This window comes from Brevundimonas sediminis (assembly GCF_048799765.1).
Lineage (GTDB): Bacteria > Pseudomonadota > Alphaproteobacteria > Caulobacterales > Caulobacteraceae > Brevundimonas.
In genome coordinates, this window is sequence record NZ_JBLYQK010000014.1 from 1 (window position 1) to 56,381 (window position 56,381).

51 protein-coding genes, 1 tRNA gene and 1 pseudogene (1 of these 53 running past the window's edge) are annotated in these 56,381 nt (G+C 68.8%); 20 read left to right on the top strand and 33 right to left on the bottom strand.

Going from position 1 to position 56,381, the window contains the following annotated elements:
• Positions 1-256: pseudogene (locus tag ACLQ7T_RS09480) on the top strand (M56 family metallopeptidase); the annotation flags it as partial.
• A gap of 54 nt (positions 257-310) precedes the next feature.
• On the opposite strand, the gene ileS reads toward ACLQ7T_RS09480, so the two are convergent.
• The 5 genes from ileS to tipF all read right to left on the bottom strand — a co-directional run bounded on the left by ileS (position 311) and on the right by tipF (position 7,196).
• Positions 311-3,226, bottom strand: a complete 2,916-nt coding sequence (gene ileS / locus ACLQ7T_RS09485; RefSeq protein WP_420479214.1) for an isoleucine--tRNA ligase — start codon at positions 3,224-3,226, stop codon at positions 311-313.
• 126 nt (positions 3,227-3,352) lie between these two features.
• Positions 3,353-4,324, bottom strand: coding sequence for a bifunctional riboflavin kinase/FAD synthetase (locus ACLQ7T_RS09490; protein WP_420479215.1), 972 nt, complete (start codon positions 4,322-4,324; stop codon positions 3,353-3,355).
• The gene (locus ACLQ7T_RS09495) at positions 4,321-4,782 is read right to left on the bottom strand and encodes a MaoC family dehydratase (RefSeq protein ID WP_420470750.1); all 462 of its coding nucleotides are present in this window, start codon (positions 4,780-4,782) and stop codon (positions 4,321-4,323) included. The genes ACLQ7T_RS09490 and ACLQ7T_RS09495 overlap by 4 nt, the downstream gene beginning before the upstream one ends.
• A gap of 38 nt (positions 4,783-4,820) precedes the next feature.
• Entirely contained in the window at positions 4,821-5,690 is an 870-nt protein-coding gene (locus ACLQ7T_RS09500; RefSeq protein ID WP_420479216.1) for a TIGR01459 family HAD-type hydrolase, read from the bottom strand.
• A gap of 237 nt (positions 5,691-5,927) precedes the next feature.
• Positions 5,928-7,196 carry a flagella assembly cyclic-di-GMP phosphodiesterase TipF gene (tipF, locus tag ACLQ7T_RS09505; RefSeq protein ID WP_420470748.1) on the bottom strand — a complete coding sequence of 423 codons (1,269 nt, stop codon included), beginning with the start codon at positions 7,194-7,196 and terminating at the stop codon, positions 5,928-5,930.
• A gap of 109 nt (positions 7,197-7,305) precedes the next feature.
• On the opposite strand from tipF, the gene ACLQ7T_RS09510 reads away from it, so the two are divergent.
• Positions 7,306-8,076, top strand: coding sequence for an SDR family NAD(P)-dependent oxidoreductase (locus ACLQ7T_RS09510; protein ID WP_420479217.1), 771 nt, complete (start codon positions 7,306-7,308; stop codon positions 8,074-8,076).
• Positions 8,077-8,086: 10 nt separating this feature from the next.
• Positions 8,087-8,995 (top strand): lysophospholipid acyltransferase family protein, encoded by a 909-nt coding sequence (locus tag ACLQ7T_RS09515; protein WP_420479218.1) that lies wholly within the window; start codon positions 8,087-8,089, stop codon positions 8,993-8,995.
• 6 nt (positions 8,996-9,001) lie between these two features.
• On the opposite strand, the gene ACLQ7T_RS09520 is transcribed toward ACLQ7T_RS09515, so the two are convergent.
• From ACLQ7T_RS09520 to ACLQ7T_RS09540, 5 genes are all read right to left on the bottom strand, one after another.
• Positions 9,002-9,502, bottom strand: coding sequence for a response regulator (locus ACLQ7T_RS09520; protein ID WP_420479219.1), 501 nt, complete (start codon positions 9,500-9,502; stop codon positions 9,002-9,004).
• A 124-nt stretch (positions 9,503-9,626) separates the two neighbouring features.
• Positions 9,627-10,451 carry a M23 family metallopeptidase gene (locus ACLQ7T_RS09525; RefSeq protein ID WP_420479220.1) on the bottom strand — a complete coding sequence of 275 codons (825 nt, stop codon included), beginning with the start codon at positions 10,449-10,451 and terminating at the stop codon, positions 9,627-9,629.
• Entirely contained in the window at positions 10,451-10,651 is a 201-nt protein-coding gene (locus ACLQ7T_RS09530) for a DUF2093 domain-containing protein (protein ID WP_420470743.1), read from the bottom strand. The genes ACLQ7T_RS09525 and ACLQ7T_RS09530 overlap by 1 nt, the downstream gene beginning before the upstream one ends.
• Before the next feature lie 49 nt (positions 10,652-10,700).
• Complete coding sequence (gene xseA / locus ACLQ7T_RS09535) at positions 10,701-12,188, bottom strand: exodeoxyribonuclease VII large subunit (protein WP_420479221.1); 1,488 nt, start codon at positions 12,186-12,188, stop codon at positions 10,701-10,703.
• A gap of 36 nt (positions 12,189-12,224) precedes the next feature.
• On the bottom strand, positions 12,225-14,891 hold the full coding sequence (locus ACLQ7T_RS09540; protein ID WP_420479222.1) for a TonB-dependent receptor plug domain-containing protein: 2,667 nt from the start codon (positions 14,889-14,891) through the stop codon (positions 12,225-12,227).
• A 96-nt stretch (positions 14,892-14,987) separates the two neighbouring features.
• Here ACLQ7T_RS09540 and ACLQ7T_RS09545 point away from each other — a divergent pair, with 96 nt between their 5' ends.
• From ACLQ7T_RS09545 to ACLQ7T_RS09555, 3 genes are all read left to right on the top strand, one after another.
• A complete protein-coding gene (locus tag ACLQ7T_RS09545; RefSeq protein ID WP_420479223.1) occupies positions 14,988-15,146 on the top strand; it encodes a hypothetical protein in 159 nt (52 codons plus the stop codon).
• A gap of 58 nt (positions 15,147-15,204) precedes the next feature.
• Complete coding sequence (gene purD, locus ACLQ7T_RS09550; RefSeq protein ID WP_420479224.1) at positions 15,205-16,479, top strand: phosphoribosylamine--glycine ligase; 1,275 nt, start codon at positions 15,205-15,207, stop codon at positions 16,477-16,479.
• A gap of 132 nt (positions 16,480-16,611) precedes the next feature.
• Positions 16,612-18,528 (top strand): methyl-accepting chemotaxis protein, encoded by a 1,917-nt coding sequence (locus ACLQ7T_RS09555; protein ID WP_420479225.1) that lies wholly within the window; start codon positions 16,612-16,614, stop codon positions 18,526-18,528.
• A gap of 68 nt (positions 18,529-18,596) precedes the next feature.
• Here ACLQ7T_RS09555 and ACLQ7T_RS09560 read toward each other — a convergent pair whose 3' ends face one another.
• Positions 18,597-19,319 (bottom strand): murein L,D-transpeptidase catalytic domain family protein, encoded by a 723-nt coding sequence (locus ACLQ7T_RS09560; RefSeq protein ID WP_420479226.1) that lies wholly within the window; start codon positions 19,317-19,319, stop codon positions 18,597-18,599.
• Between the two features lie 143 nt (positions 19,320-19,462).
• On the opposite strand from ACLQ7T_RS09560, the gene ACLQ7T_RS09565 reads away from it, so the two are divergent.
• Positions 19,463-20,761 carry a metal-dependent hydrolase family protein gene (locus ACLQ7T_RS09565; protein ID WP_420479269.1) on the top strand — a complete coding sequence of 433 codons (1,299 nt, stop codon included), beginning with the start codon at positions 19,463-19,465 and terminating at the stop codon, positions 20,759-20,761.
• On the opposite strand, the gene lpxK is transcribed toward ACLQ7T_RS09565, so the two are convergent.
• The 6 genes from lpxK to ACLQ7T_RS09595 are packed head-to-tail and all read right to left on the bottom strand — an operon-like array spanning position 20,746 to position 26,853.
• The gene (gene lpxK / locus ACLQ7T_RS09570; RefSeq protein WP_420479227.1) at positions 20,746-21,780 is read right to left on the bottom strand and encodes a tetraacyldisaccharide 4'-kinase; all 1,035 of its coding nucleotides are present in this window, start codon (positions 21,778-21,780) and stop codon (positions 20,746-20,748) included. The two genes, ACLQ7T_RS09565 and lpxK, sit on opposite strands and share 16 nt — an antisense overlap.
• On the bottom strand, positions 21,777-23,072 hold the full coding sequence (locus tag ACLQ7T_RS09575; protein ID WP_420479228.1) for a 3-deoxy-D-manno-octulosonic acid transferase: 1,296 nt from the start codon (positions 23,070-23,072) through the stop codon (positions 21,777-21,779). The genes lpxK and ACLQ7T_RS09575 overlap by 4 nt, the downstream gene beginning before the upstream one ends.
• A 2-nt stretch (positions 23,073-23,074) precedes the next feature.
• Complete coding sequence (locus ACLQ7T_RS09580) at positions 23,075-23,761, bottom strand: lysophospholipid acyltransferase family protein (RefSeq protein WP_420479229.1); 687 nt, start codon at positions 23,759-23,761, stop codon at positions 23,075-23,077.
• The gene (locus ACLQ7T_RS09585) at positions 23,758-25,593 is read right to left on the bottom strand and encodes an ABC transporter ATP-binding protein (RefSeq protein WP_420479230.1); all 1,836 of its coding nucleotides are present in this window, start codon (positions 25,591-25,593) and stop codon (positions 23,758-23,760) included. The genes ACLQ7T_RS09580 and ACLQ7T_RS09585 overlap by 4 nt, the downstream gene beginning before the upstream one ends.
• 56 nt (positions 25,594-25,649) lie before the next feature.
• Positions 25,650-26,180: a hypothetical protein gene (locus ACLQ7T_RS09590; RefSeq protein WP_420479231.1), complete on the bottom strand. Its 531-nt coding sequence runs from the start codon at positions 26,178-26,180 to the stop codon at positions 25,650-25,652.
• A gap of 31 nt (positions 26,181-26,211) precedes the next feature.
• Positions 26,212-26,853 (bottom strand): hypothetical protein, encoded by a 642-nt coding sequence (locus tag ACLQ7T_RS09595; RefSeq protein ID WP_420479232.1) that lies wholly within the window; start codon positions 26,851-26,853, stop codon positions 26,212-26,214.
• Between the two features lie 241 nt (positions 26,854-27,094).
• Between ACLQ7T_RS09595 and ACLQ7T_RS09600 the strand changes: the two genes are divergently transcribed.
• Positions 27,095-27,760 (top strand): fused DSP-PTPase phosphatase/NAD kinase-like protein, encoded by a 666-nt coding sequence (locus ACLQ7T_RS09600; protein WP_420479233.1) that lies wholly within the window; start codon positions 27,095-27,097, stop codon positions 27,758-27,760.
• Between the two features lie 3 nt (positions 27,761-27,763).
• Here ACLQ7T_RS09600 and ACLQ7T_RS09605 read toward each other — a convergent pair whose 3' ends face one another.
• The 11 genes from ACLQ7T_RS09605 to ACLQ7T_RS09655 form a co-directional block, all read right to left on the bottom strand.
• Positions 27,764-27,988, bottom strand: coding sequence for a hypothetical protein (locus ACLQ7T_RS09605; RefSeq protein WP_420479234.1), 225 nt, complete (start codon positions 27,986-27,988; stop codon positions 27,764-27,766).
• A 45-nt stretch (positions 27,989-28,033) separates the two neighbouring features.
• Entirely contained in the window at positions 28,034-28,282 is a 249-nt protein-coding gene (locus ACLQ7T_RS09610; RefSeq protein WP_141626110.1) for a DUF4170 domain-containing protein, read from the bottom strand.
• A 75-nt stretch (positions 28,283-28,357) separates the two neighbouring features.
• Positions 28,358-29,155 (bottom strand): 3'(2'),5'-bisphosphate nucleotidase CysQ, encoded by a 798-nt coding sequence (locus ACLQ7T_RS09615; RefSeq protein WP_420479235.1) that lies wholly within the window; start codon positions 29,153-29,155, stop codon positions 28,358-28,360.
• A complete protein-coding gene (locus ACLQ7T_RS09620; RefSeq protein ID WP_420479236.1) occupies positions 29,152-30,504 on the bottom strand; it encodes a TldD/PmbA family protein in 1,353 nt (450 codons plus the stop codon). The genes ACLQ7T_RS09615 and ACLQ7T_RS09620 overlap by 4 nt, the downstream gene beginning before the upstream one ends.
• A gap of 40 nt (positions 30,505-30,544) precedes the next feature.
• Positions 30,545-30,964, bottom strand: a complete 420-nt coding sequence (locus ACLQ7T_RS09625; RefSeq protein ID WP_420479237.1) for an MAPEG family protein — start codon at positions 30,962-30,964, stop codon at positions 30,545-30,547.
• 23 nt (positions 30,965-30,987) lie between these two features.
• Complete coding sequence (locus ACLQ7T_RS09630; RefSeq protein ID WP_420479238.1) at positions 30,988-32,808, bottom strand: M14 family metallopeptidase; 1,821 nt, start codon at positions 32,806-32,808, stop codon at positions 30,988-30,990.
• A gap of 52 nt (positions 32,809-32,860) precedes the next feature.
• A complete protein-coding gene (locus tag ACLQ7T_RS09635) occupies positions 32,861-33,487 on the bottom strand; it encodes a hypothetical protein (protein ID WP_420479239.1) in 627 nt (208 codons plus the stop codon).
• Positions 33,488-33,626: 139 nt separating this feature from the next.
• Positions 33,627-33,968, bottom strand: a complete 342-nt coding sequence (locus ACLQ7T_RS09640) for a hypothetical protein (RefSeq protein WP_420479240.1) — start codon at positions 33,966-33,968, stop codon at positions 33,627-33,629.
• Between the two features lie 127 nt (positions 33,969-34,095).
• Positions 34,096-35,625 (bottom strand): UbiD family decarboxylase, encoded by a 1,530-nt coding sequence (locus ACLQ7T_RS09645; RefSeq protein WP_420479241.1) that lies wholly within the window; start codon positions 35,623-35,625, stop codon positions 34,096-34,098.
• A 66-nt stretch (positions 35,626-35,691) separates the two neighbouring features.
• Complete coding sequence (locus ACLQ7T_RS09650; protein ID WP_420479242.1) at positions 35,692-36,549, bottom strand: aldo/keto reductase; 858 nt, start codon at positions 36,547-36,549, stop codon at positions 35,692-35,694.
• 26 nt (positions 36,550-36,575) lie between these two features.
• The gene (locus ACLQ7T_RS09655; protein ID WP_420479243.1) at positions 36,576-37,454 is read right to left on the bottom strand and encodes an alpha/beta hydrolase family protein; all 879 of its coding nucleotides are present in this window, start codon (positions 37,452-37,454) and stop codon (positions 36,576-36,578) included.
• A 120-nt stretch (positions 37,455-37,574) separates the two neighbouring features.
• On the opposite strand from ACLQ7T_RS09655, the gene ACLQ7T_RS09660 reads away from it, so the two are divergent.
• The 10 genes from ACLQ7T_RS09660 to ACLQ7T_RS09705 all read left to right on the top strand — a co-directional run bounded on the left by ACLQ7T_RS09660 (position 37,575) and on the right by ACLQ7T_RS09705 (position 47,256).
• On the top strand, positions 37,575-37,814 hold the full coding sequence (locus ACLQ7T_RS09660; protein ID WP_141626120.1) for a DUF3297 family protein: 240 nt from the start codon (positions 37,575-37,577) through the stop codon (positions 37,812-37,814).
• Between the two features lie 91 nt (positions 37,815-37,905).
• Positions 37,906-39,336: a M20/M25/M40 family metallo-hydrolase gene (locus tag ACLQ7T_RS09665; RefSeq protein ID WP_420479244.1), complete on the top strand. Its 1,431-nt coding sequence runs from the start codon at positions 37,906-37,908 to the stop codon at positions 39,334-39,336.
• 9 nt (positions 39,337-39,345) lie between these two features.
• Positions 39,346-39,430 (top strand) — tRNA-Leu (locus tag ACLQ7T_RS09670).
• Positions 39,431-39,499: 69 nt separating this feature from the next.
• Positions 39,500-40,519: a LacI family DNA-binding transcriptional regulator gene (locus tag ACLQ7T_RS09675; protein ID WP_420479245.1), complete on the top strand. Its 1,020-nt coding sequence runs from the start codon at positions 39,500-39,502 to the stop codon at positions 40,517-40,519.
• 94 nt (positions 40,520-40,613) lie between these two features.
• Entirely contained in the window at positions 40,614-41,762 is a 1,149-nt protein-coding gene (locus ACLQ7T_RS09680; RefSeq protein WP_420479270.1) for a fumarylacetoacetate hydrolase family protein, read from the top strand.
• Positions 41,759-42,517, top strand: coding sequence for a D-xylose 1-dehydrogenase (xylB, locus tag ACLQ7T_RS09685; RefSeq protein ID WP_420479246.1), 759 nt, complete (start codon positions 41,759-41,761; stop codon positions 42,515-42,517). The genes ACLQ7T_RS09680 and xylB overlap by 4 nt, the downstream gene beginning before the upstream one ends.
• Before the next feature lie 51 nt (positions 42,518-42,568).
• On the top strand, positions 42,569-43,996 hold the full coding sequence (locus ACLQ7T_RS09690) for a sugar porter family MFS transporter (RefSeq protein WP_420479247.1): 1,428 nt from the start codon (positions 42,569-42,571) through the stop codon (positions 43,994-43,996).
• 107 nt (positions 43,997-44,103) lie between these two features.
• Complete coding sequence (locus ACLQ7T_RS09695) at positions 44,104-45,546, top strand: aldehyde dehydrogenase family protein (protein WP_420479248.1); 1,443 nt, start codon at positions 44,104-44,106, stop codon at positions 45,544-45,546.
• Positions 45,547-45,586: 40 nt separating this feature from the next.
• Complete coding sequence (locus tag ACLQ7T_RS09700; RefSeq protein WP_420479249.1) at positions 45,587-46,414, top strand: SMP-30/gluconolactonase/LRE family protein; 828 nt, start codon at positions 45,587-45,589, stop codon at positions 46,412-46,414.
• On the top strand, positions 46,411-47,256 hold the full coding sequence (locus ACLQ7T_RS09705; protein ID WP_420479250.1) for an aldose 1-epimerase: 846 nt from the start codon (positions 46,411-46,413) through the stop codon (positions 47,254-47,256). The genes ACLQ7T_RS09700 and ACLQ7T_RS09705 overlap by 4 nt, the downstream gene beginning before the upstream one ends.
• A 24-nt stretch (positions 47,257-47,280) precedes the next feature.
• On the opposite strand, the gene ACLQ7T_RS09710 is transcribed toward ACLQ7T_RS09705, so the two are convergent.
• The 3 genes from ACLQ7T_RS09710 to ACLQ7T_RS09720 all read right to left on the bottom strand — a co-directional run bounded on the left by ACLQ7T_RS09710 (position 47,281) and on the right by ACLQ7T_RS09720 (position 50,696).
• Positions 47,281-49,065, bottom strand: a complete 1,785-nt coding sequence (locus tag ACLQ7T_RS09710; RefSeq protein WP_420479251.1) for an IlvD/Edd family dehydratase — start codon at positions 49,063-49,065, stop codon at positions 47,281-47,283.
• A 5-nt stretch (positions 49,066-49,070) separates the two neighbouring features.
• Positions 49,071-49,817, bottom strand: a complete 747-nt coding sequence (locus ACLQ7T_RS09715) for an SDR family NAD(P)-dependent oxidoreductase (RefSeq protein ID WP_420479252.1) — start codon at positions 49,815-49,817, stop codon at positions 49,071-49,073.
• A gap of 108 nt (positions 49,818-49,925) precedes the next feature.
• The gene (locus ACLQ7T_RS09720; protein ID WP_420479253.1) at positions 49,926-50,696 is read right to left on the bottom strand and encodes an IclR family transcriptional regulator; all 771 of its coding nucleotides are present in this window, start codon (positions 50,694-50,696) and stop codon (positions 49,926-49,928) included.
• A gap of 117 nt (positions 50,697-50,813) precedes the next feature.
• Between ACLQ7T_RS09720 and ACLQ7T_RS09725 the strand changes: the two genes are divergently transcribed.
• Positions 50,814-52,388 carry a sodium/sugar symporter gene (locus ACLQ7T_RS09725; protein ID WP_420479254.1) on the top strand — a complete coding sequence of 525 codons (1,575 nt, stop codon included), beginning with the start codon at positions 50,814-50,816 and terminating at the stop codon, positions 52,386-52,388.
• Positions 52,389-52,394: 6 nt separating this feature from the next.
• On the opposite strand, the gene ACLQ7T_RS09730 is transcribed toward ACLQ7T_RS09725, so the two are convergent.
• Positions 52,395-53,906, bottom strand: coding sequence for a tryptophan halogenase family protein (locus tag ACLQ7T_RS09730; RefSeq protein WP_420479255.1), 1,512 nt, complete (start codon positions 53,904-53,906; stop codon positions 52,395-52,397).
• Entirely contained in the window at positions 53,903-55,429 is a 1,527-nt protein-coding gene (locus ACLQ7T_RS09735) for a tryptophan halogenase family protein (protein WP_420479256.1), read from the bottom strand. The genes ACLQ7T_RS09730 and ACLQ7T_RS09735 overlap by 4 nt, the downstream gene beginning before the upstream one ends.
• Positions 55,430-55,654: 225 nt before the next feature.
• On the opposite strand from ACLQ7T_RS09735, the gene ACLQ7T_RS09740 reads away from it, so the two are divergent.
• Positions 55,655-56,381: the start of a TonB-dependent receptor gene (locus ACLQ7T_RS09740; protein WP_420479257.1), read on the top strand. Its footprint extends 2,213 nt past the window's final position; only the first 727 of its 2,940 coding nucleotides appear in the window; its start codon is at positions 55,655-55,657; the stop codon falls past the right edge of the window.

A 56,381-nucleotide genomic window follows, 5' to 3' on the forward strand; every position in this document is an offset into this window, starting at 1 on the left:
CCGCGCGCGCACCGAGGCGCGGGGCCAGATGGGGCGGGGCGCGGACGAGATGGAGCGCGGGGCGCAGGAGATGCGCGCGCGCGGTCAGCGCCTGCAGGATCCGGCCTACCGCGCCGAGGTGATGGCCCGGCAGGCCGCCCAGGGGCATCCGGTGACGGACGCCGATCTGGTGGCGCTGGCGGCGCGTCTGCCGGAGCGGGCCGATGCGCTGGAACGTCGGGCGGCGGAGCTGCGCGCCCGGTCGCGGCAGGACTGATCTCCGCGCCGGACAAAAAGACGGCCCCGTCCGGGTTCGGGCGGGGCCGTTTTTCTATGCCGTCTGGGCGTCCAGGAAGCGGACCGCGTCGGCGTCGCGGGCCGACAGGTCCGGGTAGGCCGGGTCAGACCCGACGTCGGGCACCTTGCGCCAGGACCGGGCGCATTTCGGATGGTCGGCCAGCCGGACCTCGACCGAGACGGCGTCGCCTCCGTGGACCAGTTCGGCGCCCGAGGTGCGGAAGACCTCGGCGGCGTCCAGATCGGCGAAGGCGGCGAACGCCTCGGCCGGACCGGTCACGACCGGCCAGGCGTCGAGCGCCCCGCCGATGACCTTGTCGCGTCGCGCCGCCTCCAGCGCCTCGTTGACCACTTCCAGGACAGTCTGGATCGAGGCCCAGCGATCCGCCTCGGCCGCGTTGTTCCAGTTCGCCGGCGTTTCCGGGATGACCCGGACGCAGTTGGAGCCGGCGTCGGGGAAGCGGGTGGTCCACGCCTCTTCCATCGTAAACGGCGTCAGCGGGGCCAGCCAGGCCGTCAGGCGGGCGAACACCTCGTCCATCACCGTGCGGGCGGCGCGACGGCGGACGCTGTCGGGACGGTCGCAGTACAGGCTGTCCTTGCGGACGTCGAAATACAGCGCCGACAGGTCGCCCGAGCAGAACTCGAGCACCGGCCGGACGACGTCCTGGAACCGGTACTCGGCGTAGGCTGCGCGGACCTGACCATCCAGCTCGTGCAGGCGATGGAGGATGAATTTCTCCAGCGGCGGCATCTGGTCGTAGGGCAGGCGCTCGGCCTCGTCGAAGCCGCTCAGGGCGCCCAGCAGGTAGCGCACGGTGTTGCGCAGCTTGCGATAGGCGTCGACGGTGGTCTGCAGGATCTGCTTTCCGATCCGCTGGTCGTCGGAATAGTCGACCATGGCCACCCAGAGCCGCAGGATATCGGCGCCCGACTCCTTGATGATGGTCAGGGGGTCGGTCGTATTGCCCTTGGACTTCGACATCTTCTCCCCCTTTTCATCGAGGGTGAAGCCGTGGGTCAGGACAGCCTTGAACGGGGCGCGGCCGCGGGTGCCGCAGCCTTCCAGCAGCGACGACTGGAACCAGCCGCGGTGCTGGTCCGAACCTTCCAGATACAGGTCGGCCGGCCAGTGCGCCGGACGGTCGCCCGTGTAGCCGTTCTCCGGCAGACGCGGGTCAAGGGTGAAGGCGTGGGTCGAACCGGAGTCGAACCAGACGTCCAGGATGTCCTCGACCTTCTCGAAGCGCGAGACGTCGTGCGCGCCCAGGAAGTCGCTGTCCGGGGCGGTGAACCAGATGTCGGCGCCGTGTTCGGCGATCGCCTTGACGATGCGGGCGTCGACTTCGGCGTCATGCAGCGGCTGGCCGGTCTGCTTGTCGATATACATCGCCAGCGGCGTGCCCCAGGCGCGCTGACGGCTGATCAGCCAGTCCGGGCGGCCCTCGACCATCGAGCGGATCCGGTTCTTGCCGCCGGCGGGATGGAAGGCGGTGTCGTCGATCGACTTCAGCGCCGTTTCCCGCAGGGTGTCGCCCGACTTCAGCGGCTCATCCATGCGGATGAACCACTGCGGGGTGTTGCGGAAGATGACCGGCGCCTTGGAGCGCCAGCTGTGCGGGTAGGAGTGTTCCAGGCGCCCGCGAGCCAGCAGGTTCCCGGCCTCGATCAGCTTCTCCATCACGGCGCCGTTGGCGGGGCCGAACTTGCCGGTCTTCTTGCCCTCGGTTTCGAGCACCTTCAGGCCCGCGAACAGAGGCACGCCGGGGTAGTAGGCGCCGTCCGGATCGACCGTGTCCGGCACCTCGTGATGACCGTGGGCCTTCCAGACCTCGAAGTCGTCGGCGCCGTGGCCCGGCGCCGTGTGGACGAAGCCGGTGCCGGCGTCGTCGGTCACGTGATCGCCGGCCAGCAGGGGCACGGAGAAGCCGTAGCCGCTGTCCAGAGCGGCCAGCGGGTGGGCGCACTCCAGACCGGACGGATTGATGTCGGACAGACGGTTGAACGTCGCGACGTTCGCCGCCCTGAACACCTCTTCGGCCAGCTTGTCGGCGACGATCAGGCGATCGCCCGCCCTGGCCCAGGGTTCAAACTCCAGCCCTTCGACGAGGGCGGTGACTTCGTACAGGCCGTAGGCGATCTCGGGCCCGTAGCTGATCGCCCGGTTGGCCGGGATGGTCCAGGGCGTGGTCGTCCAGATGACAATCGACGGGGTCGGATTGCGGAACGCCAGCAGGTCGTCGTCGTGGTCGTCCGACGCGGCGATGACCGGGAATTTCACCCAGATCGTGGGCGAGACATGGTCGTGGTATTCGATCTCGGCGTCCGCCAGGGCGGTGCGCTCGACCGGCGACCACATGACCGGCTTGGAGCCGCGATACAGCTGGCCCGAGTTCTTGAACTTGTGAAACTCCGCGACGATGGCGGCTTCCGACCTGAAGTCCATGGTGGCGTAGCGATTGGCGAAGTCGCCGGTGATGCCCAGCCGTTTGAACTGGTCGCGCTGCAGGTCGATGTACTTGCCGGCGTACTCACGGCAGGCGGCGCGGAACTCGTCCTTGGAGACCTCGTCCTTGCGACGGCCCTTGGCGCGGAACTGCTCCTCGATCTTCCATTCGATCGGCAGGCCGTGGCAGTCCCAGCCGGGGACGTAGTCGACATCGTAGCCCAGCAGGAAGCGGCTGCGGACGACGAAGTCCTTCAGCGTCTTGTTCAGGGCATGACCGATGTGGATGTCGCCGTTGGCGTAGGGCGGGCCGTCATGCAGGACATAGAGGGGCGCGCCCTCCGATTGCCGCTGCTTGCGCAGGGCGCCGTAGAGGTCGCCCCACTGCTCGAGGATCACCGGCTCCTTCTGCGGCAGGCCGCCACGCATGGGGAAGGGCGTCTCCGGCAGGAAGACGGTGTCGCGATAGTCGCGGCCGGTGGGGGTGTTGTCGGCGTCAGCCATGAAGTCGGTCTCGTCGTGTCGATCGTTCGCGTGGATTTCGATGGAATGTCCCGACGTGCGCGGGGCCGGCGGCCCTGCAGCGCTACGCCGGGCGGCTAATCGAAATCGGGAAACGGACGCGGACGGTCATGGTGCAGGCGGTCTAGCAGGGGCTTCGCCGACGCGCCACTGATGAAGCGCGGCGCGGGCGTCGCCGGCGTCCTGATCAATCCGGACCTTCAGCGCGTCGAGGCTGTCGAACTTCAGCTCGCCGCGGAGGAAGGCGACCAGTTCGGTCTCGACCACCTGGCCGTAGAGCTCTTCGTTGAAGTCGAACAGCCAGACCTCGAGCAGCGGGTCCTCGGTCGGGTACATCGGCCGGACGCCGAGGTTGGCGACGCCGTCGATGACCCGGCCGTCGGGCAGGCGGGTGCGCGTCGCATAGACTCCGTAGGCCGGGCGCATATAGCCGCCCAGACTGACGTTGGCGGTCGGCACGCCGATGGTCCGACCGCGCTTGTCGCCGTGGATCACCTCGCCCTCGACCGCGAAGGGGCGGCCGAGGATGGCGGCGGCGCGGGTCATATCCCCGGCCTTCAGGGCCTCACGCACGGCGGAGGAGGACAGCTTCAGTCCGTCGGCGTCGTCCAGCCGTTCGGCGACCGAGACGGTGAAGCCCGCGGTCTCGCCGTAGCGGCGCAGCGCCTCGGGCGACCCGGTCCGGCCCTTGCCGAAGGTGAAGTCGAAGCCGACGGCGGCATGGGCGATGCCCAGACCCTCGCCCAGCACATCGCGGGCGAACTGTTCGTCGGTCATGGCCGCCATCTCGCCGTCGAAGGGCAGGAGATAGAGCCGGTCGACCCCGAGCGGCTCGAGGGCGCGGGCCATCTGGCCGGGCGTCATCAGGCCGAACGGGGCGGCGTCGGGCTGGAACCAGCGGCGCGGATGGGGGGCGAAGCTGACCACGGCCAGAGGGACGCCCAGGCGAGAGGCGGCCTCGCGCGCGCCGGCGATGACGGCCTGGTGGCCGCGATGGACGCCGTCGAATGCGCCGATGGCGACCGCCGCGCCGCGCTGGTCCGCGGGCAGGTCGCGCCAGCCTCGAATGACCTCGATCAACGCGCCGACGGCTTGCGGCGGCGCGGAACGCGCACGGTGGCGATGCCGTCCATGATCAGCTTGCCGTCGACGAAGCCCTCGCAGTTCAGCTCGGCGCGGGCGCCGTCCTGATCCAGCGAAACGACGGTGATGCGGATCGTGACCACATCGTCGATGCGCACCGGCAGGTGGAAGGACAGGGTCTGCGAAATATAGATCGAGCCCGCGCCCGGCAGGATGGTGCCGACCACGGCCGAGCCGAACGAGGCGGACAGCAGGCCGTGCGCGATCCGGCCGCGATAGGCCGTCTTCGAGGCGAAGGCTTCGTCCAGATGAACCGGGTTGAAGTCGTCCGACGCCTCGGCGAACAGGCGGATGCGCTCCTCGGTCGCGGTGATCACTTTTTCAGCGACCATGCCGACGCGGAGCTCCTCGAGGATGTAGCCGCCCGAGGGATGTTTATGAACGAGATCAACCATGAATCGGTGTTAGCGCCCGTGCGACGGAATGACCATCCTCACCATGCGAGATCGAGCATGGCGTAGCGGGCATAAGTTGTTTCAGCCTTCAAAAGGGCGCCGGCGCGGGCCGGATCGAGCTGCCCATCGGCGCCGCGCGCCTTGTCGCCATGAATGCCCTGGGCGATGAACAGACAGTCCATCGCCTGCTTGTCCGCCCCCAGAACATCCGTGATCACCCCGTCGCCGATGCACAGCACGCGCGAGCGATTGACCGGCCCGCCCAGCAGGTCGGCGGCTTCCTTGAGCGCCCGGTCGTAGATCGGGGCATAGGGCTTGCCGGCCATGGTGACGCGGCCGCCGAGGGACTCGTAGAGGTCGGCGAGCGAGCCGGCGCAATAGATCAGGCGGTCCCCGCGCTGCACGACCCGGTCCGGGTTGACGCAGATCATCTCGATACCGCGCGCGGCGGCGGCGGTGAGGCGTTCGCGGTAGTCCTCGGGGGTCTCGACCTCATCGTCGTAGAAGCCGGTGACCGAGATAAAGGCGGCCTCGTCTCCGGTCGGGACGGTGGTCAGGCCCAGCCCCTCGTACAGGGGCGCATCCCGGTCGGGACCGATCAGCCATGCGGGACCCGGCGCGCGTTCGGCCAGTTCGGCGCGGGTGGCGTCGCCGGAGGTGACCACGGCCTTCCAGCTTTCGCGCGGCACGCCCAGATCATCCATCTGGGTGATGACGCCGGGACCGGTGCGGGGCGAGTTGGAGATCAGGATGACGTGCCCGCCCTCGCGGTTGAAGCGCGCCAGCGCCTCGCAGGCCTCCGGCCAGCTTTCGCGCCCGTTGTGGATCACGCCCCAGACGTCGCAGAGCAGGATGTCGTAGTCCCCGGCGATGGCGCCGAGACCGGTGAGGGCGTGGGGGAGGGTCATGGGACGCAGATAGCGGGTCGGGTCGACGGGGTGAAGGGGCGGGCGGGGGCGGGTGAGATCCCCGCTCCGGTCCGGAGGAAAAGTGCACTCGGCGAAAATGGAGTGCACATAGTGCACTTTTTCTCGCAACGCGGGCGGGTTGGCGTGAATTCCACTTTAGCGATCTGGCGGCCGGAAGCCCGATTGTCGTCAGGGTATCAGGCGCGTGCGTCAGGATTGGACGCAGGGTGTCGCCGGTTACCCGAAACGCCGGCGCTGTTCGGCGCTGCGCAGGGTGGAGCGCAGGAATTCGGCGGGCGGATCGGTTTCGGCCAGAACCTGCTCCTTGATGGCGCGGGGCTCGCCGAACAGGTGGCCCTGACCCATCGCGACATCGAGCTCCAGGATGTCGACGATCTGGCGCTCGCTCTCACACTTCTCGGCGATGACCTCGATGCCGTAGCGGCGGGTCAGCTGGGCGAAGTCGGCGGCCTGGATGTCGCGCAGGGACGGGATGGCCGGGCCGTTGTCGAGGTCGAGCAGTTGCTCGATCAGCAGGTCGGCCGAGACCTTGATGAATTTGACGTCCGAGCGTTGCAGGTCGGCGAAGTCGAGGTCCAGCGTCTGGACCTTGTCGATCGAGAAGCGGAAGCCGAGGTCGGCCAGCTTGGCCATGTTGCGGGCCTCGACCGCGCCGCGGGCGTCGAACACGGCCTGACCCAGCTCGAAGATCAGGGCCTGGTTCAGGTCGCGGTTCTCGGACAGGAAGTCGAGGAACTGCGGGAAGAAGGTCTCGTCGCCCAGCGAGGACAGGGCGACGTTGCAGAAGACGCCGACCTTGCGGTCCTGACGGGCCAGACGGCGGACGATCTGGGCGCAACGGAACAGCAGCAGGTTGTCGATCGCGGGGACCAGTCCTTCGCCTTCGGCCACCGACAGATATTCGGCGGGCATCATCACCCGGTCGTCGGCGGCGCGCAGACGGGTGAAGCTTTCGTAGAAGATGGTCCGGCGCTGGGGCAGGGAGACGACCGGCTGGAGGTAGAGGTCCACGCGGTTCTCGGCCAGCGCCTCGTGGATGGTCTGGAGCAGGACGTTCGACTGCTGCTGATGGCGGGCCTCGAAGGCGCTGGCGGGCGCCGGGCGGCTCATCCGCTCGTCGATGGAGACGCTCATCTGCTGGATCAGGGTCTCGAGCATGCGGACCTCGCCGGACAGCTGCTCGGTCGAGGTCAGGGCGCCGGCCTCAATGGCCTGGGCCAGTTCGGTGAGCGCGCCCTGGGTCGATTCCATGGCGTCGGCGAGCAGGCGATGCGCCTCCCGGACCTGATCGATTTCCTTCTTGAGGAGGGCGCGTTGCGCCCGCCCGACCAGCAGGACGTGGCCGGCCAGCAGGAGGCCCCCGGCGCCGAGGCCGCCGGCCACGCCCGCGCCCGCCCCGAGGCCCGCGCGCCACAGGAAGGCGCCGACGGTCATCGCCAGGAACAGGTAGCCGAAGAACAAAAAGCCGTTGGTGATGGCGCGCATGGGTTACGGAGTTTCCGCCTTCCCGGATGGAATCGCCCGAGTATCGGGGTATCACGACGATACGCATAGGGTCCGGACACGGATTCTCCCCACGCATTCGAGGTTAACGATGGAATTGTTCGATCTGACCGGCAAGGTCGCGGTGATCACGGGCTCCTCCAAGGGCATCGGCAAGGCGATCGCCGAGCGGATGGCCGAGCACGGGGCCAAGGTGGTGATCTCGTCCCGCAAGGCCGGCCCCTGCGACGAGGTCGCCCAGGCCCTGAACGCGAAGCACGGCGAGGGCACGGCGCTGGCGATCCCGGCCAACATCGCTTCGAAGGAAGAACTGCAGCGGCTGGTCGACGAGACCAATGCCACCTTCGGCAAGATCGACATCCTGGTCTGCAATGCGGCGTCGAACCCCTATGCCGGACCGATGGCGGGGATTTCGGACGACCAGTTCCAGAAGATCTTCCACAACAATGTGCTGGCCAATCACTGGCTGACCCAGATGGTCGCGCCGCAGATGCTGGAGCGGAAGGACGGGGCGATCCTGATCATCTCGTCGGTCGGTGGTCTGCGCGGCAACGCCCTGATCGGCGCCTACAATGTGTCGAAGGCCGCGGACATGCAGCTGGTTCGGAACCTCGCCGTCGAATACGGCGCGTCGAACGTGCGGGTGAACTGCATCGCGCCCGGCCTGATCCAGACCGACTTCGCCCGCTATCTGTGGGAGAACGAGGACGTGCTGAAGGTGACGGTCGAGCCGAACCCGATGAAGCGTATCGGCCAGCCGGACGAGATCGCGGGCACCGCGGTCTATCTGTGCTCGAGGGCGGCGGCCTATGTGACCGGCCAGACCCTGGTCGTCGACGGCGGGCTGACGATTGCCTGGTGACGATCCCAAGGTGAGCTTCGGCCAGGACCTGGTCTGGCGGCTGGAGGCGGCGGCGTTCGCCGGCTTCATCGGCCTGATGCGCCTGCTGGGCGTGGAAAGGGCGTCGAATGTCGGCGGCGCCCTTCTGCGCACGCTCGGTCCGAAGGTCGGCACCCACAAGACGGTGACGCGCAACCTGCGTATCGCCTTCCCTGAAATGCCGAAGGCGGACCGCGACGCGCTGGCGCTGGAGGCGTGGGAGCGGATCGGCCGCAGCTTCGCCGAGACGGCGGTGATGGACCAGCTGACGCCTGACAGCGGACGGCTGGAGATCGTCGGTCTGGAGCGGCTGGAGGCCATTCGCGACGGCGGCAGGCCGGTGGTGTTCGTGTCCGGCCACCTGTCGAATTTCGAAGTGATGGCGGCGGTGCTGGTGGCTTCGGGCGTGCCGGTGCAGGTGACCTACCGGGCGGCCAACAACCCCTATGTCGACGCCCAGATCCGCAAGGCGCGGGCGCGCTATGGCGTCAAGCTGTTCGCGCCCAAGGGCGGGGACGGGGCGCGGGAGCTGCTGCACGGCCTGGAGCGCGGCGAGTCCGTCGCCCTGCTGAACGACCAGAAATTCTCGGAGGGGCCGGAGGTGACCTTCTTCGGCCAGCCGGTGAACGCCGCGCCCGGGCCGTCGCGGCTGGCGCTGCGGTTCGGGACGGTGCTGCAGCCGATCTCGGTGGTGCGGCTTCCGGGCGTGCGCTTCCGCGTCACCGCGCATCCGCCCATCGCCGTGCCTTCGACCGGAGACCGGCCGGGCGACATCGCCCGCGGCGTGCAGGCGGTCACCACCTTCGTCGAGGACCGGGTGCGTGAGGTTCCGGAGGACTGGTTCTGGGTGCACAAGCGCTGGCCCCAGGCCGTCTATGACGCCCTGCCGCCGGAGCTCTGATCCGGGTCAGACCTCGTGAGGCTTGTCCTGGGCCCGTCGCCAGGGACCGGTATAGCTGGCCAGCTGGGTGCGACGCCGGTCCGGCCCGAAATAGCCGTCGGTCTTCACGAACGAGCGCGGTTTGAAGATCACCGCCTGGATGCGGTCGAGAATGGCCTTGGCCGTGATCGGCTTGACCACGAATTCGGTGACGCCGGCGTCCCGCGCCTCATAGACGCGGGTCTTTTCGGAGTGGCCGGTCATCATGATGATCGGCAGGTACGGATTGGCGCTGTCAGGGCTGTTGCGGACCAGACGGGTGAACTCGACCCCATCCAGCGGGAACATGTTGAAGTCCACGATCACCAGATCGATGGCATGTTCGCGCAGGATGCCCAGAGCCGCGGCGCCGTCGTTCGCCTCGCGCACCTTGCGGATTCCGGCGGACTGGAGAACCGCGGAGGCGATCGCCCTCATGTGCGCGTTGTCGTCGACCAGAAGGACCTGAAGGGCGGACAGGGAGGACATGCGAGGCGGCGGGATCGGCGACGGCGACGGCGAAGGCGTCGGAATCCGTCACGTCTAGGGGCGGATTCGGCTCGCGTCCATTGGCGAACGCCGTTTCAACCCCAGCGTAAATGGCCAAGCTTGTTCAGGTTTTTACCAGAAGGGAGGGGTCGATGTTGCGATCCCGCCATTTCGCCCTCCAGCAGAGGTGCGGACCGGTGGCGCGGCCGGTCATGCCGACCCGACCGATCAGTTCGCCGCGGAGCAGGTCCTGACCCTGCCGGACCTCGATTCGGGACTGGTGCAGGCAGGCCGTGATCAGGCCCTGGCCGTGGTCGATCAGGACAAGGCCGCCTTCGAAATGCATGTCGGGCCGGGCGAGGACGACCCGACCGGGGGCCGGGGCGCGGATCGGCGTGCCCCGGGGGGCCGCCAGGTCGATGCCGTAATGCGGTCGGGCCGGCGTGCCGTTCAGGACGCGCTGGGCGCCCCAGCGACTGGTGACCCGGTAGCTGTCCAGCGGCCAGATGAAGCCATCGCGGAAGCCGTCGCCGTCGATGCGGCTGGCGAAGGCCTCCGTCTTGACCAGCACCTCCTCCCGGATTCGCGCCAGAAGCGCCGGATCGGACGGCTCGACCGTGGACGGCGGCAGGCCGTTGACGCGGGTGGAGGGGAAGCGGCCCGTCGCGATAGCCAAGGTCCGCGAGGCCGTACGTCCGTCCGATCGCGCCTCGATGCGGACGCTGCCCGGCGCGTCGCGGTCGAAGCCGACCACGAACCAGCCGTCGGCCGAGGCGGCGGACAGGGCTTCGCCGTCGACGAAGATCAGGGCGCGGGGCCAGGTGCGTCCGATGGCGTGGCCGCCCTGCACGAAGCGGCCGTCAAGCTCAAGGTCGGGGGTCTGGCCGCGGGCCTGTCCGGCCGCGAGGAGGGCCGCGCTTCCGGCGATCAGGCCCCGACGGTCGAGCATCAGGGCTGCTGACCCAGTCGCTGGAAGGCTTCAGCCGGTCCGGCGTAGGCCTCCTGCAGGCGGGCGGACCAGTAGCGCAGGCTTTCCAGCGGAACCGGCTTGCCGCTGACGGCGCAGGTGACGAAGCGGCCGGGGCGAAGAACGGCGAACTCGCCGTCGCCGTAATGAAGCGCGGCCTGGGACTGGGCTGACTGATCCATGAACCACAGCCTAGCTTGGCCGGTGGTCAGGCGCCAAGGGTTTCCCGTTTCAGAACAGGTCGCCCTGGCCCGGGGCGGCGGGCTTCGGGCGCGGCTGTGGCGTCGCGCGCGGGCGGGGCGCCGCCGCAGGAGCGGGGGGCGGCGCGTCCTCTCCGCCGTCAATACGGGCCCCCTTCGAACCGTCGGCGAAGACCAGACGGACCGCCTGGCCGGCCTGCAGCCCCGCGGCGGCGGCGATCATCACGCCGTCCTGATCCTCGACCCGCGCGAAGCCGGGCTTCGGGCGTTTGGGATCGAGACTGGTCAGGGCGCGGGAGAGGGCGGCGAGCCGGGTCTGGTCCCGGTCAAGACGGCGGCGGATGGCGGGTGTGAAGCGCTCGGAGACGGCGGTGATCCGATCCTGCCGCCGCTCGATGGCGCGATTCAGCAGGCTGTCGGAGAGGCGCGCGGACACTCCCGCGTACTGGCGCTCGTGCACCGCGACGTTCCGGTGCAAGGCCGAACCCAGCTTGCTGCCGGCGAGGTCGAGCCTCTGGCTGGGCAGGGCCAGAAGATCCTCGGGCCGGGCGGGCAGGCCGCGGGCGGCGGCGCGCAGGCGGGTCCGGCGATCCTCGAGCAGCCGTCCGCCGGCGCGCACCAGGCGACGCTCGAAATCGGCGACCGCGTACTGCAGGTCGGCAAGGACCGGCGTCGCGATCTCGGCGGCCCCCGTGGGCGTCGGCGCGCGGCGGTCCGAGACGAAGTCGATCAGGGTGGTGTCGGTCTCGTGCCCGACGGCCGAGATGACCGGAAGGCCGGCGGCCGCGACGGTGCGGGCGAGTGCTTCATCATTGAAGGCCCACAGGTCCTCGACCGAGCCGCCGCCGCGGGCGACGATGATCACATCCGGGCGTGGGACGGGGCCGTCGACCGGAAGGGACACAAAGCCGCGCACGGCGTTGGCGACCTGACCGGCGGCCGCGTCGCCCTGGACCACGACGGGCCAGACGATCACCCGGCAGGGCCAGCGCTCGGCGAGGCGATGGAGGATGTCGCGGATGACGGCGCCGGTCGGGCTTGTGATCACGCCGATGACGGAGGGGAAGGCGGGGACGGGCTTCTTGCGCGCGCTGTCGAACAGGCCCTCGCCCGCCAGACGGGTCTTCAGCCGCTCCAGCTGGGCCAGCAGGGCCCCGGCGCCGGCGGCCTCCATGCTCTCGATGACGATCTGGTAGGACGAGCGGGCCGGATAGGAGGTGATCTTGCCGGTGACGATGACCTCAAGCCCGGTCTCCGGCCGAACGCCGAGGCCGCGCACCAAGCCTTTCCAGACGACGCCGTCGATGGCCGACTTGTCGTCCTTGAGGGTCAGGTAGACGTGTCCCGAGGCGTGGTGGTTCACCTTCGAGATTTCGCCGCGCAGGCGGACATGGCCGAAGCGATCCTCGAGCGTGCGCTTCAGGGCGAAGGACAGCTCGGAGATGGACAGCGGCGGATTGTTGTCGCGCGGCGCCGGCGGTTCGTCCGCCGGGCCCTCGAACACATAGTCATCGCTCATGGGCGAACCCTAGCGGCAGGCGAAGGCGGGCGAAACTCAGAACCGCTTCGTCAGACCCAGGGTGACGATGCGACCGCGCGGATCGGCGACGACGGGATCATAGCCGAGTGCGAACTGGGCCAGCGGCGGATCGGAATCCGCGACATTGGTGACGCGGATCGAGAGGTCCAGCGCCGGGCCGACGGCGCGGACATAGCCGAGGTCGACGGTGGTCCAGCTGTCGATGGTCGGATCGGTGATTCCGCTACGGTCGTTGCGATACCCGCCGGTGTGGTGGACCAGCAGGACCATGCTGTCGGTCGCCCCGCTCCAGCCGAGGGAGAATTCCCCGCGGTCCTGCGGCAGGGAGCGGGCGAGGGTGGCCAGATTGGTCGAGCCGAGGCCCGAGGTCGGCGTCCCGCCCGGCGTCAGCCGGATGTCGTACCGGTCCACATACGTCCAGGTGGCGGCGGCGGAGAAGACGCCGCCGAACAGGTCGCGGTCATAGCGGGCGGACAGGTCGAGGCCTTCGGTCTCGATCGAGGAGGCGTTGATGAAGCGCAGGTCCACGAAGGTCAGGGCGCCGCTGCCGGCGCGGGTGACCCGCTGCTGCGCATCCGTCCCGGTTCGGCCCGCCAGATCATCGGCGGCGGCCTGGTCGATGACGGCCTGCGCCGATTCCTTCACGATCAGATTGGTGTAGTCGATCCGCCAGGCGTCGAGGCCGAGGCGCAGGCCCGGGAGCGGCGTCCAGTCGACGCCGAGGGTCAGGGTCTCCGACTCTTCCGGTTTCAGGTCCGGGTCGCCGGTGGTCAGGGTGTTGACGAAGACGAAGGCGCCCCGGTCGAAGACCGATGGCTGCGACGCCTGGGCGCCCGACAGGGTGAAGACCGAGGGCGCGCGGAATGCCTGTCCCCAGGACGCGCGGAGGGCCAGGGCGTCGGTGGCGTCCCAGCGGACGGCGACGCGGGGGCTGAGGGCCTCGGCGCCGCCGTCGTAGAGCTCCTCGCGCACGGCCAACTGGGCCTCGACCCGCTCTCCGAGCTTCAGCCGGGCCTCGGCGAAGGCGGCGAAGACGTCCTGGTCACCCTCGAAATCGGGCGAATAGCCGGCCGTGAGCAGTTCACCGGCGTTGACCAGATCGCTCCAGTCATGCCGCAGGCCGCTGCGGCGGTACTGGGCGCCGACGGCCAGGTCGAGGCGGCCGCCGTCCCAGTCGAAGGCGCGACCGTCCGTCTGGACGTCGACGGTGGTCAGGGTCGCGGCCCCACGCAGGCCGGTGTAGCCGATGAGGTCGGCGACCAGTCCGGCGCTGTTGGCCGTGCCGGTCCCGAGATAGGCGCTGCCGAACGGATTGAACCACTGGCAGGCGCCGACGCCGGGCGCGCCGGTGGCCGGATCGCAGCCGGCGCCGCCCAGGCCGTTCAGGGCGTTCTGGAGCGCCGTACCGATGGTGTCGGGCTTGTCATAGGCGATGAGCTGGCGGCTGCTGGTCGCCGAGACGTCCCAGTTCCAGCCCCCGGCGAACCGGCCGGACAGTCCGCCGGACAGACGCCAGGTCTCGTAGTCGAAGCGGGCCTCGGAGGCCCCGGCTTCGGCGCCGAGCAGGCGGCCGCGGAACAGGACCGCCTCGCCGAAGGGGTTGTCCGGATGGCCGGCGGGCACGGTCAGGGCCCGGGCGAGGATGGGCAGGGAGGGGCTTTGGCGGGCGATCGTTCCGGTCGCCGACCAGGCGGCCTGAAGCCGGACCTCGACAGCCCCGACCGGGCGGCGCCAGTCCGCGAACAACTGCGTCCGCGTTTCCTCCGGCGCGAGATCGAAGAAGTCCGAATAGTCGAGCCGGCAGAAGGCGTCGGTCGGACTGTTGCGGAAGGAGTGGGTGAAGGCGGGGTTGGTGCAATCCGGGTCGGCCGCGTAGGCGCCGGCTCCGGCGCGATAGTACGACCCCGGTTGGCCGTAGCTGGTGACGGCGGTCCAGCCGGCCCGGCCGTAGGTCTCCGCCTGGGTGAACGTCCGCTCGTCGGAGCCCAGCGCCGAACGGTGGAGGTGGGATGCGGCCAGCGTCAGGTCGCCGCCCAGAAGGGAGACGCCGCCCAGGGCCTCGATCAGACTCTCCTCCGCGCCGTCCATCAGCCCGTAGCGGGCCCGGAGCTCGGCGCCGTCGACCGCGGTTCGGGTGACGAAATTGACCACGCCGGCGACCGCATCCGAGCCGTAGAGCGCGGAGGCGCCGTCCTTGAACGCCTCCACCCGCTCGATCGCGATCAGCGGGACCAGACTGTTGATGTCGACATAGGCCGAGCCGTCGGTGGCGATCGCGGCGCTGGAGGTCCAGCGTCGGCCATCGACCAGCACGAGGGTGGAGCCGAGGCCGAGATTGCGCAGGTTGAACTGGGCCGTGCCCGAGCTCTGGGGCTGGTTGAGCTGATCGACCTGGGCTTCCGAGCCGGAGTTGGCGGTGACCAGTTGGAGCATCCGGGCCGGGTCGGTGACGGCCGCGGCCTCAAGGGCGCGACGGTCGAGGACCTCGACGGGCGCCAGTCGCTGTGCGCCGGCCAGACGCGAGCCGGTGACCACCACCTCATCCAGGGCGACCGGGGGCGCGGCGACCCGGGCGGAGGGATCCATCACGCTCTGGGTTTGAGCGTGGGCGGCGCCGGCGCAGGCGCCGAGGGCGACACCGGCGAGCAGGGCGAGACGGCGGGGACGGAGGTTCTCAGACATGGTCGCGCGGTCTAGGCCCCCTTTTCCCGAAGGAACAGCCGAAGCTTGGCCGCTCGGAAGAGGGAACGGTGTTCAGGTGTGGACCGTTCGGCCTCCATGGCCTCCGACCTGCCCGAGATGGACCCCGACGACCTCGACCCGCGCGAGCGTGACATGGGGCGTCGCAGCGGATCGCCCGAAACCGGCCTGTGGCTGGTCATCGGCGGTCTTCTGATGCTCGGAGGCCTCGTTTACGTTGTTTCCGCCCTCCTGTGAGGCCGTTCGGGCGCGTAGATGACTTGACCGCCTTCGCAGGTGCGGTAGTTGCCCTCTCATGAACATCCTGCTGGTCGGATCGGGCGGGCGCGAGCACGCCCTGGCGTGGAAGATCGCCCAGTCGCCGCTCGTGAAGCGCCTGGTCATCGCGCCCGGCAATCCGGGCATGGAGAAACTGGGCGAGCTGCGCCCGGTGAAGGCGACGGACGCCGAGCAACTGGCGGCCCTCGCCCGCGAGATGCGCGCCGATCTGGTCGTGGTCGGTCCGGAAAGCGCCCTGGAACAGGGGCTGGCCGACCGCCTGGCCGCGGCGGGCATTCCCTGCTTCGGCCCGACCGCCAAGGCGGCGCAGCTGGAAACCTCCAAGGCCTTCTCCAAGGCCTTCATGGAGCGTCACGAAATTCCCACGGCGGGGTTCGGCGTCTATGAGCGGCTGCACGAGGCCCGGCAGGCGCTGACCGTGTTCAAGCCCCCCTATGTGATCAAGGCCGACGGTCTGGCGGCCGGCAAGGGCGTGGCCATCTCGCCGACGAAGCGGGAAGCCGAACGCGAGATCGAGTGGATGCTGGGCGGCCGCTTCGGCCAGGCCGGGGCCCGGGTGGTCATCGAGGAGTTCATGGACGGCGAGGAGGGCTCGCTGTTCGCCCTGTCCGACGGCCGCAATTACGTTCTGCTGGGCGGCGCCCAGGACCACAAGCGCGCCTACGACGGCGATCTGGGCCCGAACACGGGCGGCATGGGCAGCTATTCGCCGGCGCCCGTTTTCACCCCGGAGCTGGTCGAGGCCGCCGAGCGTGAGGTGGTCAAACCGGTGATCGACGGCATGGCGCGCGAGGGCATGCCCTATCGCGGCGTGCTCTATGCCGGGCTGATGGCGACGGCCGACGGTCCGAAGGTGGTGGAGTTCAACGCCCGCTTCGGCGACCCGGAATGCCAGGTGCTGATGATGCGTCTGGGCGGCGACATCGTGCCGATGCTGCTGGCCTGCGCGCGTGGCGACCTGAGCCGGGCGACGCTGCCGGAGTTCCTGCCGGACACGGTCATCTGCGTGGTCATGGCGGCGCAGGGCTATCCGGACAGCCCGGTGGAGGGCTCTATCATCCGCGGCGCCGAGCAGGACTTCGGTCCGGACGTGCAGGTCTTCCACGCCGGAACCCGGCGGCAGGAGGACGGCCAGCTGGTCGCCGCCGGCGGCCGGGTGCTGAATATCTGCGCGCGGGGCAGGGACATCGCCGAGGCGCGCGACCGCGCCTATGCCGCGATCCGGAAGATCGACTGGCCGGGCGGCTTCTTCCGCACCGACATCGCCTGGCGGGCGCTGGAGCGGGGCTAGGGCCTCCGCCACAGTGGGGCCGTGTGCGCTTCCGGGCATAAGGATTTCTGCCTAATCGCCGATTAGTCAGGTTTTCAGAGAGCAGTGACATTTGAGGGGGTAGTCTCCTCCTCCCTTGTCCCGGATCGCGCCATGAAAACCCTGACGATCGGAAAACGGATCAGCCTGATGACGGTCCTGGCGGTCGCCGGGCTGCTGGTGGTCCTCGGACTGGCGCTGATGGAGCTGAATACAGCCCTGCGCCGGGAAATCGCCGACCGGACGCAGAAGACGGTCGAGGTCGCGCACAGCATCGTCGCCCACTATCACGGCCAGCAGACCGCCGGCCTGATGACCGAAGCCGAGGCCCAGGAGGCCGCCAAGGCGACCCTGAAGAGCCTGCGTTACGGTGGCGAGGACTACTTCTGGATCAACGACATGCATCCCAACATGGTGATGCATCCGACCAATCCGCGGCTGGATGGAACGGACATCAGCCGGAACACGGACGCGGACGGCGTGCGGATGTTCCAGAAGATGGTCGATGTGGTCCGCGCCGATGGAGAGGGCTTCGTCGCCTATCAGTGGAACAAGCCGGGCGAGGAACACGCCTCGCCCAAAATCTCCTTCGTGAAGGGGTTTGCGCCCTGGGGCTGGGTCGTGGGATCGGGCGTCTATACGGACGAAATCGCCGGACTGGTGGGCCGGACCGCCACGGCGCTGGGCCTGATGGCCCTGCTGGTGGCGGCGGCGATGGCGGTCAGCGGCGTCCTGATCGGCCGGTCGGTGTCGCGGCCGGTGATCGCCCTGGCCGGGCGCATGCGGGCGCTGGCCTCGGGGGACAAGACGTCCGACATCCCCGGCCTGTCGCGTCATGACGAGGTCGGCCAGATGGCCGGCGCCCTGGAAGTCTTCCGCGAGGCCGCGATCACGGCTGAACGGCTTGAGGCCGAGGCCGTGGCCAACCGCAACGCCACCGAGGCCGAACGGGCGAAGAACCAGCAGATGACCGAGGCCGCGGCGCGGGAGCAGGCGGTGGTCGTCGCGGCGCTGGGCGAAGGTCTGGATCACCTGATGCGCGGAGATCTGACCTACAGCCTGACGCAGGCCTTCCCGCCGCACTACGCCAAGCTGCAGAACGACTTCAACGCGGCCATTACGCAGCTGAAGTCGGCCATGTCGGTGGTGATCAACAATGTGTCGGCCATCCGCTCGGGCTCGGGTGAGATCAGCCACGCCGCTGACGATCTGTCGCGGCGCACCGAGCAGCAGGCCGCCTCGCTCGAGGAGACCGCCGCCGCCCTGGACGAGATCACCGCGACGGTGAACCGCACCGCCGCCGGCGCCCGTCAGGCCTCGCAGACCGTTCAGGCCGCCAAGGACGACGCCGAGACCAGCGGCAATGTGGTGCGCGACGCCGTCGGCGCCATGGGCGCGATCGAGAAGTCGTCGCAGGAAATCAGCCAGATCGTCGGCGTGATCGACGAGATCGCGTTCCAGACCAATCTTCTGGCGCTGAACGCGGGCGTTGAGGCGGCGCGGGCGGGGGACACGGGCCGCGGCTTCGCCGTGGTGGCGTCGGAAGTGCGGGCGCTGGCCCAGCGCTCGGCCGATGCGGCCAAGGAGATCAAGGCCCTGATCTCGGCCTCGACGCAGCAGGTCAACGCCGGCGTCACCCTGGTCGGCCAGACCGGCGAGGCCTTGCAGCGCATCGTCAGCCGCGTGGCCGAAATCGACGGTCTGGTTTCGGAGATCGCCGCCTCGGCCCACGAACAGGCGACGGGGCTGCAACAGGTCAACACCGCCGTGAACCAGATGGATCAGGTCACCCAGCAGAACGCCGCCATGGTGGAGGAATCGACCGCCGCCAGCCACTCGCTGTCGCAGGAGGCCGAGGTGCTGGCCGGATCGGTGTCGCAGTTCCGGATCACCGACGCCCCGACGACGGCCCCGGCGTCCGCGAACCGTCCTGCTCCGCGTCATGCCCCGGTCCCGCAACTGAAGACCGTCGGCCATGGCGGCGCCGCGCCGCAGTCACACGCGGCCGAGGACGGCTGGGAAGAGTTCTGAGGTCTGGCGTACGGACTGACGCCGGAAAGGTCGGGCCGGGCTGGTTGATCTCCAGCCCGGCCTTTTCTTCAGGCCCAGGCGAACAGCAGGCGGCCGTCGCCCATGCGCTCGCGCAGGCGGGGCAGGTCGGTGTGGGCGACCGAGAAGCAGCCGTAGGAGCGGCCCAGCTTGCCTTCGCGGGCCAGGAAGGCCGGGTCGGCGTAGTCGGCGCCGTGGACGATGATGGCGCGCTCGCGGGCGTTGTTGTTGGTGTATTCCAGCCCGTCGAGAAGGACGTTCGGGCCCTGCTGGGCGCCCCAGCCAGCGCCGGCGGTGGCGAAGGCGCCGACCGACGACTTGTAGCTTTCCGGGGTGTTGGAGAAGGTCCGCGCGTAGCCGGAATGGTCCGGGTCCGACCCGCGGCCATGGCAGGTGCGCATCAGGGTGACGGCGCCGCCCTCGAGGTCGACTTCATACAGGCGCTCATCGCCAGAGAATTTGGTGAAGTCGACCAGATACATGCGGTCGCGCCTGGTGATCTTGTGGCCGTGGATGTCCATGGCGGCCAGGGCGCGTTCCATCAGTTCGGGACGAACCTGACCGCGCGGATCGAGCAGACGGGTGGAGTTCAGCTGGGCCGTGATGGCCTCGGGCTCGGCGGCGCCGACGACGACCCGGGGCGCCGGAACCTGCGCGAGCTGAGCGCCGGTCTCGGGCAGGAGAGACGCCGTCGGACGGGTCGCGGCCGCAGAGGCGCAACCCGAAAGAAGGGCGGCTCCGCCCAGGATGAATCCGCGTCTGGCAAGTCGCATGCGACGCCCCTCGCATGTTTCACAGGAAGCGACAGTTTGTTTCAAAAGCGGACAGGGATGGCAACCTGAGCCTTGGCTGCGGTCGGTGGACAGGTAAGCTGATCCGGGGACTGAGGGGGTTTTCCGTGAAGACGATCACGACGATGCTGGCGGCCGCCGCCGCACTTGTGGCGACAGGCGTTGCCGCGCAAACGCCCGCACCTGCGGCAGTTTCGCCTGGGGCGGGAACGACGTTCGTTCAAGTGGGGCGGCTTCTGGCCGAGCCGTCCACCGGAATTGTGCAGCGCGATAAAACTCTCGTGATCAGAGGGAACCAGGTCGTCGAAATCCGCGACGGCTTCGTCGGCGAAGGGCGGGTCGTGGACCTGAGGGATCGGTTCGTCCTGCCCGGGCTGATCGACAGCCACGTCCATCTGACCGGCGAGCAGAGCGCCAGCTCGCGGCTGGACGGGGTGACCCGGTCCAACTCGGACCAGGCCTTTGTCGGCGCGCGGAACGCCCTGCGGACGCTGAACGCGGGCTTCACGACCGTGGCGGACCTCGGTGCGACGAATGAATCGATCTTCGCCCTGCGGGACGCCGTCCGGCGCGGCGATGTTCCTGGACCGCGGATCATCGCCTCGGGTGAGGCTGTCTCGATCCACGGCGGCCATGGTGACATCAACGGCTATCGCGAAGACATCATGCATATGTTCACCGGCGAGAGCATCTGCTCGGGGCCGGAAGACTGCATGCGGGCCGTGCGACTGCAGGTGCGGTCAGGCGCGGACATCATCAAGATCACGGCCACCGGCGGAGTGCTGTCGAACACGGCGGCCGGACTGGGGCAGCAGTTCTCCGACGCGGAGCTGGCGGCGATCATCGACGCAGCGCACCGGATGGGACGGCAGGTGACGGCCCATGCGCACGGGTCCGACGGCATCAACAGCTTCCTGCGCGCGGGCGGCGACTCGATCGAGCACGGCACCTATCTGGATGCGGAGTCGATCCGCCTGATGCGCCGGGACGGGGTCTATCTGGTGCCGACCCTGATGGCCGGGGATTTCGTGGCGCGCATCGCGTCGGGCCCCGACAACTTCTTCACCCCGGCCCAGACGGCCAAGGCGCTTCAGGCCGGGCCGCTGATGCTGGACATGGCGCGCCGCGCGCATGAGGGCGGGGTTCGCATCGCCTTCGGCACCGACAGCGGCGTCTCGGCCCACGGTGACAACGCCGGTGAGTTCGTCCTGCTGGTCCGGGCGGGCCTGACTCCGCTGGAGGCGATCCAGACAGCGACGGTCAATGCGGCCGCCCACCTGCGGATCTCGGACCAGGCCGGGAGGATCGCCGTCGGCATGCCCGCCGACCTGATCGCGGTCGACAATGATCCGCTGACCGACGTGACGCTGCTGCGGCACGTCGACTTCGTGATGAAGGGCGGGGTGATTTACCGGGACGAGTAGGATTCCGCCTCCCCGGGGGAGGAACGGACGAGAAAGTCCACAAACCCGGCCTGGTCCTCGAAGGTCGCCTTGACCGGCCAGCTGACCACGCGCGCGCGCCATTCCGGCGGCAGGCGGGACCAGTCCTTCTCGGTGGTGACGAGGGTGGCGCCGAACTGGTCGGCGCGGTCGGCGAGGAAGCGCAGGTCCTCTTCCCTGAAGGCGGCGTGGTCGGGGAAGGGGGCGAAGTCGGCCAGGTCGCCGCCCGCGGCCTTGAGCGAGCGCTCGACCTTCCAGGGCTTGGCGATACCCGCGAAGCCGACCAGCGGACCGGAGGGCGGCGGACCGGCGGGCTCCAGCCGGGCGATGAAGACGGGCAGGGCGCCGAAGGTCTCGAGCAGTTCCGGATCGGGCTCGGCCAGATCGGATGGCATGAGGATGACCACCGCGTCGGCGCGCGACAGCCCGGCCTTCAGCGGCTCGCGCATGGGGCCGGAGGGGAAGACCGAGCCGTCGCCGAAGGGCCATTCATCGTCGCGCGTCTCGCCGTCCACGACGATCAGGCTGAGGGTCTTCTTCAGCGCCGGGTTCTGGTGACCGTCGTCCAGCACCAGCGCCTGCGCGCCCGCCGCGGCGGCGGCCTTCGCCCCGGCGACGCGGTCTCGCGAAATCCACGCCGGGCTGTCCAGCGCCAGCATCAGGGGCTCGTCACCGACGTCGGCGGCGGTGTGAGTGGCCAGGTCCACGCGCACGGGACCTTCCAGCCTGCCGCCGTAGCCGCGCGACAGGGCCTGGGCGTCGACGCCGGAGGCGCGCAGCAGGCGCAGGACCTCGCGGGCGATGGGCGTCTTGCCCGATCCGCCGACGGTCAGATTGCCGACGGAGACGACCGGCACGCCCGGATCGACCGGCGTGGCCCGGGCGATGCGGCCGGCGGTGACGCCCGCCCAGACCCACGACAGGGGCTTGAGCAGCATACGGGTCAGGGCCGCGGACTTGCGGTCGCGCAGGTACCACCATCTGGGCGTGCTGAGGCTCATCGGCGCCTCCGGGCGGGGGCGGGCGGCAGCAGGGGCTGGAGGCTGTCGATCAGCCGGTCGAGCCCGGAACCGGCCTCGGCGGCGGCCCGGCGGCCGCGTTCACCCATGGCGCGGGCGGCCTTGTCGTCTGAGAGCAGCGGGACAAGCACGCCCGGCAGGTCCCACGGCGCGCCGACGATCCGGAGCCCGCCGGCCTCGACGAGCGCCTCGGTCACGGCGGCCCAGTTGGTCATGTCGGGACCGGTGACGGCGGGCTTGCCCAGCCGCGCGGGCTCCAGCGGGTTGTGGCCGCCGACCGGGGGCTTCTCGAGCGCCGCAGAGAAGCTGCCGCCCATGACAACGACGTCGGCCAGCCGCAGGAACAGGCCCATCTCGCCGAGGGTGTCGGCGACATAGAGGTCGGTGTCGCCGTCGGGCTGCCGCCCTTGCGAGCGCAGGGCGAAACGGTAGCCGTCGCGGGTCAGGGCGGCGGCGATGGCGGCGCTGCGTTCCGGGTGGCGCGGGATCAGGATCAGGCAGAGCCGGTCGGTCAGCTTGTCCAGCGCGCGAACGATGGCGATTTCCTCGCCGTCATGGGTGCTGGCGGCCACAACCACGGGCCGGTCCCCGATGGCGGCGCTGAGCCGGGTGAAGGCCGCGCCGTCGTGGGGCGGGGCCTCGCCTGCCAGCTTGAGGTTCACATGGCCGTCGATCCGGGCGCCGAGGCTTTCCAGCCGATCCGCCGACACGCCGTCCTGCGGCAGGACCACGTCGAAGGCCGAGAGGATCTCGCGCGCCGCGCCGGGGAAACGCCGCCAGCCGGCGACGGTCTTTTCGGTGATGCGGGCGCTGGCCAGAACCAGCTTCACGCCCCGTCGATGCGACTCGAGGATCAGATTGGGCCACAGCTCGCTCTCGACGAAGACGCCCACGACGGGCTTCCACTTCGTCAGGAAGGCGTCGACGGCGCCGGGCGCGTCGACCGGGGCGAACTGGTGGATCACACCGGGAGGCAGGCGTCGCGCGAGCAGGGCGGCGGAGGTGAGAGTGCCCGAGGTGACGAGGAGGTGCAGGTCCGGCCGGGTGGCGCGCAATCGCTCGACCACGGGCAGCAGGGACAGGGTCTCGCCGACGCTGACGCCGTGCAGCCAGACGACCTCGCCGTCCGGCCGGGGGACACGCGTCAGGCCCAGCCGTTCGTCGACCCGCACCGGGTCTTCCTTCCCTTTTCTGGCCCGCGCGTCGAGCAGGCGGGGGGCGAGAGGCTCCAGCATCCGGGTCACGAGCCGGTACAGGATCAGGGCGGGGCTCAAGGTCAGACCCGCTTCAGGCCGGTGATCGCGTCGGCCTCGGCCTCTACCGCGTTCAGCCGTTCGGTCCAGGCCGCGACGACGTCGGACATGTCGGCGCCCTCGGGATAGTCGGCCACATCCCAGACGATGGCGCCCTTGCCGAAGGGCAGGGGCAGGACGGCCTTGTCCCAGCTGTTCAGGCGGATGGCCGGATTGCAGCTCAGGCCGATGAACAGGGCGGGAGCGCCCGAAATCTTCGCCAGCATGGGCAGGCCCTCGGCCATCTGGCGCGCGGGGCCGCGGGGGCCGTCAGGGGTGATGGCCAGACCGCCGAGCTTGAGCTGCTTCAGGCCGTCGCGCAGGGCCTGGGTTCCGCCCTTGGCGGCCTTGGCCTTGTCCTTGTTGGTCGAGGAGCCGCGCACGGCGGGGAAGCCCTGCTGCGCCACGGCCTTGGCGATGAACTCCCCGTCGGCGCTGAGCGAGATCAGGGCCTTGGCGGGGGTGGCGCGGTCCAGCGGCCAGCAGGCGGGGCTGAGGCCGATGCGCGAATGCCAGAAGACAGCCAGCACGCCGCCGCCCCGTTTCCAGACGCCCTCGGCGACATCCTGATTGTGATGGGTCCAGCGGATGGTGGCGAAGCAGAACCGCATCCACGCGGCCAGCACCCAGGCCAGGGTGTTCTGGATGACCGGAATACGGAGCGGCCTCAAGAGACCGCCCCCACCGGATCGCCGTCCAGCGACTGCTGCTTCGCCAGACGGGCGTAGAGGCCGCCCTTCTTCACGAGGGCCGAATGGGAGCCCTGTTCGACCACCTTGCCGGCCTCGATCACATAGATGCGGTCGGCGTTGCGGACGGTGGACAGGCGGTGTGCGATCATCAGGGTGGCGCGGCCTTCCATCAGCCGCTCCAGCGCCGCCTGCACGAGGGCCTCACTCTCGGTGTCGAGGGCGCTGGTGGCCTCGTCCAGCAGCAGGATGGGGGCGTCCTTCAGGAAGGCGCGGGCGATGGCGATGCGCTGGCGCTGGCCGCCGGACAGGCGCAGGCCCGCCTCGCCGGCGCGGGTCGCATAGCCTTCGGGCAGGGCTGAGATGAAGTCGTGGGCCGCGGCGCTGGCGGCGGCGGCCTCGATCTCGGCCTGGGTGGCGCCGGGACGGCCATAGGCGATGTTGGCGGCGATGGTGTCGTCGAAAAGGAAGGGCTCCTGCGTCACCAGCGCGATGCGGCTGCGCAGGTCGTGCAGCTTAAGCTCGCGGATGTCGCGGCCATTGATCGTCACCGCGCCGGCGGTGACGTCATAGAAGCGGGGCAGCAGCGACAGGATGGTGGACTTGCCGCCGCCCGAGGGGCCGACAAGGGCGATGGTCTCGCCCGGCTTCACGGTCAGGGAGACGTCCGACAGGGTCGGGGCGCCGCCCTCGGCGGCCGGGGCGTAGGCGAAGCTGACGTGATCCAGCGCCACGGTGACGGGCCCGGCGGGCAGGTCGTCGGCGTCGGGCGCCTCGCGGATTTCCGGCTGGATGTCCAGCGAGCCGAACAGGCGACGGGCGGCGGTCAGGCCCTCGGTCATGACGGTCTGGAGGTTGGTGACCTGACGTAGCGACTGGCCCGCGGACATCAGCAGGCCGATGTAGGCGGCGAAGGCGCCGACGCTCATCTGGCCCTGACGCGCCTGCCAGCCGGCATAGGCCATGACGGCGGCGACCACGATCATGGCGACGAGGTTGGAGAAGGGACCGGCGAAGGCGCGGCTGTCGGCGGACTTGATGACGTGACGCTGGCGACGGGCGACCACCTCGCCGACGCGGGCTTCCTCGGCCGCCTCGCGGTTCTCGATCTTGATCAGGCGGACGCCGTCGAGGTTCTCCATCAAGGCCGTCGACAGGTTGCCGGTCTCGACCATGGCCCCGGTGGTCGCCTTGCGCATCCGCTTGCCGAAGCGGCGGATGACGAAGGCGATAAGGGGCGCGCCCAGCAGGACGATCAGCGTCAGCTTCCAGTCCGTCCAGGCCATGTAGCTGATCACGGCGATCAGGGTCAGGCCGTGCTGGGTGTAGTTGACCACGCCGTTGGTGAAGGCCTCGCGCACCAGGTTGGCGTCGAACAGGACGGAGGCGACGAAGCCGCCCGAGTGCTGGCTGCGCAGGCGGGCGAGGTCGGCGCGGATCATGGCGCCGAACAGCTTGACCTGGATGTCGCCGACGATGCCGTGCCCGAGGCGGTTGACCAGGGCCGCCTGACCCAGGGCCGCGACCGTCCAGATCACCCCGGCGCCGATGATCAGGGCCGGAACGCCGATCAGGGCGTGCTCGGGGGCGATGGTGAGGACCCGCCAGACGGTGACCGGCTTGCCCAGGAAAAGGCCGTCGATGGCCGGCTCGAGCAGTTGCAGCACCGTCGCGGCCATGACACCGACCACGGCGGCGCAGGCGATCGACAGGAACAGCGGCGTCCGGTGGTGCGAAAGATAGTCCCGCCAGATGCGCCCCAGCAGTGGGCGAAGGGCGTCCTTCTCGTCGTCGGCGGGGGCGGGCGTCGTCATCGGTCCGAGGTCGGACGACGAGGGGAGGAAGTCAAGCGGGGAGGTGGGTGTCGGGATCAGAAGCGATCGTAGAGATCGAGGAAGCCGCTCATGGAATCGAAGCGTGTGACGGCGCTATCGAGATAGTCGCCGTTGCATAGGACTTCGAAGACAGGCCGCATGTACGGGCGCAGGCTGAGGGTCGTTTCAACGGAGTAGGCATGTAGCGGCGTGCCGGCGCGGTCGTAACCGATATTGGCCACGATACGGTCGCGCCCTGTTGGGCAGTCGATCTCATGAACCTGAGATGTTGCGGCGGTCTGGTCCGGCACGGTCTGCCGCTGAAGCAGGATCAGTTCGGCACGGACAGTCTCTGGTCGGGCTGCGTCGCGCTGGACATCAAGAATCCCGACAAGCCCGCCGCCTCCCGTTCGAAGAAGGGCGCCATCGACGTGCGCACGGGATGGCAAGGCGGGGTTTTGAGAGGCCTTGGCCGTTTGGGTCGCCTCGGCCGAACAGGCCACGGTCGAGGCCAGCACGGTGATAGCGGCTCCGATCCGGAGGGCGGTTCGCACGGGAAAGAAGCGGTCGATCTTCGCGCATTGCATGACCGTGAGCTTCGACTGGCACGCCGTGAAGTCAAGCGGGTTCGGCCCGGGTGGCGATCCAGTCGCGGACGGCGAACAGATAGTCGCTGTGGGTGAGGTCGTCGGGATCGAGACGGCGCGGAGCCAACAGGGCGCCGAGTTCGGCGGTGAAGGTGCGGTAGTCGGCCTGGACGGCGGCGGCGCCCGGCAGGGGCGGCTGGTTGTAACGGCGATGTTCGGACAGCCAGTTGCGGACGCAGCGGATCGCAGCCTCGGGATTGCCGCCGTGGGTCTCGACGTCCTGACCGCTGATGTCGGACAGGGCGCGATCATAGCGATGGGGTTGGGCGTCGAGGATCAGGGCGCGCTTGCGGCGATGACGGGGCTCGCCCAGCAGCCGCGCGCCCAGGTGCAGGCCCAGCTCCATCGGCATGTTGAAGCGCGGGACGCCGTCCACGACCTCGACACGGGACAGGTCGTGGACGCCCCAGTCACAGTCGCCGATCAGGCTGGCGATCTTGGCGATGCGGATTTCGGCGCCGTCGGTGGAATCCAGCGCACAGCGCGGATGATAGCCGGACACGACGACGGTGAAGACGATGGCGCGCAGGATCGGCCGGTAGTCGTCGTCGAACGGGCAGTTGATGAAGACGGAGAGGGAGGCGGCGGGCTTACGCCTAGGCGGGCTCGCCATGCGTTTTCTCCGCCATGGCTTCGAACTGCTTGCGGATGTCCTTCGCGAGCGAGGAGCGTCGTCCCGGGACCGGAGGAATCTTCAGGCCGTGGTAAACGACCGGGCGGTCCCGCCTGTCGGGCCGGGTAGCGGAAACCTTGGCTGTGGTCTGTCTCGCCATGGATCGAATATGCGGGAGGGGCGGGCGCAAAACAAGCGGGTGGAGATGACGCGGGGCCTTCGAGCCTCTATCTCCCCACCCATGTCGTCCTACGATCTCTCCACCGCCGCCGGCCGCTTCAAGGCGCGCTGGGACTATGTCTGGAAGGACCACGCCTTCCTGCGGCGGTGGTTCATGAACGCCCACTGGCTGGGGCCGGATCTGGTGCGGACGAACCAGCCGTCGCCGCGGCAGCTGGCGTACTGGAAATCACAGGGGATCAAGACGGTCATCAACCTGCGCGGGGCGCGGGACGAGGCCTATTATGCGCTGGAGAAGGACGCCTGCGAAACGCTGGGCCTGACCCTGATCGACGCGCCGCTGGACAGCCGGGATCCGCCGCAGACGGACCGGATCCACCGGGCGAAGCGGCTGTTCGAGACGATCGAATATCCGGTGCTGATCCACTGCAAGTCCGGCGCGGACCGGGCGGGGATGATGGCGGTCTTCTATCGCCACTTCCATCTGGGCGAGCCGATGAGCGAGGCCATCAAACAGCTCGACAAGAAATACCTGCACCACCGCGAGGGCCTGACCGGGGTGCTGGACTACACGCTGGAGAAATACCTCAAGGAGGTCCAGCCGACCGGCGTGAGTTTCCTGGAGTGGGTCGACAGCCCCGCCTATGACCCGAAGGCGATCCGGGCCGAGTTCAAGGCGCAGTGGTGGGGCACCCTGCTGACCGAAAAGCTGCTGAAGCGGGAGTAGGGTTCAGCCCCACGGACCGCGCGGGGCGTCGGGCGGGGAAGGGGTGTCGCCCCGCTCCTCGGCCAGCTGGGCCTCCCGGCGAGCCTTGCGCTCGGCTTCCCAGTTCCGGAACCAGCGGGTCCACGCCATTTCATTGCGCAGGGCCATGACCCAGATCGCCAGCGCCATGAGCATGAAGACCAGCGCGCTGATTTCCTCGACGCCGAGGGTGCGGCCGAAAAGGGTCATGGCGCCGGCTCCGGTTTCCGAGGCGGGCCCGAGGCCCGCCAGACCTTAGTGTTCGGCCGCGTCGCCGCGCGGGTCGATCAGGCGGTGGGCGTGCAGGATGAAGTAACGCATGTGGGCGTTGTCGACCGAGGCCTGGGCCTTGGCCTTCCACGCCTTCCGGGCTTCCTCATAGTTCGGGAAGGCGCCGACGAACTCGATCTGGCTGACATCGCGGAAGACGGGGGCGTCCAGGTGGCGCAGCTCGCCGCCGATGACGATGTGAAGAAGCTGGGCCGGATCGGCGTTCGTGGTCATGTTCTCGTTCCCGGGGGGAGGGCGTCTGTGTTGTCACCGTCCCACGAGCAGGTTGAAATCACCTGAAGAGACGGATCAGCGGGGCGCGAGCGGAATAGGCCCTGTGCGCTTCAGGATCAACGGGTGGAGGCCCGGAGCGGCGCAGATCAGGCTGGTTTGTCGCGGATCGGGCTGATTGAAGCGCCACGGACGCCCGTGATGGTCGCTGACCCTGGCGCCGGCCTCTTCGGCGATCAGGGCTCCGGCGCAGACGTCCCAATCCCATTTGGGCGTCAGGGCGATGGCGGCGTCGAAGGCCCCCGCGGCCACAAGGGCCATGCGATACGCCAGGGCGTTGCGCTTCTCGTAGCGCATGGGCGGCCAGGGCTCGGGCCAGAGCGGACCTTCCATCAGCCGGGCGTCGGCCAGAACCGAGGCGTCATCCAGATCGGTGGTGTCGGACGGCGTGATCGCGCGGCCGTTCAGCGTCGCTCCGCCGCCCAGGGTGGCGACGAAGGTCTCGTTCAGCATCGGCGCATGGATCACCGCGGCGACCGGGCGTCCGTCCTCGACGACGGCGACGGGAATGCACCACCACGGCTTTTCCTTCATATAGGCCACGGTGCCGTCGATGGGATCGACCACGAAGATGCGCCGCCGGGTCAGACGGTCGGGGCTGTCCGCGGTCTCTTCCGAGAGCCAGCCATAGTCCGGCCGGGCGGTCAGCAGGCGGTCGCGCAGCAACGCATCGACCGCCAGATCGGCGGAGGTGACGGGCGAGCCGCCGGACTTGGACCAGATCTTCAGACCGGCCTCGCGCTCGGACAGGGCCAGTTCGCCGGCGGCGAGGACCGCGTCGCGGATGAGTTCGAGATCGTCCGCGAAATCCGTCATTTGCCCGCGATGGCCACCGCGTCGAACAGCAGGGACGGGCTGTTGAAGCCGCCCCGGAACTCCAGATCGGAGCCGGGGACCAGACGGGCCCACAGGTCCTTCAGATTGCCCGCGACGGTGACTTCGCTGACCGGATACGCGCGTTCGCCGTTCTCGAACCAGAATCCCGACACCCCGGCGGACCAGTCGCCGGTATTGCCGTTCAGCGAGGGCCCGAACATGGAGGTGATCAGCAGGCCGGTCCCGGCGGCGGCCATCAGGCCGTTCAGGTCCTGCTCGCCCGCTTCCAGATGCAGGTTGTGGGTCGAGACGCCGGGAGGGCCGGCGAGGCCGCGCGAGGCGTGGCCGGTGGAGGCGAGGCCGAGCTGGGCGGCGCTGGAGCTGTTCATCAGCCAGGTGGTCAGGACGCCGTCCTCGACGATGGACTGCTTCCAGACGGCGACGCCCTCGTCATCGAACGGGGTGGAGCCCAGGCCGCGCTGACGGAACGGATCGTCGATCAGGTTCACGCCCCTGGGCAGGACCGGCTGGTTCAGCCGATCCTTCAGGAAGGAGGTGCCGCGCGCGATCGCTGAACCGGAGATGGCGCCCAGCAGGGGCGAGAGCACCTGGGTCGCGATGCGGTTTTCGAAAATCACCGGGGCGGTGGTCGAGGCGATCTTGCGCGGACCGGTCCGCTCGACGGCGCGCTTGCCCGCATAGGCGCCGATGGCCTCGGCGGAGGGCAGGTCGGACAGGTGACGCACGGCGCGGTGTTCGCCGCCGCGTTCCATGGCCCCGTCCTTTTCGGCGATGACGCCGACGCCCAGCGAGAAGGCCGAGCCCTGATAGGCGCCGTCGAAACCATGCGAGGTGACCAGACGCCAGCGGCTGGACGAGGCGGCGGCATGACCGCCCTCCGACCTGGCGACCCCCTCGACCGACAGGGCGGCGGCTTCGGCGGCGGCGGCGGCGGCCTCCAGTTCGGCGGCGCTGCGCTCGGTCGGATCATAGAGGTCGAGATCGGGGAAGGGCCCCCTGGCCAGACGATCCTGCGGGGCGAGACCGGCCCAGGGGTCTTCCGGCGCCAGACGGGCCATGGCGACCGCGCGTTCGACCAGACGGGCGCGGGTCTTGTCCGACAGGTCGGAAGCCGAGACGGTCGCCTGACGCTTCCCGATGAAGACGCGCAGGCCGAGGTCGCGGCTTTCCTCGCGTTCCACATCCTCCAGCGCGCCGTTGCGGACGCCGATGGACAGGGAAGCGCGTTCCGAGGTCACCGCCTCGGCGGCGTCCGCGCCGGCCTTGAGGGCGGCGGCGATCAGATCGGGCAGGATGTCGGAGGCGGCGGCGTCACGCGGGGAGGTCATGCCCCGATATGGCCGGGCCTCCGCGATGGCGCAACCGCCGTCAGAAGACGGCGGCGAAGATCAGCAGGCCCGCCGACCCGATAAAGGTCAGATAGGTGAGGATCATGCCCAGCATCCGGCCGACGGCGGGCTGCTTCTCCTGGCCCATGCCCCAGGCGTGCAGGACGCGCCCCACGAAGAAGGCCCCTCCGACCAGATGGACGATCGCGGCGCTGTAGAAGACGGCGACCACGGCCAGGGCGACCAGCGCCAGCGGGATATATTCGACCGCATTGCCGAAGGCGCGGGTCGAGGTGGTCAGCTCGGCATGGCCGCCGTCGCCGACGGAGACCTTGTGCCTCCGGCGCCCGGCGCTGATCCGCATCGACAGCCACAGCACGAACAGGAGCGAAAGCCCTGTCCACAGGGCCACGGCCCGGAAGGCTTCAGTGTGAAAGGCCAGGGCCTGTTCGATGCTCATGGTGTCCCTCCCCGGGGCGGTCGTCAGTTTTCGCGTGCGACCGGATAGAGCCGGTAGTGGTCATCATAGAACGGTGTGCGTTCATAGAACCACTGCAGGCGGGCGTCGCCGTTGGCGGCGAAATCGGGGTCGGCGGCCAGCCTGGCCTCGAACTCGGCCTTCAGCGCCGGATCGGCGGCCATCATGCGCTCGGCCAGCGGGGCGATGGCGTAGCCCTCGATGTACTCCACGCGGCTGAGCACTTCCGGGAACATGCCCCAGGCGAAGAAGCTCTCGGACGACTGCGGTTCCAGCAGCAGGACGACGATGTCGCCCAGCGGCTGGTCGGTCGGGACGCGGACCGAGCCGGTCGGGAAAGTCCAGTCGCGCTGGAGCGGGGTGACCTGGGTCACGGTGGTCTGGACGTGGCCTTCGTTGGCGCGCGTGGCGATGCGCGGATCGTTCAGGCGCAGCATCTCGACCGGGACGGTCCGCGGCGCCGACAGGGTCTCCATGGTCACGCCGTGGATGCGCAGGCGTTCGATGATGTCGGTCCGGTAAGACGGCACCCAGTAGGCCTCGGGGCGGCGCAGGGTCAGGGTCGGATGCGAGGAGTAGAAGGGCATCGGCCAGACCTCGGGATCCGGCTGGCCCAGCCAGCGGATTTCCTGACGGCCCGAGGCGGGGCTGTCCCAGGTCTCGTAGGTGATGCCCTTGAAGGCGCGGGTCGAGGACGGCTGTTCGTCCGAGGCGAAGTTCGCCGGGATTTCCGCCGGGCGCAGGGCGCTGTCGGCGGCGATGGCGGTGCGCAGGCCCGCGCCGTCGCTGGCCAGCAGCTTCAGCGCGCGCTCCAGGAAGACGTAGGTGCCCAGAACGCGCTGCTCGTGCGGCTTCAGGCTGTGGTTCTCGATCAGGATGGTTGGAACGTGGGCCGCAGCGCCCCAGCCGTTGGAGAAGCGCTCGCCCAGCCCGCCGTCGTTCAGGCCCGCCCGCGGGTTCCGGTCATCAATGCCGAACACCAGTTCGCCCGGGATGTGCCCGCGGGCCTCGAGCGCCGCATTGATGGCGGGCTTGAAGGCGTCGTCCAGCCAGCGGGCCGTGGCGGGCGAGCGCGAATACAGGCCGTTTTCGCCGTTGTAGCCGTAGGTGACGTCGTACTGGTAATCCATGCCGTCGGTGACGTGGATATCGACGTACAGGTCGGGCCGGTATTTCACGATCAGGCCGCGCACCGCCCGCATCTCGGGCTGGTCCAGCTTCAGGTAGTCGCGGTTCAGGTTCTGGTTGGTCGCCGTGTTGCGCCAGCCCTGGATGCGCGGACCGCGTTGGTTGGGGCGGCTGTAGGCGCTGGCGCGCTCGTGACCGTCGACCGACAGGATGGGGATCAGGATCAGGTTGACCCGGTCCAGCAGGTCATCCTTGCCGTAGAAGGCGATGTCGCGCAGCAGCATCATGCCGGCGTCCTTGCCGTCGATCTCGCCGGGATGGATGCCCGCCTGCGCCAGGAGCACCGGCTTGGACGGATCGAAGGTCGCGCCGTCCTTCGAGGCGATGACGGCATAGATCGGTCGGCCCTCCGGCGAGACGCCGAACTGCTCGATGCGGATCAGGTCGCTGGCGGCGTCCAGACGGTCGAACCAGGCCCGGGTGTCGGCGTAGTCGGGGCTGAAGTCATGGTCCGCGTCGGCTTCGAAGGCCGTGACCCACGGGTCCGAGGCCGGGCGCAGCAGGTCGCGGCTGGCGCCGTTCCATTCGGGCGCGGGCGGCAGGAAGGGCTGGTCCCACGGCGCGGTGTTGGAGACGGACTGGGACATGGCGGGACTCGCGAACAGAAGGGCGGCGGCGATCAGAAGGGGCGTGCGCATGGGCTCCTTCCTCAACCAAACGCGCGCGGGCGGCAAGCGGTCCTGGTGACGATCAATACAGACCGATCGCCGGGGCCCACGCTCCGCGCGAGATCAGATGGGTTGCGGACGCGCCGACGACCCACAGGCTGTAGATCAGCACGATCAGCAGCGCGCCGATCACGGCCGGTCGCCACGGTGCGAAAGCCGCCGTCGCGGTGCCGGTGAAAAAGATGCCGAAGCCGACCCACAGCCGGACTGACGACAGGGCGGCGAATCCGGCGTTCACGCTCATCAGGGTCAGAAACAGCAGGGCCACGATCAGGTTGGCCGCCATGATGCAGCCGAAGACTAGTCGCCTGTAGCGCCAGAAGTGTTCGGTCAGGTCGATCCTCTCGTCCACCCCTTCGGCCGAGACGCGGGGGAAGGTGACGCTGGCGGCGATGTAGAAGGTGGCGGCGATGACCAGACCCGCAATCAGCAGCGCGTGATTGAACGGCGCGCCGCGGAAGATGACCCAGGCCTGGTTCCAGAAGGTAGCGACGTCGAGCGCAATGAAGGCGGCGAGCATCGGGGTCAGCCACCCGAACTTCACCCGTTCCTTCTCATGCAGCACGCGGGCGAAACCGCCGACCAGCTCCGCCACGGAGAGGCCCAGAAGAAGGCCGTAAAAGCTGAAAAAGAATTCGAACGCGCTCATGGACGCCTCTCCCCCGCGGGATCACCTTGTTCGTCCGGAAGGACACGCCTCGTCGACGTCGGTGCGGAATTGAGAACGGCCGGCGTCGCCCCGGAGCAAGGGCGACGCCGGCCGTCGAAAGCCGGTCAGGCGGGGCGCGTCAGGCGCCGCGCTTGGCGACCAGACGGTCGACCGTGGCTTGCGCCTCGTTCCGACGGGTCGTGTGGCTGGCGATCTGGGCGCGCTGGGCGGCGGACAGTCCGCCGGCGGCGGCGCCCTGTTCCTGGATGGCTTCGATCTGGCCGTTCAGGTCGGCGACGGTGTCCTGGGCGTCCCACAGCTGCTGTTGTTCGGCCGGGCTCAGACGCGGCGGCTGGGCCCGGGGGCGCGACGAGGCGCGGGGCGACCCGCGGCCGGTCAGCACCTGCGCATCGGCGGTGGTCGAAATGCCGACAACCGGGACGGCGGTGGCGAGGGTGAGAAGGGCGACGAGAACGCGCATATAAAGGCTCCGTGTCCAGGGCGAAGGCCGGACGTTAGATTACACGGCTGTCACCTGTGAAGCGAAATTCTGACATAAGTGTTGCGCTGCAACGTAAACGCGACTTCAGAAACACAGTTCGGTCAGATCACTTCCAGATCGGCGCCCCGTCGCCCGGCAATCCGAGGCGGTCCCACATCTCGGAGACGCGGTCGACGACCCCGGTTTCCATGCGGATCTCCTCGCCCCATTCGCGCTTGGTCTCGGGCTCCCACTTGTCGGTGGCGTCCAGGCCGATCTTGGAGCCCAGACCGCTCTCGGGGCTGGCGAAGTCGAGGTAGTCGATGGGGGTGTTCTCGATCAGGGTGATGTCCCGCGCCGGGTCCATCTTGGTCGAGATGGCCCACATGACGTCCTTCCAGTCGCGGGCGTTGATGTCGTCGTCCACGACGATGACCCACTTGGTGTACATGAACTGTCGCAGGTAGCTCCAGACGCCCAGCATCACCCGCTTGGCATGGCCGGGGTAGGCCTTCTTCATCGAGACCACGGCGATGCGGTAACTGCAGCCCTCGGGCGGCAGCCAGAAGTCGGTGATCTCGGGGAACTGCTGGCGGAGCAGGGGGATGAAGACCTCGTTCAGCGCCTCGCCCAGCACCGAGGGCTCGTCCGGCGGACGGCCGGTGAAGGTGGTCAGATAGATCGGGTCCTTCCGCATGGTGATCGCCGTCACCTGGAAGACCGGGAAGGTCTCGACCGAGTTGTAGTAGCCGGTGTGGTCACCGTAGGGGCCTTCCGGGTGATGCTCGTCCAGCAGGACATGCCCTTCCAGCACGATCTCGGCCTGGGCCGGGACCATGAGCGGCACCGTCTTGCAGGGGACCAGTTCCGCCTTGGCGCCGCGCAGCAGGCCGGCGAACTGGTACTCCGACAGCGTGTCCGGCACCGGGGTGACCGCGGCGAGAATGGTGCCCGGATCGGCGCCGAGGACGATGGCGGCGGGCAGGGGCTCGCGCGACCCGGTCTTCTTGTGGCGGGCGTAGTGCTGGGCGCCGCCGCGATGGGCCAGCCAGCGCATGATGGCCTTGTCCTTGCCCAGCACCTGCATGCGGTAGATGCCGAGGTTGAAGTCGTCCTCGCGGGCGTCGGACGGTCCCTTGGTGACCACCAGCCCCCATGTGATCAGCGGCGCGGGCTCGCCGGGCCAGCAGCCCTGGATGGGGAGGGAGGTCAGGTCGATCTGGTCGCCCTTCAGCACCACCTGCTGCACCGGGGCGGTCTTCACCGTCTTGGGACGCATGGCCATGACGGTCTGGGCCAGCGGCAGCATCTCCATGGCGTCGCCGAAGCCGCGCGGCGGGGTCGGATTGCGCAGGAAGGCCAGAAGCTCGCCGACCTCGCGCAACTCGGCGGCGGTGGTGCGTTGCTTCTTCTCCAGCGTCACGCCCATGGCGACCCGCTTCACCGTGCCGAACAGATTGGCCAGACAGGGGATGGGGCTGATCGTGCCGTCGGGCAGGACGGGCTTTTCAAAGATCACTGCCGGGCCGCCGTTGCGCAGCAACCGGGTCTGGATCTCGGTCATCTCCAGATGGGTCGAGACCGGTTCGGTCACCCGCACCAGTTCGCCCTCGGCTTCGAGGATCTCGATGAAGTCGCGCAGTGATTTGTAGGCCATGCGCGGAGGCTTAGGCGGACGGGCTGGTTCTGTCACGCCGCCTTTGCCGTGTCGCGTCAGCGCAGATCAGGCCTGGGCCCACTCCTCGTCCCACTGGAAGGCCGCGTCGAGCCAGTCGCCGAGACGACCGTCCGGGCGCGCCAGCGCGTGGATGCGGTCCATCTCTTCCGCCGACAGTGCGAAGTCGAAGATGTCGAAGCTCTCCTCGGCGCGGCTGACCTTGCTGGTGCGGGGAATGGCGATGATGTTCTGCTGGATCAGCCAGCGCAGGGTGACCTGACCGGCCGACTTGCCGTGCGCCCTGCCGATCTCGATCAGGGTCGGATCGGTGGCGACATTGCCCTGGGCCAGGGGCGACCAGGCGGTGATGGACGAGCCCAGCTCCTTCGCCGTGTCGATCAGAGACGTCAGTTTCAGGTAGGGGTGATATTCGACCTGGTTGGTGACCAGTTTCGCCTTCGACAGGCTCTGGGCGCGGGCGAACTCGAACGAGGGGAAGTTCGACAGGCCGATGCTCTTCGTGAGGCCCTGCTCCAGCGCCTCGTTGAGCGCGCCCAGGGTCTCCTCGAAGGACGGCTCGGGCTTGGGCCAGTGGAGCAACAGCAGGTCGGGTGTGAAGCCCAGCGCCCCGGCGGACTCCTTCGCCTGCTTGAGCAGGTCGGCGCGGTGGAAGTGGGCGACCCAGATCTTGGTGGTCAGCCAGATGTCCTCGCGCTTGACATGGCCCGCGGCGATGGCGTCGCGGATGCCGTCGCCGACGGCCGCCTCGTTCTTGTAGATCCAGGCGGTGTCGATGTGGCGGTAGCCGATGCGCAGGGCCTCGGCGACCATCTTGCGGGCATCCGCGGGCTCAAGCATCCAGGTTCCGAAGCCCAGCAGCGGAATCGCGTGGCCGTCGACGGTGATGGCGGGCTGGTCGGTCATGGGATGGCTCCGGGAAGGGGAGGCGCTTACCTAGGCCGTGTCGCCACGGGTTCAAGCAGCCAGTCGGCCATCGTGTCCCAGAGCGGCTCCATTCCCTTGCGGAACGCCCCTTCGTGACCAATGCGCTTCCGGCCGAAATCGGCGGGGGTGTGCACGATCATGTCGCGCGGGGCGTTGGGGTAGACCTGCATCAGGATGGGGCCGGTGGTCGGCGTCGCGATCGGATCGTCAGTGAAGATCCACGATCGGATCGGGGCGGTGACGGCGTCGAAATGATGCGGTTTCAACCCGTCCTTCAGTTCCTCGAGGAAGTAGGGCTCCTTCAGGCACCAGCGGCGCCAGGTCTCCCACACGCCACGCGGAAGATCCGTGCCCGCCCACAGGCCGCCGCCCTTGATGTAGCCGCGCCGCGCCAGGCTCCAGGGGCCGTAGCCGAGCCAGAAGAACAGTTCGAGCGGATTGTAGGACCGGTGATGCCGGCCCCAGTAGCCGCTGCCGACCGAGACGAACGCGTGCTTCGAGATACGGTCCTGATTGGGCATGAACCCCAGGAAGTGGCCGCCGACGCTGTGGCCGACGTGGACGACCGGCAGGCCGGGCGCGGCCTCGATCAGGGCGTCCAGCGCCGCCGGCATGTCGAGGCGACCCCAGTCGACATAGTCCATCTGCATCGCGGCCAGATCGTCGGGTCGTGATCCGGCGATGCCCCGGAAATCATAGGTCAGGACGGCCGCGCCTCTGCCCGCCAGATGCCGGGCGAAGCGATCATAGAACCCCTTGGGAAAGCCGGTGCCCGAGCTCATCAGAACGGCCGTGGTCGGCTCGGAGGCGGACACCAGTCGCATCGACAGCGGATAGCCGTCGATCGCCGGGGCGGTGAAGTCTTGGATGATGGCGTCGGTCACGGGATGGGTCCGTATTGATTTGAAACGAACCTAGACGATTGCCCCCACGTCAGGTCAAGAGCTTGGAGCCGGGCGACGGAACCGCTAAAGGCGGCGGCTGATTTGCCGAAGAGCCATGCCATGACCGACCTTCCCGACCGCCTGTCCGTCGATCCCGACAGCAAGTTCCACGACGCCGACCTGCTCGCGCAGGGCATCGGCGTCCGCTTCAAGGGCGAGGAAAAAACCAACGTCGAGGAATACTGCATCTCGGAAGGCTGGGTCCGTCTGGCCGTCGGCAACCGCGTCGACCGTCGCGGCAAGGCCCTGACCGTGAAGCTGCAAGGCCCGGTCGAGGTCTGGATCAAGGGCGACGCCTGAGCGTCGTCCGGACCCGATGCGGGGACGTTCTTTCCGCGTCGGGAATGTGGGTCTAGGGTCCGGCTCCACCGTTGAGTCCCCCGGAGCCGTCATGCGTCTGTCCGCCCGTCTTCTCGCCGCCAGCGCGCTCGCGCTGGGCTTCGCCCTTCCGGCCGCCGCGCAGGACGCCGCCACCATCCAGCGGGCGGAGCGAATTCGTGACGCCGCGCTCGAACAGAATATCGCGCTGGACTACGTCACGCGACTGACGACGACCTTCGGCGCCCGCCCGGCGGGCTCGCCGTCGGAAACGGCCGCCGCCGAGTGGGCGGCGGGCTATATGCGTCAGCACGGCTTCCAGAACGTCCGCATCGAGACCTTCCCGCTGGTCGGCTGGGAACGGGGCGAGGAGAGCGCCTCCATCGTCGGGGCCCACCCCCAGCGTCTGGTCGTCGCGGCGCTGGGCCACTCGCCGGGCACCAATGGCGTGATCGAGGCCGAGGTGGTGCGTTTCACCAGCCTGGAAGCCCTGAACGCCGCCCCTGCCGGATCGTTGGCGGGCAAGATCGCCTATGTCGACGCCGGGCAGATGGTGCGCATGCAGGACGGCGCCGGCTACGGCCCGCTGACCCGCATCCGGGGCGCCGGTCCCGCCGCCGCCGCGTCCAAGGGCGCGGTCGCCTTCATCATGCGCTCGGTCGGCTCGGATGAGCACCGGATGCCGCACACGGGCACGACCCGCTATGTCGAAGGGCGCGTGCCCCTGCCGGGCTTCGCGCTCTCGGCTCCGGACGCGAGCCAGCTCACGCGTCTGATCACCGGCGGCGAGACCGTGCGTCTGCGGCTTTCGTCGACCGCCCACACCTATCAGACCGAGTCCCGGAACGTGGTCGGGGAGATCACCGGCGCCTCGCGTCCGGACGAGGTGATCGTGCTGGGCTCGCACATGGACAGCTGGGACCTCGGCACCGGCGCCATCGACGACGGCGCGGGCGGCGCCATCACGCTCGGCGCGGCCAAGGCCATCGCCGAGAGCGGCCGCCGCCCGGCGCGGACCGTGCGGGTGGTCCTGTACGGCTCGGAAGAGGTGTCGCAGCCGACCAATACCGGCAACGGCGGCGGCGCCTATCTCCGCGGCGTCGGCGCGGCGGTGGAGCAGCACATCATCGCCGGCGAGAGTGATTTCGGCGCCGACCGGGTCTACGCCCTGCAACTGCCGCCGGGCGCCCAGGACAGCGCCTTCCAGCGCGCCGCGACCCAGGTTCTCTATCCGATCGGCGTGCTGGCTTCGGCCGAGCCCGAACTGCACGGCGGGGCGGACGTCGGGCCACTGGCCGAGGCGGGGGTGCCGGTGTTCGGTCTCAGCCAGGACGGCACCCGCTATTTCGACCTGCACCACACCGCGGATGACACCCTGGACAAGATTGATCCGGAGCAGCTGAGCCAGAATGTCGCCGCCTGGGCCGCGCTGGTTTATCTGATCGCCGACTCGGACGTGGATTTCCGCGCCCTGCGCGCGGCCTCGGGGACTTCCGCGCACTGAGGAGCCGTCGCGAGCGTGGCGAAATTGGTAGACGCAGGGGACTTAAAATCCCCCGGCTTCGGCTATGCGGGTTCGAGTCCCGCCGCTCGCACCATCCCCGCGTCGCTGGCGGTCAGGCGCGCGGGACGCTAGAGACCGCCAGGACGGGAAGCGGGGCAGGCACGTGAACAAGGCGGTCAAGATCGACGATGTGGCGCGTCTCGCCGGCGTGTCGCCCATGACCGTGTCGCGGGTCATGAACCGCGCGCCGGGTGTGCGCGACAAGACCCGCGAGGTCGTCCAGGCCGCCATCGAGGAACTCGGCTATCGCCCCAACGCCGCCGCCCGCAACCTGGCCCGCGCCGGGGCGGGACGGCTGGGCATGCTCTATTCCAATCCCAGTGCGGGCTATCTGACCCAATTTCTTCTGGGAGCCCTCGAGGGCGCCCACCAGATCGGCGCCCAGCTGGTGCTGGAGAAATGCGACGCGGACGGCGACAGCGAGCGCGCGGCCGTGGCGCGTCTGGCCGAGGGCGGGGTGACCGGGATCGTGCTGCCGCCGCCGCACGGTGAAAGCTGGGCGGCCCTCGCCGCGGTCAAGGCGAAAGGGCTCGCCGCCGTGGCCGTGGCGCCGGGACGGTTCAAGTCCGATGCGCCGGCGATCCGCATCGACGACCTCGCGGCCGCGGCCGAGATGACCCGCTATCTGCTGGAGCTCGGCCACCGCCGCATCGGCTTTATCAAGGGCGCGGCCAACCAGACCGCCAGCGCCGAACGTCTGATCGGGTTCGAGACGGAGGTCGCCGGCTTCGGCGAGCCGGTCGAGGCCCTGATCGAGGCGGGGGCCTTCACCTACCGCTCGGGCCTGGACGCGGCCGAACGGCTGCTGGCGGCGGATCGTCCGCCGACCGCGATCTTCGCCTCGAACGACGACATGGCGGCGGCGGCGATCGCCGTGGCCCATCGGCGCGGGCTCGACGTGCCGCGTGACCTGACCGTGGTCGGATTCGACGACACGCCGGTGGCGCAGGAGATCTGGCCGGCCCTGACCACGATTCGCCAGCCGGTCGCGGAGATGGCCGAAATGGCCCTGCGTCTGCTGAGCGAAACCCAGCCCGGCGCCGATGACGGGGAGCCCGGCGTCCAGCACCTGATCCGGCACGAACTGATCGTCCGGGACTCCTCCGCCCCGCCCGCCGCCTGAGGTCGCAAACGCGCGCTTGACAGGGCGGCTTCTGTTCTAGGATGTTAGCGCTAACATTTGACGTCCTGCACGTATGGGGCGCGAGGGGGAAGCGTTGCGGATACTGGATCACCTTCCGGCCGACTGGCCCGAAGCGGTGCTGGCGGGGCGTGTGCAGACCGGGGACGGACCTTCGCCCGTTCTTGTCCGCGAGGGCCGTCTGATCGACGTCAGCCTGACCGCCCCCACCATGGCTGATCTCCTCGCCCGCCCGGACGCCGCCTCGGTCGAGGGCGTGGATCTGGGGCCTGTCGCCGACATGGATTTCCGCACCGCCTGGAGCGGCGGGGAGGTCGAACTGCTGTCGCCGGTGGATCTGCAGTGCATCAAGGCGTCGGGGGTGACCTTCGCCGTCTCGGCCATGGAACGGGTGATCGAGGAGCGGGCCCGGGGCGACTCGGCCGCCGCCGAGGGCATCCGCGCCGATCTGGGCCGTCGCATCGGCGGCGACCTGAGGGCCGTGCAGCCCGGCTCGGAGCAGGCGCAGGCGCTGAAGGCGGCCCTGATCGCGGACGGCATGTGGTCCCAGTACCTGGAAGTCGCCATCGGCCCGGACGCGGAGATTTTCACCAAGGCCCCGATCCTGTCGTCCGTCGGCTGGGGCGCCGAGGTCGGGGTGCGCGCCGACTCGGCCTGGAACAATCCCGAGCCCGAGGTGGTGCTGGTCTGCGATCCGGCGGGCCGGACCGTCGGGGCGTCGCTCGGCAATGACGTGAACCTGCGGGACATCGAGGGGCGGTCGGCCCTGCTGCTGGGCAAGGCCAAGGACAACAACGCCTCCGCCGCCATCGGGCCGTTCATCCGGCTGTTTGACGGCGCCTTCGGCATGGAGGACGTGCGCAACGCCGAGGTCCGGCTCGAGGTCATCGGCGCCGACGGCTTCGTCATGGACGGGACCAGCAACATGGCCCTGATCAGCCGTGATCCGGAAGAGCTGGTGCGTCAGGCGGCGGGCCCCAGCCACCAGTATCCGGACGGCTTCGCCCTGTATCTCGGCACCATGTTCGCGCCCGTCGATGACCGCGGCGCGCCGGGGCTGGGCTTTACGCACAAGGTCGGCGACCGCGTTCGCGTGTCGTCGCCGAAACTGGGGGTGCTGGAGAACAGTGTGACCACGTCGGACAAGGCGTCGCCGTGGGTGTTTGGAGTTTCGGCCCTGATGCGCAACCTGGCGCAGCGCGGCCTGCTGGGGGCGAGCGTATGAGTGCAGCGATCTATCCGTCGCTGAAGGGGCGGCTGGTGGTGGTCACCGGCGGCGGCTCCGGCATCGGTGCGGCCGTGACCGAAGGCTTCGCCCGACAGGGCGCCCGGGTGGTGTTCCTGGACATCGCCGTGGACGACTCGAAAGCGCTGGAGACGTCTCTGGCCGACCTGTCGCCCGCGCCGGTCTTCCATCACTGCAACCTCACCGACGTCGCGGCCCTGCAGGCCTGTCTGGCGGAAATCGCCAGGGCTCACGGGCCGATCGAGGTCCTGGTCAACAATGCCGCCAATGACGACCGTCACGCGCTGGCCGAGGTCACGCCGGCCTATTGGGAAGACCGGATCGCGGTGAACCTGCGTCACCTCTATTTCGCCACCCAGTCGGTGGCTCCGGCCATGCGGGCGGCGGGGCAGGGCGTGGTCTTGAACCTCGGCTCGATCAGCTGGCATCTGGGCCTGCCGGACCTGTCGCTCTACGAGACCGCGAAGGCCGGGATCGAGGGGATGACGCGGGCGCTGGCGCGCGAACTGGGCGTCGACGGCGTGCGCGTCGCCTGCATCGTCCCGGGCAATGTGAAGACCCCGCGCCAGATGAAATGGTACACCCCGGAAGGGGAGGCGGAGATCGTGGCGGCGCAATGCCTGAAGGGGCGGATCGAGCCGCGCGACGTGGCCGCCCTGGCGATGTTCCTGGCGTCGGACGACGCCCGCTTCATCACGGGACATGAGTATTTCGTGGACGCCGGCTGGCGCTAGACCGACTGTGAAAATCAGGGGCCGCAAGAGCCCCATCGAGGAGGATTGAGAATGGCAGGACCGACGGGGGGCTCAGGCCCTGACATCGCGGGCGACGACCGCGTCAACATCGGCTTCATCATCGCCATCGTGGCCGTCGCCACGATCGGCGGGCTTCTGTTCGGCTACGACTCGGGGGCCGTGAACGGCACCCAGGCGGGCCTGCAGGCGCAGTTCAACCTGGACGCCAACGGTCTGGGCTTCACCGTCGGCTCGCTGCTGATCGGCTGCGCGTTCGGCGCCTTCTTCGCCGGCCGACTGGCGGACCTTGTCGGTCGCCGCACCGTGATGATCGTGTCGGCGCTGCTCTTCCTGTTCGGCGCCCTGATCCAGGGCGTCACCGATGTGCACGCGATCTTCGTCGCCGCGCGCTTCGCGGGCGGCATGGCCGTCGGCGCGGCCAGCGTTCTGTCGCCGCTCTACATCTCGGAAGTCGCCCCGGCGAAGATCCGGGGCCGCATGAGCACCGTGCAACAGGTGATGATCATCAGCGGCCTGACCGCCGCCTTCCTGGTGAACTACTTCCTGGCCCAGAACGCCGGCAGCAGCCTCGGTGAGATCGCCGGGACGACCGCCTGGCGCTGGATGTACCTGGCCCAGGCCGCGCCCGCCGCGGTCTTCCTGCTGGCCCTGTTCCTGATCCCGGAAAGCCCGCGCTATCTGGTCATGAAGGGCAAGGACGAGGCCGCCCGCGCCGTCCTGACCCGCCTGTTCGGCGCCGAGGCGGCCGAGCGCAAGATCGGCGAGATCCGCGCCAGCTTCAACGTCGGCCACAAGCCCAGCTTCCGCGACATCGCCGGCAAGTTCGGCTTCCGCCCGATCGTCTGGGCCGGTCTGATCCTGGCCACCTTCCAGCAGTTCGTCGGCATCAACATCATCTTCTACTACGGCGAGACCCTGTGGCGTCTGGCCGGGGTGTCCGAGGAAGTGGCGCTGGAGCGGAACATCATCTCCGGCGCGGTCTCCATCGGGGCGGTGCTGCTGGCCCTCGCCGTGATCGACAGGATCGGCCGCAAGCCGCTGCTGCTCATCGGTTCGGTCGGCATGGCCCTGACCCTAGGCGCCATGACCTGGGCCTTCAGCGGCGCGGGCACGGATGCGGCGGGCAACCTGACCCTGGGCGCCACGGCCGGCCTCACCGCCCTGGTCGCCGCCAACCTCTACGTCATCTTCTTCAACTTCAGCTGGGGCCCGGTCATGTGGGTCATGCTGGGCGAGATGTTCCCCAACCAGATGCGCGGCTCGGCCCTGGCCGTCTGCGGTCTGGCCCAGTGGGGCGCGAACTATCTGGTCGTGCAGAGCTTCCCCGGTATGGCCGAGGGCATCGGTCTGGTCGGCACCTACGCCCTCTACACCATCGCCGCCGTGATCAGCATCTTCCTCGTCCGCTCCTTCATCAAGGAGACCAAGGGCAAGGAGCTGGAAGAGATGACCGGCTGACGCTTCTCCCCGAACGGAGTACGGCGGGCGGCGCTTCGGATGCCTATCTGAAGCGTCGCCCGTCGGGCTTCGATCTGTACGACTGACTTCTCCAAGGAATGCCTCCCATGACCGACACCCTCGAGCTTTCGCACTGGATCAACGGCGAGCGCGTCGGGGGCGATCGCCCGGCCGAGAGCACCAACCCCTCGGACACGCGCGAGGTCGTGGCCCGTACGCCGGACGGTACGGCGGCCGATGTCGATGACGCCGTGGCCGCGGCCAAGGCTGCCTTCCCGTCGTGGTCGGAAGCCTCGCCCGAAGCGCGCTCGGACGTGCTCGACAAGGCCTCCAACCTGCTGATGGAACGCAAGGAAGAGGTCGGCCGCCTGCTGTCGCGGGAAGAGGGCAAGACCCTGCCGGAGGGCATCGGCGAAACCGCCCGCGCCGCCCGCATCCTGAAATATTTCGCCGGCGAGGCCCTGCGCCTGCACGGCCAGAACCTGGCCTCGACCCGCCCTGGCGTGGAGGTCCAGACCTATCGCCAGCCCGTCGGCGTCTATGGTCTGATCACGCCCTGGAACTTCCCCATCGCCATCCCGGCGTGGAAGGCCGCGCCCGCGCTGGCGTTCGGCAATACGGTGGTGCTGAAGCCCGCCGGCCCCACCCCGGCCACCGCCGAGGCCCTGGTCGCCATCCTGCATGAGGCGGGTCTGCCCAAGGGCGTGCTGAACATGGTCATCGGGCGCGGCGGCGTCGGTCAGGCCATTGTCGATCACAAGGACGTCGCGGGCGTCTCCTTCACCGGCTCCCAGGGCGTCGGCGCGGGCGTGGCCGCGGGCGCGGTCAGGCGCCAGGCCCGCGTCCAGCTGGAGATGGGCGGCAAGAACCCGCTGATCGTTCTGGACGACGCCGATCTGGAGCGGGCGGTGAACATCGCCCTGGACGGCTCGTTCTTCGCCACCGGCCAGCGCTGCACGGCTTCCAGCCGTCTGATCGTGCAGGACGGCATCCATGACAAATTCGTCGCCCTGCTCGCCGAGAAGGTCGCCGCCCTGCGCGTCGGCGACGCGCTGGACCCGAACAGCCAGATGGGGCCGGCGGTCAGCGAGGCCCAGATGGAGACCTCGTACAAATACGTCGAGGTCGCGCGTGGCGAGGGCGCCCGGATCGTCACCGGCGGCGACCGTCTGCAGATGGAGAAGCCGGGCTGGTACGTCCAGCCGACCCTCATCGCGGACACGGTCGCCGACATGCGGATCAACAATGAGGAGGTCTTCGGACCGGTCGCCTCGACCATCCGCGTGAAGAGCTATGAAGAGGCGCTTGAGATCGCCAACGGCGTCGAGTTCGGCCTGTCGGCGGGCATCGTCACCAGCTCGCTGAAGCACGCGCGTGACTTCCAGCGCCGGGCGAAGGCCGGGATGACCATGGTCAACCTGCCGACCGCGGGCGTCGACTACCATGTGCCGTTCGGCGGGACGAAGTCGTCCAGCTATGGCGCGCGCGAACAGGGCTTCGCCGCGGCGGAGTTCTTCACCTCGATCAAGACCAGCTACAGCGCGGGCTGATCCCATGGAGATCGGAACGGAACCGGTCCTCCTGTGGGATTTGCAGGCTGAACTGGGCGAGGGGCCTGTCTGGGACGACCGTCGTCGCTGCGTCTGGTTCGTCGATATCAAGGGCCGTCGTCTGCACCGCTACGGCGTTGACGACGGCGCCCGGGACAGCTGGGACGCGCCGGAGCAGATCGGCTTCGCCCTGCCGGCCGAGGACGGCTCGCTGATCTGCGGCGTGCGCGGCGGCCTGCACCGGTTCGATTCGGAAACGGGCGACTTCACCCTGATCGCCCGCGTGGAGGAAGACCGGCCGCAGAACCGCATCAACGACGGCTTCGTCGCTCCCGACGGGACGCTGTGGTTCGGCACGATGGACGACAGTGAGGAGACCGTCTCGGGCGCCCTGTATCGTTGGCGGGATGGTCAACTGACCCGACACGACGACGGTCACCGGGTCACCAACGGCCCCGCGCTGAACCCCGATGGCACGGTCCTCTATCACCACGATACGACCGAGAAATGCATCTACGCCTTCGACCACTCGGACGGTGAACTGGCCAACAAGCGGCTCTTCGCCAGAACCGTCGACGGCTATGCCGACGGCCCGAGCATGGACGCGGACGGCGTATTGCACGTCGGGCTGTTCAACGGCTGGGGCGTGGCCCGCTTCGCGCCCGACGGCGCGCCGCTGGAGAAGATCGAGCTGCCGGTGCAGACCGTGACCAAGGCGGCGTTCGGCGGGGACGACCTCAGGACCCTGTTCTGCACCACGGCCTGGCTGGGCAATGCGGACAAGCGGACCGAACAGCCGACCCTCGGCGGTCTCTATGCGCTGCGCGTGGAAAGACCCGGCCTGCCGCAGGCGCGGGTGAGGCTGTGATCGAACTCCGTCGCGGGGGCTGGAGCCTGATCCTGAGGCCCGAGATCGGCGGGGCTGTCAGCGCCCTGACCCGTGACGGGGTCGACGTCCTGCGGCGGATGCCGGACGGCTCGACGGATGTGCTGGAGGCGGCCTGCTTCCCGCTGACGCCCTGGGCCAACCGGATCGCCGGAGGACGGTTCACGTTCCAGGGGCGCGGGATCGATCTGCCGGTCCTGCCCGCCTTCGCCCCCCATGCCCTGCATGGCGACGGCTGGATGAGCGCCTGGTCGGTTGAGGCGCAGAACGAGACCTCTGTAACCCTGCTGCACCGTCATCAGCCCGACGGCTGGCCCTGGGCCTATGAGGCCCGTCAGGTCTTCAGCCTGACCGGCGAAGGGCTGCATGTGGCCCTGTCGATGACCAATCTGTCCGATTCCGCCATGCCCGCCGGGCTCGGCCTGCATCCCTACTTCCCGGTGAGCCCCGACACACGGCTGACCTTCAAGGCCTCACAGGTCTGGGGCGGAGGTGAGGACGAGGTGCCGACGAGCCTGTTGCCCGTATCGGCGGTGCAGGACTGGGCGGCCGGTCCCCGCGTGGCCGACGCGCCGTTCGTGGATCACGCCTACGTCGGCAGCGGCCCCGCGGTGCTGACCGACGGCGACCGGACGACGACCGTGACCGCCTCGGCCAACGCCGGCTGGCGGCACATCTACGCGCCCGGCGCCGACTTCTGTTGCATCGAGCCGGTCACGCACCGCCCCGACGCGGCCCATGCCCCGGCTGACGAGGCCAGCGGCTGGGCCGTCCTCGCGCCCGGCGCCGCCCTGTCGATGGAAATGAAGATCACGGTCGGCTGACCCCCCGGGGGATCAGCCTTCCCCTCAGTGGTTGTCGCGGGGCAGACCGAACTTGTCGACGATCCGGTGGTACTTCACCGCCGGCTCCAGCACCGCGCCGGTCTCCAGCTGGCCGACCATGCCGCGCTGGAACTCCTGCCAGGGCGTCTGGGACTCAGGATAGGCGTAGCCGCCGGCCCGTTCGAACGCCTCGCGACGCGCGGCCATTTCCTCGCCGGTGATGAGGACGTCGACCTTGCGGGTCTTCAGGTCCACCCGCATCCGGTCGCCGGTTTGCAGCAGGGCGATGTTGCCGCCGGCCGCCGCCTCGGGCGAAGCGTTCAGGATCGACGGCGAACCCGAGGTGCCCGACTGGCGACCATCGCCGATGCAGGGCAGGGCGGTGACGCCCTGTTTGATCAGATAGGCGGGCGGCCGCATGTTCACGACCTCCGCCGCGCCCGGATAGCCGATGGGGCCCGCCCCGCGCATGATCAGGATGTGCTCGGGCGTGATGCCCTCGCCCTCGTCGTCGATGCGGTGGTGGTAATCTTCCGGTCCGTCGAAGACGACGATCGGTCCCTCGAAGGCGTCCGGGTCCTGCGGGTTCGACAGATAGCGGTCGCGGAACTCGGCGGAGATCACGCTGGTCTTCATGATGGCGCTGTTGAAGACGTTCCCGCTGATGACCAGGAAGCCGGCGTCATTGACCAGGGCGGTCTCGAAGGTGCGGATCACATCGGGCAGGACGATCTCGGCGTCGCGGCAGTTCTCGCCCATCGTCCTGCCGTTCACGGTCATGGCGTTCTCGTGGATCTTGCCGTGCTTGATCAGCTCGGCGACCACGGCGGGGACGCCGCCGGCCTGGTGATAGTCCTCGCCCAGATAGGCGCCGGCCGGCTGCAGGTTCACCAGCAGCGGCGTGTCGTGGCCATGGTCTTCCCAGCGCTGCAGGGGCACATCGACGCTGGCGTGGCGGGCCAGGGCGGTCAGGTGGATCGGGGCGTTGGTCGAGCCGCCGATGGCCGAGTTGATCACGATGGCGTTCTCGAACGCCTCCCGGGTCAGGATGTCGGAGGGCTTCAGGTCCTCGCGGACCATGTCGACGATCCGGCGACCGGTCTCATAGGCCATCTGCCCCCGCTCGCGGTACGGCGCCGGGATGGCGGCCGAGCCGGGCAGGGACATGCCCAGCGCCTCGGCCAGCGAGTTCATCGTCGTGGCCGTGCCCATGGTGTTGCAGTATCCGACCGACGGCGCCGAGGTCGCGACCAGCTTGATGAAGCCGTCGTAGTCCAGCTCGCCCGCGGCCATCATCTGCCGGGCCTGCCAGATGATGGTGCCCGAGCCGGTGCGCTGGCCCTTGTGCCAGCCGTTCAGCATCGGGCCGACCGACAGGGCGATGGCCGGGATGTCGACGGTGGCCGCCGCCATCAGACAGGCGGGCGTGGTCTTGTCGCAGCCGATGGTCAGGACCACGCCGTCCAGCGGATAGCCGTACAGAAGGTCGACCAGACCCATGTAGGCCAGGTTGCGGTCCAGGCCGGCGGTCGGGCGCTTGCCGGTTTCCTGGATCGGGTGAACCGGGAATTCCATGACGATGCCGCCCGCCTCGCGGATGCCTTCGCGGACGCGCTTGGCCAGCTCGATGTGGTGCCGGTTGCAGGGGCTCAGGTCCGAGCCGGTCTGGGCGATGCCGATGATCGGCTTGCCGGACTGGAGCTCCTCCAGCGTCAGGCCGTAGTTCAGATAGCGCTCCAGATAGAGCGCGGTCATGTCGGGGTTGTCCGGGTTGTTGAACCAGGCGCGTGAGCGAAGCGGCTTTTTCATGTCAGTCAGTTCCAGCCGCCGTCGACGACATAGTGTTGGTTGGTGACCGCCGAGGCGTCGTCCGAGGACAGGAAGACCACCACGCGGGCGATATCGTCGGGGACCAGCGGACGCTTGATGCACTGGTTGGCGTAGATTTCCTTCTCGGTCTCGGGCGTCACCCAGAGCTCGAGCTGGCGTTCGGTCATGATCCAGCCCGGAGCGACCGCGTTCACCCGGACCCCGTGCTCGCCGAAGTCCCGGGCCAGCGACCGGGTCAGACCCAGCACCGCGGACTTGGACGCCGTATAGGCGGGCATGCCGCCTTGACCGATGATCCAGGAGCAGGAGCCCAGGTTCACGATCGCGCCCTTCTTCGCGGCGATCATGTCCGGAAGCACGGCCTGGGAGGCGAAGAACTGGTGCTTCAGGTTCACGGCCATCCGGCCGTCCCAGTACGCTTCCGTGACTTCAAGGGTCGCGTGACGTTCGTCATGGGCGGCGTTGTTGATGAGGATGCCGATCGGACCGAAGCGATCACGGACCCGGGCGATAGCCGCCTTCAACCCGGCAATGTCGGTCACATCGCACGACACGAACTCGACCGCCGGAGAGAGGGCCTCGGCCAATGCCTCGCCGCGAGCGACATCCAGATCCAGCACCCCCACCCTGGCGCCCTGGGCGACGAAGGCGCGGGTGATCGCCTCGCCGATTCCGCCCGCGCCGCCGGTCACGATAACCGTCGCGCCTTCAAGATCCGGATAGATCGCCATTTCGCTCCCGCGTCCCGCAAGGGGTATCGGCCAGGGTTTTATTCTTGGCCTGATTTTTGTGCGTGAAAAATGACGACGGGGAGGGCGTTCGTCAACGGCGCATCGGGGTCAGGTCGCAGAATGACCCATCTCGCCCGAGATGGCCGCCGCCGCCCGACGCAGTTGTTCGGTGGCGTCCGCCATGGACCCGACGGCGGGAGTCCGTTCGATGTAGGGGGTGATGAGCGTCGCCAGAATGCCCTCGGCGCCGATGATCGGGGCGACCAGGTCGGTGACGCCTTTCACGAAGTCGCTGGGCCGTTCGGCATGTCCCAGGGTCGCGGCGGTCTCTGCCGCCGCGACATAGTCCGCCACCTGCTTCCTGCCGTGGCGCGCGGTCAGGCTTTCCCGCAACTGGGCGCGGGTCCGCTCGCTGGCGAAGCCGTAGAACAGCAGGCCCGAGGTGGCCTCGATCACCTTGCGGCGGTAGCCGATGCGAACAGAGTAGCCGAGATCGCCGGGCGCCTCGATCCGGGCGACCACGACAATCTGGTCCCCGGAGCGCACGACCAGATGGCAGGACTGCACGGTCGCCTCGGCCAGTTCGCGCATGTGCGGCAGGGCGGCCTCGACCAGATCCTTGGCCGGGCCGTGGGCGATGCCGAGCGTGAACAGCCGGTTGGTCAGCCGATAGCCGGAGGCGGTCGGCTCGATATAGCCCCGGAACTCCAGCACCTGGATCATGCGGAACAGCTCGCTGACCGACCGGCCCAGCAGGGCTGACATCTGTGACGGCGTCAGCGGCGCGCCGTGCTGGGACAGGAGTTCCAGAACGTCCAGGCCCTTCTCCAGCGCGGGGGCGCGGTATTTGCGGCCGTCGTCGTCAGCGCTGTCCAGCATGGAATCTCCCTCGGACGCCAAAGTCATACTTTATCACCTGTAAAAGCGATTGCCGATTGTGAAAATTGGACCTAGCGTCCCGGCTTCGAGCCGAAGACGGCCGGGGGAAACGATACCATGACGCTGGCGCCCATCGACCTGATCCTTCTCGCGATCTACGCGGTCTTCATCTTCGCCCTCGCCCAGTGGGTTTCGCGCGACAAGGGCGGGGCCCAGAAGGACTCCACCGACTATTTCCTGGCGTCGCGAAATCTGCCGTGGTGGGCCATCGGCGCCTCTCTGATCGCGGCCAATATCTCGGCCGAGCAGATCATCGGCATGTCGGGATCGGGCTATCTCATCGGCCTGGCTATCGCCTCCTATGAATGGATGGCGGCCCTGACCCTGCTGATCGTCGGCAAGTGGTTCCTGCCGATCTTCCTCGCCAACAACATCTACACCATGCCCCAGTTCCTGGAGCAGCGGTACGGCACGACGATCCGTAACGTCATGGCCGGCTTCTGGCTGGTTCTCTACGTGTTCGTGAACGTGACCTCGATCCTGTGGCTGGGCTCCATCGCCGTGACCACGGTGACGGGGCTGGACCAGATGTGGGCCATCGTCGCCATCGGCGTCTTCGCCCTGGCCTACCAGCTCTGGGGCGGCCTGAAGGCCGTGGCGCTCACGGACATCGTCCAGGTGACCCTGCTGGTCGCGGGCGGGCTGATCATCGGCTTCATCGCGCTCAGTCAGATCGGCGGCGACGCGGGCGTGCTGGGCGGCTTCAGTCGCCTGACGACCGAATTCCCCGAGAAGTTCGACATGATCCTCTCGCCCGACAGCCCCTACTTCAAGGACCTGCCCGGCATTTCCGTCATCCTCGGCGGCATGTGGATCATGAATCTGAGCTACTGGGGCTTCAACCAGTACATCATCCAGCGGGCGCTGGCGGCCCGGTCGGTGCAGGAAGCGCAGAAGGGCATCGCCTTCGCCGCCTATCTGAAGCTGCTGATGCCGGTGATCGTGGTGCTGCCGGGCATGGCGGCGCTCATTCTGGCTCCGGGCCTGCCCAAGCCGGACCAGGCCTATCCGACGATGATGAACCTGCTGCCGATCGGGCTGAAGGGCATCGTCTTCGCCGCCCTCATGGCTGCGGTCGTCGCTTCGCTGGCGTCCAAGATCAACTCCATCGCCACCATCTTCACCCTGGATCTCTACGCCAAGGCCAACAAGGGCGCGTCCGAGAAGCAACTGGTCCTGGTGGGGCGGATCGCGGCCGTCGCCGCCATGGTGATCGGCGTCATCGCCGCGCGCCCGCTGCTGGGCGGGTTCGAGCAGGGCTTCCAGTACATCCAGGAGTTCACCGGCTTCTTCACGCCCGGCATCGTCGTGATCTTCATGCTGGGCATGTTCTGGCCGAAGGCGTCGCAGGCCGGCGCCCTGACCGGAGCGATCCTGTCGGTGGTGCTGTCGGGCGTCTTCTGGTGGCTGCAGTCGACCGGGGCCTTCACCATGCCCTTCATGAACCGGGTCGGCGTGGTCTTCATCGCCTCCCTGCTGGCCGCAATCCTGGTGTCGTTCGTCGCGCCCCAGAAGGAGACGACCCTGCCGATCAGCTTCGCCGGCGTCAGCTACAGGACGACGACCGGCTTCAACCTTGCGGCCCTCGGCGTCATTGCCTTCCTGATCGCCGTCTACGCCATCTGGTGGTGACGGCGGTCAGCGGGGCGCGGCCTGCACCGCGCCCCGGATGAAGGCGTCGTGGGTGGGCATGCGCTCGACCCCGTCACGGATCATCGCCCGCATCCGGTGAAGCCGCTCCCGGGTGACCTCCAGCGGCAGGACCTCGGTGATCGGGTCCGCCCGCTCGGGCCGGACGCCCTGGCCCAGCAGCACGGCGATCCAGCTGGTTTCCTGGAAGAGCTCGTCCTCGAACCGGAACACCCGGCCCCGGCTGCGGAACATCTCCATCTTCCGTCGCAGGCTGTCCGGAATGTTCATGGCGCCGACCTGTCGCCACAGCGGCGTGTCGGTGCGCGACGTGGCCTTGTAGTGCAGCACCACGAAGTCCCGGACCCGCTCGTACTCCAGCTGTGACAGGTGGTTGTAGTTGTCGATGTCGGGCTGCGAGAAGCCTGTGTCCGGGAAGCTGAGCAGCAGTCGGGTGATCGCCGTCTGGATCAGGTGAATGCTGGTCGACTCGAGCGGCTCGAGGAAGCCGGAGGACAGGCCGATCGCCAGGCAGTTCCGGTTCCAGGCCTTCTTGCGACGCCCCGTGCGGAAGCGCAGCAGGTTGGGCTCGGCCAGAATTTCACCATCAACCAGTCCGCGCAGCCGGGCGGCCGCCTCGTCATCGCTGATGTGGTCGCTGCAGTAGACATAGCCGTTGCCGGTGCGGTGCTGCAGCGGGATGCGCCACCGCCATCCGGCCTCCAGCGCCGTTGAGCGCGTATACGGGACCGGCGCCTCGACCCGGGCGCAGGGCAGGGCGACGGCGCGGTCGCAGGGCAGCCAATGGGTCCAGTCCTCATAGCCCGTCTTCAACGCCCCTTCGATCAGCAGGCCGCGGAAGCCCGAGCAGTCGATGAAGAAGTCCGCCTCCAGGACGCGTCCGTCTTCCAGGATGACGGATCCGATGTCGCCGTTGGCGGCGAGCCGGACGTCTGCGATCCGGCCCTCATGCCGGGTCGCGCCGGCCCGCTCCGAGCGGCCGCGCAGATAGCGGGCGTAAAGGGAGGCGTCGAAATGGAAGGCGTAGGCCATGGCCGCGTTGACCGAGCGGGGATCACCCTGCGGTCGGGCGAACCGGCCCAGCCGCGCCGCCATCGCCGGTGCGGAATAGGCGTCCAGATCGTCGTCCAGCCCAGCCGCATTGAGCCTCAGCCAGTACTGATGGAAGGGCGCGGCGTCGACGCGGGAGCCGTACTGGCCGAACGGATGGAAATAGGCGGCGCCCTTGCGGAACCAGTCTTCAAACTGGATTCCCAGTTTGAAGGTCGCCTGGGTTTCGCGGAGGAACTCGTTCTCGTCGATCCCCAGCAGGGCGTTGAACAGCAGGATCGGCGGAATGGTCGCCTCGCCCACGCCCACCGTCCCGATGGCTTCGGACTCGACCAGTTCGACCTGCACGGATCCGCGCAGGACATGCGACAGGGCGGCGGCGGTCATCCACCCGGCGGTCCCGCCGCCGACGATCAGGATTTTCCGGATCGGTTCAGGTTTCGGGTTCATCGGGCCTCGGCCTTCATCTGGACGCCACGGAGGAACTCGAGCCGGTCGGGGAGGGTGGCGGTCGCCCGGGCGATGAGGTCCGACACGCGGGTCGCCTGCATTTCCACCGTCTCAAGGTCGAGGCCCGAGACCTGCGGCGCCGACTTGCGCGGCCAGACCCCGAGCCCCGTCAGAACCGAGGTCCAGCTGGCCTCGCGGAAGGAGTCATGGTGCGTCGGATCGATCTCGCCCCGGGCGCGGAACAGGGCCAGTCGTTCCGCCAGGCTATCCGGCGGCGGGGTCTCGCGGCAGTAGGCCCAAAGGGCTCCGTCGGGCCGGGCCGCCAGATGATAGTGGACGATGATGAAGTCCCGCACGCCGATCCATTCCAGCTCGGTGCGCCGGTTGTACTCGGCGATCAGGACGGGATCGAAGTCGCGGTCCGGGAACAACTCCAGCAGTCGGCCGATGCCGGTCTGGATCAGGTTGATGCTGGTCGACTCGAGCGGCTCCAGAAAGCCGGAGGCCAGGCCGAGGGCGACGACATTGCCCTTCCATGCCGCCCGCCGCCGACCGGTGACGAAACGCAGCCGGTTGGGCTCGGCCTCCGCGGGGCCCTCCAGCCCCGCCACAAGCTCGTCGAGCGCGGCGTCGTCCTGGATGAAGGCGCTGGAATAGACATAGCCGTTGCCGACGCGGTGCTGCAGCGGAATGCGCCAGCACCAGCCTGCGGAGGCGGCGCGAGCGGTCGTGCAGAGGTCCGGCGGGCGCGCGGCGCGGGTCGGCAGGGCGATGGCCCGGTCACAGGGCAGCCAGCGGCTCCAGTCCTCATAGCCCGCCTTCAGGGCGCCCTCGATCAGAAGCCCGCGGAAGCCGGAGCAGTCGATGAACAGATCCGCTTCGAGCCGACGGCCGTCTTCAAGCCGCACCGCCCGGACCCGGTCCTCCGCCGTGTCGACGGCGCTGATCCGACCCTCCAGCCGTGTCACCCCCGCCGCCCGGGCCAGGGTGGACAGGCGTCTTGCGAACAGCCCGGCGTCGAAATGATAGGCGTAGGAATAGGCGGACAGGATGGAGCGCGGATCGGCTTCCGGGCGCGCGAACCGTCCGGCGGCGGCCATTACCGACGGGACGGACCACGGCTCCAGGCTGTTCAACCGGCCGGCGGCCTGCAAACGGAACAGATGTTGACGGTAGGGCTGGCCCTGCACCTCGGGGCCGTGGTCGCCGAAGCCGTGGAAATAGCGCGAGCCGTTCCCCATCCAGCCCTCGAAGGCGATGCCCAGCTTGGGCGTCGCCCCGGTGCTGGCCATGAAGTCCGCTTCATCGAGGCCGATCGAGCGGTTGAACTGGCGGATCGGCGGGATGGTGGCCTCACCGACGCCGACCGTGCCGATGGCGTCGGACTCGACCAGTTGTATGACGGGACGTGCGGGTTCGGGCAGGGCGCTGAAGGCCCGGGACAGAGCCGCGGCGGTCATCCAGCCGGCGGTCCCCCCGCCGACGATGAGAATGCTCGCGATGCGGGGATCAGTGTCGCCCATATATCCTCCGGCCGATCTGACGCCGGCTCCGGAGCTACTGAACGCCATAGCGGCGCCGTCGCGCAAGCCGCAGAAATGGTAGCGCTAACAGAATTTACTTTTCAACGCGTGAAAGTCCGTGCATCCTTGAAATGACGGCGGGATGTCTCGACTCCCGATCCGTCTCGGGGAGGACCGCGCTCAAGACCGCTAAAGCGGCTGGCGCATGCAGGAAGGACGACAACCTTGTCCCACATCAAGCGTAATGGGCGCGCGGCCCTGCTGTGCGGCGCGTCTCTGTTCAGTCTTGTGGCGCTGACGCCGCTGACCGCCATGGCGCAGACCGCGCCCCAGGATCCTGACGAGGACACGTCGCAGCTCGACGAGGTCGTGGTCACCGGCATTCGCGCCCAGCTCCGGAGCGCCCAGACCATCAAGCAGGACGCCGAGGTCATCGTTGATTCGATCACCGCCGTCGACATCGGCGCGCTTCCGGACCGGTCGGTCTCCGAGGCCCTGCAACGCGTGTCGGGGGTCACCCTCCAGCGCACCAACGCCGCCCGCGACCCCGCCCGTCTGGCGGCTGAAGGCGGCGGCGTCTTCGTGCGCGGCCTGTCCTGGGTCCGGTCGGAGACCAACGGGCGCGACATCTTCTCGGCCTCCAGCGGCCGGGGCCTGAGCTTCGAGGACGTGTCGGCCGACCTTCTGGCCGGCGTGGACGTCTACAAGAACGTGGCGGCCAACATGATCGAGGGCGGCATCGCCGGCACGATCAACCTGCGCACCCGCGTGCCCTTCGACAATCGCGGCCACCTGCTGGCGGTCAACACCGACTGGAACTACGGCGACCTGTCCGAGCGCGGCTTCTGGTCGGGCAGCATCATCGGTTCGAACCGCTGGGACACCGGCATCGGCGAGATCGGCCTGCTGGCCAACGTCAGTGTCTCGAACGTCGGCAACCGGACGGATTCGA

Coding starts and splice junctions, on each gene's coding strand:
- xseA (WP_420479221.1), bottom strand. CDS start 12,188: ATGAGCGATGACTATGTGTTCGAGGGCCCGGCGGACGAACCGCCGGCG.
- ACLQ7T_RS09565 (WP_420479269.1), top strand. CDS start 19,463: ATGCTGGCGGCCGCCGCCGCACTTGTGGCGACAGGCGTTGCCGCGCAA.
- ACLQ7T_RS09545 (WP_420479223.1), top strand. CDS start 14,988: ATGGCCTCCGACCTGCCCGAGATGGACCCCGACGACCTCGACCCGCGC.
- ACLQ7T_RS09630 (WP_420479238.1), bottom strand. CDS start 32,808: ATGCGCACGCCCCTTCTGATCGCCGCCGCCCTTCTGTTCGCGAGTCCC.
- ACLQ7T_RS09625 (WP_420479237.1), bottom strand. CDS start 30,964: ATGAGCATCGAACAGGCCCTGGCCTTTCACACTGAAGCCTTCCGGGCC.
- ACLQ7T_RS09520 (WP_420479219.1), bottom strand. CDS start 9,502: ATGTCCTCCCTGTCCGCCCTTCAGGTCCTTCTGGTCGACGACAACGCG.
- ACLQ7T_RS09495 (WP_420470750.1), bottom strand. CDS start 4,782: ATGGTTGATCTCGTTCATAAACATCCCTCGGGCGGCTACATCCTCGAG.
- ACLQ7T_RS09620 (WP_420479236.1), bottom strand. CDS start 30,504: ATGACCTCCCCGCGTGACGCCGCCGCCTCCGACATCCTGCCCGATCTG.
- ACLQ7T_RS09585 (WP_420479230.1), bottom strand. CDS start 25,593: ATGACGACGCCCGCCCCCGCCGACGACGAGAAGGACGCCCTTCGCCCA.
- ACLQ7T_RS09610 (WP_141626110.1), bottom strand. CDS start 28,282: ATGACCACGAACGCCGATCCGGCCCAGCTTCTTCACATCGTCATCGGC.
- ACLQ7T_RS09500 (WP_420479216.1), bottom strand. CDS start 5,690: ATGACCCTCCCCCACGCCCTCACCGGTCTCGGCGCCATCGCCGGGGAC.
- lpxK (WP_420479227.1), bottom strand. CDS start 21,780: ATGAGCCTCAGCACGCCCAGATGGTGGTACCTGCGCGACCGCAAGTCC.
- ACLQ7T_RS09510 (WP_420479217.1), top strand. CDS start 7,306: ATGGAATTGTTCGATCTGACCGGCAAGGTCGCGGTGATCACGGGCTCC.
- ACLQ7T_RS09560 (WP_420479226.1), bottom strand. CDS start 19,319: ATGCGACTTGCCAGACGCGGATTCATCCTGGGCGGAGCCGCCCTTCTT.
- ACLQ7T_RS09555 (WP_420479225.1), top strand. CDS start 16,612: ATGAAAACCCTGACGATCGGAAAACGGATCAGCCTGATGACGGTCCTG.
- ACLQ7T_RS09615 (WP_420479235.1), bottom strand. CDS start 29,155: ATGACGGATTTCGCGGACGATCTCGAACTCATCCGCGACGCGGTCCTC.
- ACLQ7T_RS09590 (WP_420479231.1), bottom strand. CDS start 26,180: ATGCAATGCGCGAAGATCGACCGCTTCTTTCCCGTGCGAACCGCCCTC.
- ACLQ7T_RS09635 (WP_420479239.1), bottom strand. CDS start 33,487: ATGAGCGCGTTCGAATTCTTTTTCAGCTTTTACGGCCTTCTTCTGGGC.
- ileS (WP_420479214.1), bottom strand. CDS start 3,226: ATGGCTGACGCCGACAACACCCCCACCGGCCGCGACTATCGCGACACC.
- ACLQ7T_RS09735 (WP_420479256.1), bottom strand. CDS start 55,429: ATGGGCGACACTGATCCCCGCATCGCGAGCATTCTCATCGTCGGCGGG.
- ACLQ7T_RS09595 (WP_420479232.1), bottom strand. CDS start 26,853: ATGGCGAGCCCGCCTAGGCGTAAGCCCGCCGCCTCCCTCTCCGTCTTC.
- ACLQ7T_RS09645 (WP_420479241.1), bottom strand. CDS start 35,625: ATGGCCTACAAATCACTGCGCGACTTCATCGAGATCCTCGAAGCCGAG.
- tipF (WP_420470748.1), bottom strand. CDS start 7,196: ATGCGCGCCATCACCAACGGCTTTTTGTTCTTCGGCTACCTGTTCCTG.
- ACLQ7T_RS09600 (WP_420479233.1), top strand. CDS start 27,095: ATGTCGTCCTACGATCTCTCCACCGCCGCCGGCCGCTTCAAGGCGCGC.
- ACLQ7T_RS09650 (WP_420479242.1), bottom strand. CDS start 36,549: ATGACCGACCAGCCCGCCATCACCGTCGACGGCCACGCGATTCCGCTG.
- ACLQ7T_RS09665 (WP_420479244.1), top strand. CDS start 37,906: ATGCGTCTGTCCGCCCGTCTTCTCGCCGCCAGCGCGCTCGCGCTGGGC.
- ACLQ7T_RS09605 (WP_420479234.1), bottom strand. CDS start 27,988: ATGACCCTTTTCGGCCGCACCCTCGGCGTCGAGGAAATCAGCGCGCTG.
- xylB (WP_420479246.1), top strand. CDS start 41,759: ATGAGTGCAGCGATCTATCCGTCGCTGAAGGGGCGGCTGGTGGTGGTC.
- ACLQ7T_RS09715 (WP_420479252.1), bottom strand. CDS start 49,817: ATGGCGATCTATCCGGATCTTGAAGGCGCGACGGTTATCGTGACCGGC.
- ACLQ7T_RS09540 (WP_420479222.1), bottom strand. CDS start 14,891: ATGTCTGAGAACCTCCGTCCCCGCCGTCTCGCCCTGCTCGCCGGTGTC.
- ACLQ7T_RS09730 (WP_420479255.1), bottom strand. CDS start 53,906: ATGAACCCGAAACCTGAACCGATCCGGAAAATCCTGATCGTCGGCGGC.
- ACLQ7T_RS09720 (WP_420479253.1), bottom strand. CDS start 50,696: ATGCTGGACAGCGCTGACGACGACGGCCGCAAATACCGCGCCCCCGCG.
- ACLQ7T_RS09660 (WP_141626120.1), top strand. CDS start 37,575: ATGACCGACCTTCCCGACCGCCTGTCCGTCGATCCCGACAGCAAGTTC.
- ACLQ7T_RS09725 (WP_420479254.1), top strand. CDS start 50,814: ATGACGCTGGCGCCCATCGACCTGATCCTTCTCGCGATCTACGCGGTC.
- ACLQ7T_RS09640 (WP_420479240.1), bottom strand. CDS start 33,968: ATGCGCGTTCTCGTCGCCCTTCTCACCCTCGCCACCGCCGTCCCGGTT.
- ACLQ7T_RS09695 (WP_420479248.1), top strand. CDS start 44,104: ATGACCGACACCCTCGAGCTTTCGCACTGGATCAACGGCGAGCGCGTC.
- ACLQ7T_RS09690 (WP_420479247.1), top strand. CDS start 42,569: ATGGCAGGACCGACGGGGGGCTCAGGCCCTGACATCGCGGGCGACGAC.
- ACLQ7T_RS09710 (WP_420479251.1), bottom strand. CDS start 49,065: ATGAAAAAGCCGCTTCGCTCACGCGCCTGGTTCAACAACCCGGACAAC.
- purD (WP_420479224.1), top strand. CDS start 15,205: ATGAACATCCTGCTGGTCGGATCGGGCGGGCGCGAGCACGCCCTGGCG.
- ACLQ7T_RS09530 (WP_420470743.1), bottom strand. CDS start 10,651: ATGGATCAGTCAGCCCAGTCCCAGGCCGCGCTTCATTACGGCGACGGC.
- ACLQ7T_RS09525 (WP_420479220.1), bottom strand. CDS start 10,451: ATGCTCGACCGTCGGGGCCTGATCGCCGGAAGCGCGGCCCTCCTCGCG.